At 35.4% G+C, this 57,671-nt stretch carries 23 protein-coding genes and 1 pseudogene (2 of these 24 running past the window's edge); 8 read left to right on the forward strand and 16 right to left on the reverse strand.

Annotated elements, in window-relative coordinates:
- The 5 genes and pseudogenes from EKQ63_RS29045 to EKQ63_RS29065 all read left to right on the forward strand — a co-directional run.
- Positions 1 to 19 (forward strand): annotated as a pseudogene (locus EKQ63_RS29045) (IS4 family transposase); its annotated part reaches 287 nt to the left of the window's first position; the annotation flags it as partial.
- 684 nt (positions 20 to 703) lie between these two features.
- Positions 704 to 1,957, forward strand: a complete 1,254-nt coding sequence (locus EKQ63_RS29050) for an MFS transporter (protein WP_087952630.1) — start codon at positions 704 to 706, stop codon at positions 1,955 to 1,957.
- A gap of 13 nt (positions 1,958 to 1,970) precedes the next feature.
- Complete coding sequence (locus tag EKQ63_RS29055) at positions 1,971 to 6,527, forward strand: non-ribosomal peptide synthetase (RefSeq protein ID WP_143881733.1); 4,557 nt, start codon at positions 1,971 to 1,973, stop codon at positions 6,525 to 6,527.
- A gap of 2 nt (positions 6,528 to 6,529) precedes the next feature.
- A complete protein-coding gene (locus EKQ63_RS29060) occupies positions 6,530 to 13,000 on the forward strand; it encodes a non-ribosomal peptide synthetase (RefSeq protein ID WP_143881734.1) in 6,471 nt (2,156 codons plus the stop codon).
- Entirely contained in the window at positions 12,997 to 27,879 is a 14,883-nt protein-coding gene (locus EKQ63_RS29065) for a non-ribosomal peptide synthetase (protein ID WP_143881735.1), read from the forward strand. Before EKQ63_RS29060 ends, EKQ63_RS29065 begins: the two co-directional genes overlap by 4 nt.
- A 285-nt stretch (positions 27,880 to 28,164) precedes the next feature.
- On the opposite strand, the gene EKQ63_RS29070 is transcribed toward EKQ63_RS29065, so the two are convergent.
- From EKQ63_RS29070 to EKQ63_RS29125, 12 genes are all read right to left on the reverse strand, one after another.
- Entirely contained in the window at positions 28,165 to 28,764 is a 600-nt protein-coding gene (locus EKQ63_RS29070) for a TasA family protein (RefSeq protein ID WP_088328126.1), read from the reverse strand.
- A gap of 258 nt (positions 28,765 to 29,022) precedes the next feature.
- Positions 29,023 to 33,264, reverse strand: a complete 4,242-nt coding sequence (locus tag EKQ63_RS29075; RefSeq protein ID WP_097851741.1) for a S8 family serine peptidase — start codon at positions 33,262 to 33,264, stop codon at positions 29,023 to 29,025.
- Positions 33,265 to 33,665: 401 nt separating this feature from the next.
- Positions 33,666 to 34,307 carry a response regulator gene (locus EKQ63_RS29080; protein WP_143881736.1) on the reverse strand — a complete coding sequence of 214 codons (642 nt, stop codon included), beginning with the start codon at positions 34,305 to 34,307 and terminating at the stop codon, positions 33,666 to 33,668.
- Between the two features lies 1 nt (position 34,308).
- Positions 34,309 to 36,141, reverse strand: coding sequence for a GAF domain-containing sensor histidine kinase (locus EKQ63_RS29085; RefSeq protein WP_041184609.1), 1,833 nt, complete (start codon positions 36,139 to 36,141; stop codon positions 34,309 to 34,311).
- 708 nt (positions 36,142 to 36,849) lie between these two features.
- Positions 36,850 to 38,676, reverse strand: a complete 1,827-nt coding sequence (asnB, locus tag EKQ63_RS29090) for an asparagine synthase (glutamine-hydrolyzing) (RefSeq protein WP_087996904.1) — start codon at positions 38,674 to 38,676, stop codon at positions 36,850 to 36,852.
- A 535-nt stretch (positions 38,677 to 39,211) separates the two neighbouring features.
- Positions 39,212 to 41,617 (reverse strand): PAS domain S-box protein, encoded by a 2,406-nt coding sequence (locus EKQ63_RS29095; RefSeq protein WP_087996874.1) that lies wholly within the window; start codon positions 41,615 to 41,617, stop codon positions 39,212 to 39,214.
- Between the two features lie 679 nt (positions 41,618 to 42,296).
- Complete coding sequence (gene hblA / locus EKQ63_RS29100; protein WP_087952661.1) at positions 42,297 to 43,697, reverse strand: hemolysin BL regulatory component HblB; 1,401 nt, start codon at positions 43,695 to 43,697, stop codon at positions 42,297 to 42,299.
- Between the two features lie 375 nt (positions 43,698 to 44,072).
- On the reverse strand, positions 44,073 to 45,200 hold the full coding sequence (hblB, locus tag EKQ63_RS29105; RefSeq protein ID WP_000591969.1) for a hemolysin BL binding component B: 1,128 nt from the start codon (positions 45,198 to 45,200) through the stop codon (positions 44,073 to 44,075).
- A 36-nt stretch (positions 45,201 to 45,236) separates the two neighbouring features.
- Positions 45,237 to 46,457 (reverse strand): hemolytic enterotoxin HBL lytic component L1, encoded by a 1,221-nt coding sequence (hblD, locus tag EKQ63_RS29110; protein ID WP_000714435.1) that lies wholly within the window; start codon positions 46,455 to 46,457, stop codon positions 45,237 to 45,239.
- Between the two features lie 61 nt (positions 46,458 to 46,518).
- Entirely contained in the window at positions 46,519 to 47,838 is a 1,320-nt protein-coding gene (gene hblC / locus EKQ63_RS29115) for a hemolytic enterotoxin HBL lytic component L2 (protein ID WP_000850152.1), read from the reverse strand.
- A 1,054-nt stretch (positions 47,839 to 48,892) separates the two neighbouring features.
- Positions 48,893 to 49,051, reverse strand: coding sequence for a Phr family secreted Rap phosphatase inhibitor (locus tag EKQ63_RS29120; RefSeq protein ID WP_000721405.1), 159 nt, complete (start codon positions 49,049 to 49,051; stop codon positions 48,893 to 48,895).
- Positions 49,051 to 50,151: a response regulator aspartate phosphatase gene (locus EKQ63_RS29125; RefSeq protein WP_000217985.1), complete on the reverse strand. Its 1,101-nt coding sequence runs from the start codon at positions 50,149 to 50,151 to the stop codon at positions 49,051 to 49,053. Before EKQ63_RS29125 ends, EKQ63_RS29120 begins: the two co-directional genes overlap by 1 nt.
- Before the next feature lie 546 nt (positions 50,152 to 50,697).
- On the opposite strand from EKQ63_RS29125, the gene EKQ63_RS29130 reads away from it, so the two are divergent.
- Complete coding sequence (locus tag EKQ63_RS29130) at positions 50,698 to 50,898, forward strand: helix-turn-helix transcriptional regulator (RefSeq protein ID WP_000903071.1); 201 nt, start codon at positions 50,698 to 50,700, stop codon at positions 50,896 to 50,898.
- Between the two features lie 5 nt (positions 50,899 to 50,903).
- Complete coding sequence (locus tag EKQ63_RS29135) at positions 50,904 to 51,197, forward strand: hypothetical protein (protein WP_000964481.1); 294 nt, start codon at positions 50,904 to 50,906, stop codon at positions 51,195 to 51,197.
- A 613-nt stretch (positions 51,198 to 51,810) separates the two neighbouring features.
- On the opposite strand, the gene EKQ63_RS29140 is transcribed toward EKQ63_RS29135, so the two are convergent.
- A complete protein-coding gene (locus EKQ63_RS29140; RefSeq protein ID WP_087952290.1) occupies positions 51,811 to 52,065 on the reverse strand; it encodes a SunI/YnzG family protein in 255 nt (84 codons plus the stop codon).
- 258 nt (positions 52,066 to 52,323) lie between these two features.
- On the opposite strand from EKQ63_RS29140, the gene EKQ63_RS29145 reads away from it, so the two are divergent.
- Complete coding sequence (locus EKQ63_RS29145) at positions 52,324 to 53,055, forward strand: M15 family metallopeptidase (protein WP_143881737.1); 732 nt, start codon at positions 52,324 to 52,326, stop codon at positions 53,053 to 53,055.
- 330 nt (positions 53,056 to 53,385) lie between these two features.
- Here EKQ63_RS29145 and EKQ63_RS29150 read toward each other — a convergent pair whose 3' ends face one another.
- The 3 genes from EKQ63_RS29150 to EKQ63_RS29160 form a co-directional block, all read right to left on the reverse strand.
- Positions 53,386 to 53,790, reverse strand: coding sequence for a DUF3221 domain-containing protein (locus tag EKQ63_RS29150; protein ID WP_000494392.1), 405 nt, complete (start codon positions 53,788 to 53,790; stop codon positions 53,386 to 53,388).
- Between the two features lie 580 nt (positions 53,791 to 54,370).
- Positions 54,371 to 55,762: an S-layer homology domain-containing protein gene (locus tag EKQ63_RS29155; protein WP_143881738.1), complete on the reverse strand. Its 1,392-nt coding sequence runs from the start codon at positions 55,760 to 55,762 to the stop codon at positions 54,371 to 54,373.
- Between the two features lie 383 nt (positions 55,763 to 56,145).
- A protein-coding gene (locus tag EKQ63_RS29160) for an FtsX-like permease family protein (RefSeq protein WP_143880675.1) crosses the window boundary here: on the reverse strand, positions 56,146 to 57,671 show its 3' portion. It continues 328 nt past the right edge of the window; the window shows 1,526 of its 1,854 coding nt (coding positions 329-1,854); the start codon falls outside the window, past its right edge; the stop codon is at positions 56,146 to 56,148.

Consider the following 57,671-nt stretch of genomic DNA (forward strand, 5'->3'; position numbering starts at 1 on the left):
TGATAATCAAGCGGCTTAATTCAAAAAATGAAACCCGTCAGGGTTTATTTCGTATGCAAATCTTTAAATTCCCTACATGTATCCTCTAGAAAAAAAGAAATAACCTCTACAATTTGAATAGAAAATATGTAGGATAGGGAAAGGTACATATACTTTAATGTATATGTACCTTTTTATTTAGTAGGATTTATAGTCTCTATTAACTATTATGTTAATAAAATTAAAAAGCTTAATTCTTAATATCCTTATGGTTAAAGCTATCTATAAAATGAAAATATAACTAAATAATAGTTTGTTATGATTTGTGGATTTTGTTTTTTATCCGAATTTTCTGATTCAAATATTTCAACTTTATGAATATAGTAGGTGAAATATTTGTGTGATAGTATTTGAGATAGAAAAAAGCCAACTTTAAAAAGGATGTGAATTGAATGTGCAAACGACTGTAAAGGATTATATTAAGGCAACGTTTAGCTGTTATTAGTGTGAGGAAAAGGTCTATTTTGTAACAGTTGATATAAAAATGAAGAAATAGGTGCGTTTAAATTTATCTGACTATTTTAAAAATACAAAACCTTGAGGTTAGTCTAGATTTTAACGAAGTTAAATTCTAGGTGAAATATTTATAATGATTAATTAAGTTTAATAAAGGGGTACCTTATACCAAAAGCGTTTATATTAGTAACTTAAGGAGCTTGCTTTTATGAAAACTACCAATTCAAAAGGCCTATTAGGAAATAGGGTTTATTTACAAGTTTTCTCTGCCTATTCATTGCTTATGCTTGGTGTTTTTATTGATATGTTAGCGATTATGACTATAGTTGGGTTTGAATGGGAAGTAGATCCTACTATGATTGGATTGATTCCTGTTGCATATGCACTTCCTGGAATTATTTTTGGCTCATGGGCAGGTGTTATTGCAGATCGTTTTAGAAAAATTCCAATTATGATGTTCTGTAATCTAATGGTTGGTCTAATAACAATTGCTCTTTTATTTGTACAAGATATCCACTGGCTCTTAGTGGCATTAATGATTCGTTCCATTTTTATTGTTTTCTATTATCCTGCACAGCAAACACTAACAAGACAGATTGTATCCCCGGACTTGCTTACTAAAGCAGTAAGTATCAACGGAATAGTAGAGCAGGGTACAAAGATAGTAGGCCCACTTATAGGGGGCATGTTGCTGAGCTGGTTTCAACCAGAGTTCTGCCTCATTATAAGAGCTATAAGTTGTTTATTAGCTACCTTAGTTCTGATACCCACAATAAAATTTAAAGAAACTATATCGAAAGAATTTGTTGAAAAGCAAAAACAAAGTACTTGGACCGCTTGGGTACAAGGGTGGGGTTATGTGTTATCTAATCGGATAATATTATCAACCATGATTTTCGTTACAATAGCCATGGCAGTATTACAATTAGTAGACTCACAATTCCCAACTTTATTTAAGAGCTTATTCCCACATGATAAAAGTAAAATGGGATATATCATTTCTATTATTGGTCTTGGCGGAATACTTGGTGCATTACTAACTCAGAAATTAAAACAATTTCAATATGGCTGGGTAGTATGTGGAGGTATGGTTTTAATGGGAATTGGTTTTGGGGGGATTGGTTTGATAACGCCCGGTACGGTCTTCGTTTTAGCCTATTTAATTAGTTTTATCGCTGGTATCGGAAGTGGGCTGATGCTTGTATCTAATCAAGTCATTTTACAAATAGAATCCGATCAAGATCAAGTAGGAAGAGTATTTGGTATACAAAGCAGTTTAACAAACGCAGTTCTAATTATTTCTCCTGCTATGAGTGGTCCATTAGTGCATTTGTTTGGAGTAACTCAACTCTATGTTTATGGAGGGATTGGGCTTGTTATTATTGGAGTAATTGGAGTTTCACTGCAGAAATATTTATGGGCTAAACATAAACACGAACCTATAAGAGCAAATAATTTTTGAAGGGAAGATTTTTATGACCAATGAGGAATGTTATCCATTAAGCCATCCGCAGCGAAGAATATGGTATACAGAAGTTGTTCATTCTGATAAAGGAATATGTAATTTAAGATTTTTATTTAAACTTCATCGAAAAATGAATTATTCAAAATTAAACCAAGTTGTGAATCGCGTTATCAGTGAAAATGAAGGTCTGTGCATTAGGTTAAAAGAAAATGGGCATCAGGAACCGAAACAATATTTTACTAAACATGAAGAACAAGAATTTGAGTTTTTTGATTTCAGTAATGTGGAGAATACAAATTTGCTTGAGGAATGGATTGAGCAGAAAACAAAAGAAACGTTTACATTATTTAATTCAAATTTATACTATTTCGCTTTAATAAAATTAAACGATAATGAATGTGCAGTCTTTGGAAATGTTCATCATATTATTATGGATGGTTTATCAATTCAAATATTTACTGAGCAGATTGCAAAATATTATTATGACATGCATAACGAGAATGAGGAAGGTGAAATTAAAAATTCATATGTTCAATTTCTGACCAATGAACAAACATATTTGAATAGTAGTCGCTTTCAAAAAGATCAAAAATTTTGGTTAGAGGAATTTAAAACACTGCCATCTGTGACTGGATTGAAGCCTTATAATACGTACCAAGTTAGTACCAAAGCATCACGTGAGACGTTTATATTAACGGAACATTTGAAGAGAAAGATAGAAAAATTTTCTGAATGTTACAAAATTAGTTTGTATACTCTTTTTGTTGCTGCTTTCTCGTTGTCCATGTATCGGTGGACCTCATCGCTTGATATTGGTTTAGGAATGGCTTACGGCAACCGTATGACTAAAATGGAACGAAAATTGATTGGAATGATGGTGAGTACAGTTCCTTTAAGAATGGATATTGATCCAGAAGAAGAAGTACTTTCATTTATTAGTAGGGTGTCCAGAAAACAAAGTAAATCATTGAGACACCAGAAATATCCGTTTGATTTGTTATTAAAGCAGATTAATAAAGAGAATAACAGCAATGTGAGACTTTTCGGAACTACGATTGATTATAGGGATCGTGATGAAAGTGGTGATTCACTATGGATCGCAAACCGTGAAGAGGTACAAGATCTTGCAGTGCATATTGAAAATCTAATTGATATAGACTCCTTACATGTACATATTGATTATCGTGAGGAGCTATTTTCTAAGGAAGAGATAAAACGCTTTTTTAACGTTATGTTAGCGATAATGGAAAACACTTTTGAAAACCCAAAGCAAAAGGTAGCTGAAATCGAAATTATTTCTGATGAAGATAAAAGAAAAAGTATAGTTGAGTTCAACAATCCTAAGCTGGATTTCCCACCTCGGGAAACTCTTCATGAATTGTTCGAACGACAAGCAATGATTTATCCACACGCTATTGCAGTTACGTATGAAAAAGAAAAAGTTACTTATAGGCAACTTAATGAACGTGCAAACCAGTTAGCTCATTATCTGCAGAAAAAGGGAGTAGGACCTGATACTTTAGTTGGACTGTGCGTTGAACGTTCCCTCGAGATGATTGTAGGTATTTTAGGAATTTTGAAGGCTGGTGGGGCTTATGTTCCACTTGATCCAACATATCCAGAGCAGCGACTTCAATATATTTTAGAAGATGCTAGCATTCAGTTATTCGTAACGCAAGAAAGTTTAAAAGAATTGAACTGGTTACCAGAAAATGTTGAGTCGATTTGCCTGGATCGTGATCAAGATGAGATTGGGAAAGAAAGTAAGACTTTGCCGGTTTCTAGTGTCGGTCCCCAAAATCTGGCATATGTGATCTATACTTCGGGATCAACGGGAAATCCAAAAGGCGTTATGATAGAGCATCACAATGTTATACGGTTATTTAAATCGACGGATTGTTGGTATCAGTTTAATGAAAAAGATACTTGGACGCTTTTTCATTCGTATGCATTTGATTTCTCAGTATGGGAAATTTGGGGAGCGTTATTATATGGTGGAAAATTAGTTGTTGTTCCGTACTGGATTAGTCGATCACCTAAGGATTTTTATCAATTATTGGTGGAGGAAGAAGTCACAGTTCTAAATCAGACACCTTCCGCATTCCGCCAATTAATACGAGTGTGTGAACAAGAAGATAAGAATAAAAATTTGCAGCTGCGTTACGTGATATTTGGCGGAGAAGCGTTAGAACCTATTGGCTTGTTACCGTGGTTTCAAAGGTATGGGGAGAAAAAACCACAGTTAATTAATATGTATGGAATTACAGAAACTACAGTTCATGTTACATATTATCCAATTACTCTAGATGATGTGCAGCATGCTTCAAGAAGTAATATTGGAAAGCGGATTCCCGATTTAGAAGTGTATATACTAGACGCTTATCAACAACCTGTTCCTATAGGTGTTGATGGTGAACTTTATATTGGTGGAGCAGGATTGGCACGTGGATATTTAAATAGACCTGAATTAACAGCAGAGCGTTTTATATCTCATCCATTTAGTAGTAATCCAAAAGCAAGATTATACCGGACAGGAGACTTAGCTAGGTATTTGCCAGATGGGAATCTAGATTATCGCGGAAGAATTGATCATCAGGTTAAAATACGTGGTTTCAGAATTGAGATTGGGGAAATTGAGTCTACTTTAAATACATATGCATCTGTAACAGAGGCAGTTGTAATTGTAAGAGAAGATCAGCCGGGCGATAAAAGATTAGTAGCATATGTTGTAGGAGATGGAAATGTAGATGCGTGGAGAGAGTATCTTAAAGCGAAACTACCAAGTTATATGGTTCCTTCGGGATTTGTGGCGATGGAAGCTATTCCACTTACAGCTAACGGTAAAGTTGATCGAGAGGCCTTACCTATGCCAGAGGAAAAGCAGGTTAATAGTGAATGTGTTGGCCCTCGGAATAGTAACGAACAGATACTGACTACCATTTGGAAGCGAGTATTAGGTGTTAAAAAGGTGGGAATCTATGATAATTTCTTTGAAATTGGTGGCGACTCGATTCTCAGTATTCAAATCATATCTCAAGCAAGTCAAGTGGGGTTAAAACTTACTCCAAAGCAAATGTTTGAATGCCCAACTATCGCTGAGCTGGCACAAGTGGCTATAGAAACGCAGGGAGTACAAGCGGAGCAGGGAATTGTGATAGGTGATGTGCCTCTTACTCCAATTCAGTGCTGGTTCTTCGAGCAAGAACAACCACATACAGAGCATTGGAATCAATCAATGCTTTTAAGAGTAAAAGAAAGATTGGATGTGAAGTTACTAGAGGGAGCAATATTAAATTTAATCAAACATCATGATGCTTTACGTTTTCGGTACGAGCAGTTACCAAACGGAACATGGAGGCAGAGAAATGAAGGGACTGATGAGCTGTCAGTACTCCATGTTGTAAAACGGAACAAAGTTAATGAAAAAGAGTGGAATAAAATAATACAAGAAGAGATGAACATTAATCAAGCTAGTTTCAATTTAGTTACTGGTCCGTTAATGAGAGTAGTGTACTTTGAAGATAACTTGACTGGAAATGATCGAATATTCTGGGTGATTCATCATTTAGTAGTAGATGGAGTGTCATGGAGGATTCTATTGGAAGATTTACAGGTGGTATATAATCAGATGAAACAAGGTCAAGAAGTTCGCTTACCTGCGAAAAGTACCTCTTTTAAAGAATGGTCTGAACGACTTCAGACATACAGTGATTCGGGTATTTCAAAAGAAGTACTGGATTATTGGAATGAACAAGTAGAAAAAGAAATAATGACAATTCCAATGGACTATCCAATACAAGAAACAACAGAAGAATCGATTGATCAAGTGACGAGGACTTTAGGGGTAGAAGAAACACAAGCATTGTTACACGAAGTTCCAGTCACTCATAAGACAAGGATTAATGAGGTACTATTGGCGGCATTAGGACAAGCTATCGTCGATTGTACAAATCAGCAAACGGTTTCTATTCATCTAGAAGGACACGGGAGAGAAGAGATGATAGAAGGTATTGATTTATCACGGACAGTGGGCTGGTTCACGAGTATTTATCCTGTTCATCTAAATTTTCAAGGAACTAAAACACCAATTGAAGGCTTAAAGGCTGTCAAAGAACAATTGCGTCGAATTCCGAATCAAGGAGTAGACTATGGTATTTTACGTTACTTGAATAAAGAAATACTACCGTTTCATCAGCAAAAGCCTCCAATAAGCTTTAACTATTTGGGTCAATTTGATCAGGTGTTTTCAAAGGAATCTTTGTTTATGCAAGAGGCAGGGTTTACATTTTTAGATCATGCTCCAGATTCCAAGCCATCTCATCTAATTGATGTTATCGGAATGGTGAAAGATGAAAAGTTACATTTTATTTGGATGTATAGTAGAGAACAGTTTTCTAAATTAAAAATTCAAGTAATAGCAGATGGTATGTTGAGACATCTTTGCCAACTTATAAATAAACCAACAACAGAGTCTGCTTTTACGGTATCAGATTTTGCTGATGCAGAGGATCTTACGGATGAAAGCTTAAGCAAAGTATTACTTAAATTAACAAAGAAGAGGGTGTAAAAATGGGAGACGTTATTGATATATATGGTTTATCACCTTTGCAAAAAGGAATACTGTTTCATACTTTATACGATCAAGATGATGAACATTCTTTTTCCTATATTGTACAAGTAGGTTTCTTGCTCGGGGGGCAATTGGATGTTGCTACTTTTGAAAAAGCTTGGGAATATGTTATTCAACGACATGAGGTTCTGCGCTCAGTATTTGTTTGGGAGGAAGTAGAAAAACCTCTACAAGCAGTTTACGAACGTCTTCCTTTTACTATTCATCAAGAGGATTGGAGTACCTATTCGCATGAGGAGAAGGAGAAGAAATTACAACAGTTTTTGACTGCAGATCGTAGGAAAGGATTTTTATTGGATGAAGCACCATTGATGAGAGTCACTGCGATTAAAGAAGCAAAAGAGGAAACGAGAATTATCTGGACACATCATCATATTTTGCTAGATGGATGGAGTGTGTCATTGGTCTTTAGTGAAGTGATGGAAGTTTATCTCAAGATGATAAAGGGAGAATTGTTGAATCTTCCTAAATCGCTTCCTTATAAAAAATATATTCAATGGATAAATAAACAAGATCAAAGTCAAGCAGAGGAATTTTGGAAAGAAGAATTAAAAGGGTTCTATGCACCTACTCCATTAGCAATGGAAAGAAAGGATCAAGGACAAGAGAAGGGTTATGGGGAGTTTGCTTATCAAGTATCTGAGGAACTTACTGAGAATTTACAAGAGTGGGTACGAAATAGTCGATTAACGTTGAATACGTTAGTACAAGGTGCATGGGCTTATTTGATGAGTAGGTATAGCGGTGACAGTGACGTCGTATTTGGCGTAACTAGCGCTGGACGTCCTACTGATTTAATGGGTGCAGAGAATATGGTGGGGCTATTTATTAACACATTACCTACCAGAATTCGATTAACGGATAATACATCAGTAGTAGATTGGCTTCGTAAAATACAAATGAAAGAAATGGAACGAAGACAGTATGAGTATAATTCGTTGATAGATATTCAAGGCTGGAGTGAGGTTCCGCGAAATAGCTCCTTATTTCATACCTTGTATGTGTTTGAAAATTATCCAATTCAAGGTGAGAGAAATGATGATTTAAGATTACTAGATGTTAAAAGCACAGAACAAACAAATTATCCTTTAACACTCATTGTAATGCCCGGTAAGAAAATTACTTTAAAGTTGATGTATGATCGAAGCTATTTTAATGAAGAAACAATAAATCGGATTCAGAATCACTTATTGCAAATATTAATTCAGATGACGAAAAGCCTAGATTCAAAACTATTTGAAATTACTCATTTAACAGAAGAAGAACAAATACAGTTACTAGAGGAATGGAATCATACTCAAGTTAATTATTCGGCTGAAGGCATGATTCATACGATGTTTGAGGAGCAAGTTAAAAAAACACCGGAAGCAATCGCGGCTAGTTACGAAAATGAACAAATTACCTATAAAGAGTTGGAGAAGCGTGCAAATCAGCTAGCTCATTATTTACAAAAGCATGGTGTAGGCCCAGAGTCTCTAGTTGGTGTATATATGGAACGTTCATTACAAATGATGGTAGCGTTATTAGGTATTCTAAAATCAGGAGCAGCGTATGTTCCACTTGACCCTACTTATCCAGATAATCGGCTTCGATATATATTAGAGGATGCTGGAATCGAAGTACTAGTGACGGAAGAGAATTCTAAAAACTTGTTTTTATCTGAAAATATCGAGACGATTTGTATGAATAAAGATTACACTGCAATTGAAAAAGAAGAATCAACCCCATGTATAAGTGGTGTCACAGGAGAAAATTTAGCGTATGTTATGTATACTTCAGGATCTACAGGGAATCCAAAGGGAGTAATGATTGAGCATCATTCAGTAATTAATTATCTAGAATGGATGCAACATAAATATCCGCTTTCTGAAAAGGATGTGGTCTTGCAGAAAACGCCATTCTCATTTGATGTCTCTGTTTGGGAATTGTTTTGGGGCATTCACGTTGGTGCAAGTGTATCTTTCCTACCTCCAGGTGGAGAAAAAGATCCTTCTATTATAGCTGAAGTGATTAAACAACATCAGGTTACTATAGTTCAATTTGTACCTTCGATGTTATCTGTTTTCTTAGATCACTTCAATCATATTGAATTGAACATGAATTGTTCGTCCGTACGCCATGTATTTTCTGGTGGAGAAGAACTAAGTTCAGGGTTAGTTAGACGATTTCAACAGAAATGGAATTATAGTGGACAAGTGAAATTAACCAACTTTTATGGACCAACTGAAGCCACTATTTATGTGAATGCATTTGATATTCAGCCTAATCAAGAATTTGTTTCTATTGGGCAGCCAATACAGAACACGCAATTATATGTATTAGACCAACATCAACGCTTGCAATCAATAGGAACTGAGGGTGAGTTATATATTGGTGGTGCTGGTTTAGCGCGTGGATACTTAAATCGTCAGAATCTTACTGCTGAAAAATTCATTTCGCACCCATTTCGATTGGGGGAACGACTATATCGAACAGGAGATTCAGTAAGATATCTAACTGATGGAAATATAGAATTTATAGGTAGAATGGATCATCAAGTCAAAATGCGTGGTTTTAGGATTGAATTAGGAGAAATTGAAGCAACTTTAGAAAAATGTTCGTTTATTAAAGAGGCTGTCGTATTAGTTAGAGAAGATCGTCCAGGTGATCAACGATTGGTTGCATATGTAATAAGCGATGGAAATACCCAAGAGTGGAGAGAGTACTTACAAAACCAATTACCGAATCATATGATTCCAGCGCACTTTATAGAGTTAGAACACTTCCCGCTTACTCCGAATGGGAAAATTGACCGAAAGGCCTTGCCAGCACCTGATGAGCAAGCTATTGAAGATTTAAATGTGCTACCTCGGACGCCATCGGAAGAGCTTATTGCCTCGGTTTGGAGTCAAGTGTTAGGAACAAAAAATATTGGCATTCAGGATTCCTTCTTTGAACGTGGTGGGCACTCACTACTTGCTACTCAAATCGTCTCTCGATTGCAAGAACTGTTCCAAATTAAAATTCCATTACGTGAACTTTTCAAGCACGATACAGTGGAAGCATTGGCGAAACGAGTGGATCAGTTACGAAAAGCAGATAAAAAAAGAGAGGTTGCTCCCCTTGTACCTATGAAACGAGAAGAAGTTATCCCACTTTCCTATGCGCAGAAACGTCTATGGTTTATTGATCAATTAATGCCAAATAGTGCTATGTACAATATCCATGCAGCGTGTCGCTTAACAGGTGAATGGTCAATTGAAGCATTGGAGGTCGGATGGAATCAATTGTTGGAGCGTCATGAATCATTAAGGATGACAATTCTAGAACAAGAGGGTGAACCTTTTCAACAAGTTCAATCTCATGTATTCAGACATATTCCTCAAATGAATCTAACAGATCTCTCTTTGGAAGATAGGGAAAGAGAAATGAAACGGATCATTCAAAACGAAGCTGAGGAACCATTTCATTTTGGACAAGGTCCTCTGATTCGAACACGAATATTGAAAGTGGACAGGGAAGAATGGGTTCTCATTTGTACGATGCATCATATTATTTCAGATGGATGGTCAATGGGGATCTTACTTGAAGAATGGATGGCTTTTTATGAAGGAGCATTAAGCGGCAAACCGGCGGAATTGAAGGAGTTATCTATCCAATATGCAGATTTTGTCATGTGGCAAAAGGAATGGCAAAAAGAAGAGAATTTGAATCAGCACCTTCAATATTGGAAGGAAGAATTATCTGGGGAACTACCGGTTTTACAATTACCGATGGATCGTCCTCGACCTGCAGTTCAAACCCATCGTGGTGCAAGTCAGTCCTTAATAGTGGCGAATTCCCTACAGGAAAAGCTCAAAGATTTAAGTCTGCAAGAAGGATGCACTTTATTTATGACATTGATGGCAGCGTATCAAAGCTTCCTTTCTCGTTATACAGGACAGGACGACATTATAGTTGGAAGCCCGATCGCTAATCGAAATGTGAAAGAGATTGAGGGATTAATAGGATTCTTTGCAAACACGTTGGTTTATCGAGCTGATTTCAGTGAAAATCCGACGTTCCAAGAACTTTTGTCGCAGGTAAGAAAAAAAGCGCTAAAAGCATACGAGTATCAGGACATCCCATTTGAGAAAGTGGTAGAATCCGTAAAACCTGAACGGAGTACAAGTCATTCACCAATATTCCAAACTATGTTTACTTTACAGAATACGAAACAAGAGTTTCTTCAGTTATCTGGACGACAAATGGAAATCATGGAAAGCCATGCTTCTGTTGCCAAATTTGATTTGAGTTTATTTGCTTCTGAGACGGAAGAAGGATTATCACTAACCTTTGAATACAATACTGATTTGTTTGATGATACAACCATTGAACGTATGGCAAGTCATTTTAAACATTGGTTAAATCAAATTGTCTCTCATCCAAAATGTGTACTATCAGAACTGAATATGTTATCGAAAGTAGAATATAAGCAACTACTAGAGGAATGGAATAAATCGGGTGTTATAGATATGGAAGAAAGTACGATTCATACAATGTTTGAAGAACAAGTAGAAAAAACACCAGAAGCAATTGCAGTAGTGTGCGAAGATGAAGAACTAACATATCGAGAGTTGGACGAACGCTCGAATCAGTTGGCACATTATTTACAAAAAAGTGGTGTAACATGCGAATCATTGGTTGGGATTTGCGTTACACGTTCATCCGAGATGATTGTTGGTCTCTTAGGAATTATGAAGGCGGGAGGAGCATATGTCCCAATTGATCCAGCGTATCCGGAAAGTCGACTGCAGTACATTTTAGAAGATGCTCAAATAAAGGTACTGGTGACACAGGAAAAGATACAACAAAAAATGGTTATACCTAAATTCGTTGACGTGATTTGTATGGATTGTAATCGTGCAGAAATAGAACAAGAAGTTACTACGGTATGTATGAGTGAAGTGACGGGCGATAACTTAGCCTATATTATCTATACTTCAGGTTCCACTGGAAATCCAAAGGGAGTAATGATTGAGCACAGGAATACAGTAACAATGATTCATTGGGCGCATCACACGTATTCCCGAAAGGAATTAGCGGGAGTGTTAGCTTCAACTTCGCTATCTTTTGATTTATCCGTTTTTGAAGTATTTGTTCCCTTAACGATGGGTGGTAAGGTGATTGTCACTGAAAATGCTCTACATCTAGAGAAGTTGTCTACCAAAGGTGTAACTTTGGTTAATACTGTGCCATCGGTAGCGAAGGAACTGGTTCGAGCAAAAACAATCCCTTCTTCGGTAAAGGTGATGAACTTGGCTGGAGAACCATTGCCATATTCGCTTGTTCAAGATTTATACGAGAGAAGTACGATCGAAAAGGTGTACAACCTATATGGACCGTCCGAAGATACTACGTATTCCACGTATATGGAATTAGAAAAGGGTGACATGCATAGGGTACCACCAATTGGTAAACCAATATTCAATACAGAAGTATATGTACTGAGTGCCGAACAAAAAATGGTTCCAATTGGTGTAGTTGGTGAGCTATACATTGGTGGATCAGGGTTAGCGCGTGGATATTTAAATCGCCCTGACTTAACGCAAGATCGTTTTATACCGCATCCGTTTAAAGAAGGAGAGCGAGTATACCGGACTGGAGATCTAGTAAGGTATTTACCAGATGGAAATTTGGAGTATGTTGGACGAATCGATCATCAAGTGAAAATTCGTGGGTTCCGGATTGAACTAGGAGAAATTGAAGCGACATTACAAAGGCATACACTAGTTAACGAAGTTATTGTGATGGTGCGGGAAGATTATCCTGGCAATCCACGTTTGATTGCCTATGTTGTAGGAGATGGAGATGCTCAAAAGTGGCGTGATTATCTCAAGGATCAACTACCAAATTATATGATTCCAGCCTATTTTGTTGGATTAAATGCATTTCCACTCACTCCTAATGGGAAAATTGATAGGAAGGCCTTACCAGTACCAGAGAGACAGGAGATAGCAAGTGGTTATATTGCTCCTCGTACGTCTACGGAAAAAACAATCGTTTCAATATGGCATGAAGTTTTAGATATGGAAAACATCGGAATTCAAGATTCGTTTTTTGAAATTGGTGGCCATTCACTACTCGCTACGCAAGCTGTTTCCAATCTTAAAGAGGCTTTTGGAATCGAGATACCATTGCATGATTTATTTATGTTTCATACGGTGCAGCAATTGGCAGAACAGATTGATCAATTGCTCTATAACAAAAATCGAGAAATGCAGAATGATAGTAAGGAGAATGTAAGTCTTCAAGACTATATTCAAAAAGAAGCAGAAGTCAGTAATGATGAAGAATTAATAGAACTGCTTAAGCAATTAGAAGAGCTATCAGAGGAAGAAGCACAAGGGATATTCGAGAGTAATTTGATTCAGGAAGGGGTAAAAAAATGAAAAGTGATTTACTTGCAAAGCTGAGTTCACTTTCTCCTGAGAAGAGAGCATGGCTTCAGAAGCAAATGCAAAAAAAGGAGAATAAAGAAGCACTCCCGTTGTCTTATGCACAAAAACGTTTGTGGTTTATGGACAGATTTAACCCAAACAGTTCTTTATATAATATTCCAACAGTATGGCATCTAAAAGGAAATTGGATACCTGAATCATTAGAGAAGGGATTCAATCGACTCATTGAACGTCATGAATCATTACGAACGGTTTTTAAAGAAATAGGAGAACAGCCTGTGCAGCAAATTGTCGAATTCCTTCCTAGAGCATTACCTGTAAGGGATTACTCTCAACTTTCTCTAGAAGTAAAAGAAAAAGAGGTAGATAGTTTAATTGCGAGAGAAGCGCAAGAACCATTTGATTTAATGAATGGTCCTTTAATTCGTAATCAACTTGTTCAATTAGAGAAGGATGAATGGTTATTACTGTGTACGATGCATCATATTATTTCTGATGCTTGGTCCATTGGTATATTCATGAATGAATTACTTGCTTTCTATGAAGAAGAAACGGGCGGAAATCCTGCTAAATTAAGTTCATTATCCATTCAATATGCAGACTTTACGAAGTGGCAAAAGGAGTGGTTGCAAGGTGATGTGCTAAATCGTCAGCTTACGTATTGGCAGGAAGAATTGTCTGGTGAGCTTCCTATCTTACAACTGCCAGTGGATCGACCTCGACCGGTTAAGCAGACTTACCCTGGGGCTGCGCATCATGTAATTTTGCCTTATAAATTGCTCAGTCAATTGAAGGATATAAGTCGACAAGAAGGATCTACTTTATTTATGACTTTAATGGCCGCATACCAGAGCTTTCTTGCTCGTTATACAGGACAAACAGATATTCTAGTTGGTAGTCCGATTGCAAATCGGAACCATAAGGGAGTAGAAGGATTAATTGGTTTCTTTGTTAATACGTTGGTTTATCGATCAGATTTGAGTGGCACCCCTACTTTTCGGGAGATTTTGAACCAAACAAAGAAAAAGGCGTTAAAAGCTTACGAATATCAAGATATACCATTTGAAAAAGTGGTAGAAGCTGTGCAACCTGAACGAAGTATGAGTCATTCCCCTATATTTCAGACCATGTTTACGCTACAGAATATAAAACAAGAACGACTAGATTTGCCTGATAGAAGTATTGAAATGGTAGAAAGTAATATGTCTATTGCTAAATTTGATTTGAGCTTAACTGCCTATGAAGTGGAAGAAGGTCTATTTGTCTCATTTGAATACAACACGGATTTATTTGATAGTAGTACCATTGCACGTATGGCAGGACATTTTGAGAACTGGCTAAATGAAATCACGCATCAACCAGATGAATCATATACAAAGCTGTCAATGTTATCGGATACTGAGCGAAAACAACTCCTAGAAGAATGGAATGATACGGACGTAGTTTATGGTCATGATTGTATGATTCATGAGCTATTTGAGCAGCAAGTTGCACGGACACCTGATGCAGTGGCGGTAGTTTATGAGGGTGGAAAGCTAACGTATCAAGAACTTAATGAAAAATCGAATCAATTGGCACATTTTCTACAAAAACGAGGTATCGGACCTGAATCATTGGTCGGTATATGTATTGAACGTTCTCCTGATATGATTATCGGTCTCTTTGGGATTTTGAAGGCAGGTGGGGCTTATGTCCCACTGGACCCAAGTTATCCCGAAAACCGCCTAAGATATATTTTGGAGAATTCACAAATTCAAGTGCTGTTAACAAAAGAAACACTACAGGACTGGTTACCTAAAGATATTCAAGCTATTTGTTTAGACCGGGATCAAGTGATGATTTCTAAAGAGAGTAATTTAGCTCCGGTAAGTGGAGTAACAGCAAATAACTTAGCCTATATTATATACACTTCGGGTTCGACGGGAAATCCAAAGGGGGTAATGATTGAACATCATTCCGTTATCAATCGTCTACAGTGGATGCAGAAAAAATATCCATTGTCCGAGGAGGATACAATCCTACAAAAGACACCGTTTTCGTTCGATGTTTCTGTCTGGGAATTATTTTGGTGGTCATTTGTAGGAGCACGTGTTTGTTTACTTCCACCAGGAGGAGAGAAAGATCCTGCGGTGATTGAGGAGTATATTGAACGATACCGTGTATCCACCATGCACTTTGTTCCGTCGATGTTATCTACTTTCTTAGATTATATGGAACTATATAATTCGAAAAGGGATGTCTCGTCTTTAATTCAAGTTTTTACTAGTGGAGAAGCGTTAAACACTGAGCAGGTTCGCCGGTTTAAGGGGATCTTTTACAATGCTCAGCAAACAAAGTTAATTAACTTGTATGGTCCTACTGAAGCGACTGTGGATGTGACTTATTATGATTGTGATTTAGAAAAAGAAGCAATGCTTATTCCGATTGGTCGTCCGATTGATAATACAGAGTTGTATGTGTTAGATCAATATCAACAAGTGGTCCCGATTGGTGTGGCAGGGGAACTTTACCTTGGAGGAGTAGGGTTGGCACGTGGCTACTTCAATCGACCAGATTTAACTACTGAACGTTTTATTCCGCATCCCTTTAAGGACGGGGAACGATTATATCGAACGGGTGACTTGGTGAGATATATGAATGATCGTAACTTAGAATATATTGGAAGAATAGATAACCAAGTTAAAATTAGAGGATTCCGAATTGAATTGGGAGAAATTGAAGCAGCTTTACATGATCACTCATCTGTAAAAGAGGCAGTCGTGTTGGTGAAGGAAGATCGACCAGGAGATAAGCAGTTAATAGCTTATGTAGTGGGTGAAGGGGATACTGGGGAGTGGCGTGAATATCTCAAGAAGCAACTGCCACATTATATGGTGCCGGCATACTTTTTCAAAATTGAAGGTATGCCACTCACTCCAAATGGTAAGGTGAATCGGAAAGCCTTACTGGAATTAGAAGAACAGTTCATAAGTGAAGATATTACTTCATCACGAACACCAGTGGAGGAGCTTATCGTTTCCGTTTGGAGCCAAGTGTTAGGAATAAAAAATATTAGTGTTCAGGATTCCTTTTTTGAAATCGGTGGTCATTCACTACTAGCTACTCAAGTAGTGTCACGTTTACAGGGGATTTTTCAAATCGAATTACCAGTACGTGAACTATTTGAATATACAACGGTGGAGTCACTAGCAAAGCGATTAGATCAGTTACGTAAAGGAGATAAAAAACGAGAGATTCCGCCTCTAATACCAATGAAACGAGGAGAAGCTATTCCACTATCTTATGCCCAACAACGCTTATGGTTTATTGATCAATTTACACCTAATAGTGCCCTTTACAATATGCCAATGGTATGCCGCCTTACAGGGCATTGGCTACTTGAGGCACTGGAAACGGGATGGAATCAACTAATAGAACGTCATGAATCACTGCGGACGGTCTTTCACGAAGTGAACGGTCAACCCGTACAGCAAATTGAACCGTATGCTTTTCAATCAATTCCGAAAACCGATTTAACTATGCTTTCTCCAGAAGACCGAGAAGAAGAAGTTAAACGTTTGATTCAACAAGAAACAGAAGTGCCATTTGATTTAACAGAGGGTCCATTAATCAAGGCAAGTATTTTGCACGTGGGAGAGGGAGAATGGATACTCCTTTGTACTCTACATCATATCATTTCAGATGGATGGTCAATGGGAATCCTACTTGAAGAATGGATGGCATTTTATGAGAAAGCAACGGATGGAAAGGTAGAGGAACTTGAACCATTGCCGGTTCAATATGCCGACTTTGCTCAGTGGCAAAAAGGATGGCTAAAGGAGGAGGTGCTCGATCAACAACTCCAATATTGGAGGGAAGAATTGTCTGGGGAGCTTCCTGTACTCCAACTTCCTATGGACCGCCCGCGTCCCGCGATGCAAACTCATCACGGGTCGATATACACTCTGGTTCTGCCAAGCACGCTACATGATAAATTGAATGAACTTAGTCGAAAAGAAGGGGCTACACTCTTCATGACGCTTTTAGCTGCATATCAAAGTTTTCTATCTCGTTATACGGGACAAGAAGATATCCTGGTCGGAAGCCCAATTGCGAATCGGAATTATAGAGAAATTGAAGGACTAATTGGTTTTTTCGTTAACACGCTGGTTTATCGAGCTAATTTGAGTGGTAGACCGACATTTCAAGATGTACTATATCAGGTTCGTCAAAAGGCATTGAAGGCGTATGAATATCAAGATATTCCATTTGAAAAAATTGTAGAAGTTGTGCAACCGGAGCGAAGTACAAGTCATTCGCCAATCTTCCAGACTATGTTCATTTTGCAAAATATGAAACAAGAGTTTCCGATGTTATCTAGTAGAAGTATTGAAATGATAGAAAGCCATAGTCCAATTGCAAAGTTTGATTTAAGTGTAATGGCAGCTGAGACGGAAGAGGGATTACTTTTTACTTTTGAGTACAATAAGGATTTATTCAATGCTACTACTATTGAACGGATGGCAGGACACTTTGAGAAATGGCTACATGAAGTTTCTCATCGTCCACAAAATCCGTTGCATGACCTGAGTATGCTATCAGAACCCGAGCGTACTTTGTTATTAGAAACATGGAATGACACTGTAATGGAAATGTCTCATCAGGGTCTTGTTTGCGACAGATTTGAGGAGCAAGTAGTAAGGCGTCCGGATGCGATTGCGGTAGTTGATCAAACAAAACAGTGGACTTATGGTGAACTGGATACACAAGCAAATCAGTTGGCAAATGTTTTACAGCGAAAGGGAGTAGCCCCAGAGTCAGTGGTAGGAGTGTATCTTCCTAGGTCAGCTGAGCTGATGGCAAGTTTACTAGGCATTTTAAAAGCTGGTGGAGCTTATGTCGTTTTAGATCCGTTGTATCCAAAATCAAGGTTAGAATACATGATTGAAGATGCAGGAATTCAATTTGTAGTGACGGCGGAAGGACAAGAAGGACATTTCGCACACGTCGAAATGGTGAGGTTAGAAGAATTAACGGTGGAAAGTGTAATCGCACCTACACGTCAAATAAATCCAGAGAACTTAGCCTATATTGTCTATACCTCTGGTTCTACAGGAAAACCGAAGGGTGTCATGGTTGAATATCGCTCATTAATGAATATGGTTTCTTGGCATCAGGAAGTTTATCATATTTCAGCAGAGGATCGTGCGACTCAGATTGCAGGGGTTGCTTTTGATTCGGCTGTCCAGGAGATTTGGCCGTATCTAACTGCTGGCGCAGCACTCTACTTGTCAACAGAGGAACTGAGAATTAATCCAGAAGCGCTAAGGGACTGGCTCATTGATTCACAAATAACAGTTAGTTTTGCACCTACGCCTATTTTGGAAAGACTCTTGAAATTATCTTGGCCAGATAAAACGGATCTTCGTTTTATCATTACTGGTGGGGATCAATTAACGCAGTATCCATCTAACGATATTCCTTTTGCGGTAATTAATCAGTATGGTCCATCGGAAAATACCGTTGTTACCACAGATTGTTACGTACCTGTAGGAGTGACAACAGGTACGCCATCGATTGGTCGACCGATTGCGAATACAGAAGTTTATGTGTTGGATTCTCATCTTCAGCTAGTACCAATTGGTGTAATTGGAGATCTCTATATTGGAGGGAAGAGCCTTGCACGTGGATATGCTAATCGTCCGGATCTTACAAAGGAAAAATTTATCCCACATCCTTTCAAGTCAGGAGAACGTCTCTATTATACAGGAGACAAAGCAAGTTATCTTTCTGATGGTAATCTCCAGTTCCATGGACGTATAGATGACCAAGTGAAAATTCGTGGTTTCCGGATTGAATTGGGAGAAATAGAAGCTGTTTTGCAGGCACATTCTTCTGTGAAAGAAGCAGTTGTATTGGTACAAGAGGATAATCAAGGTGACAAGAGATTAGTAGCTTATGTAGTTGGTGAAGGAAGTGTACATGAATGGCGAGAACATCTACAAACACATTTACCAAATTACATGGTTCCAACAAACTTTATTGAGATGGAAGTTTTACCACTTACACCGAATGGAAAACTTGATTTGAAGGCATTGCCTATACTTAGTGAACAATCCGCCGAAAATACTGTATACCCACGAACTCCGCTGGAAGAACTTATCGCTTCAGTGTGGAGTCAAGTGTTAGGAATAAAAGAAATTGGTGTTCAGGATTCTTTCTTTGAGCTTGGTGGTCACTCTCTACTTGCTACACAAGTGGTCTCACGTTTACAGGAAGTCTTTCAAATCAAATTGCCAGTACGTGAACTGTTCGAATATTCAACGGTCGAGGCATTATCGAAACGAATAGATCAGTTACGTAAGGGGAGCGAAAAACGAGAAATTCCACCATTGGTGCCGATGGAACGCGGAAATAATATTCCACTATCTTATGCCCAACAGCGCTTATGGTTTATTGATCAATTTGCACCTAATAGTGCACTTTATAATATGCCAATGGCATGCCGCCTTACAGGGAATTGGTTACCTGAGGGATTGGAGTTGGGATGGAATCAGTTGATAGAGCGTCATGAATCTTTACGGACTGTATTTTATGAAGAGGATGGCCATCCTATGCAGCAGATTCAACCGTACGTTTTCCGTCCGCTTCTCCAAATGGACTTAACTAAGCTTTCATTAGAGGAGCGAGAAAGAAAGTTGGAGCAATGGATTCAAACTGAAGTCGAATCTCCATTTGATTTAGAACAGGGGCCATTGTTCCGTGGGAAACTCATAAGAATTTCAGAAGAAGAATGGGTTCTTCTGTGTAATATGCATCATATTATCTCAGATGGATGGTCGATGGAAATCTTGCTTCAAGAATGGATGGCATTTTATGAGAATGCGATTGGTGAAAAACAAGCAGAGCTGGAATCACTACCAGTTCAATATGCCGATTTTGCTCAGTGGCAAAGAGAATGGTTGAAAGATGAAGTACTATATCAACAACTTGCGTATTGGAAGGAAGAATTATCCGGTGAGTTACCAGTCTTAATGTTGCCAATGGATCGTCCGCGTCCGCCAGTGCAAACCCACCATGGATTAACTCATAATGTTTTGTTATCGCGCTCATTACTGGATAAATTAAACGAACTAAGTCGTCAAGAAGGAGCCACACTTTTCATGACCTTATTGGCATCGTATCAAAGTTTCCTTGCTCGTTATACGGGGCAAACAGATATTATTGTTGGCAGCCCAATTGCAAATCGAAACTATCGAGAAATTGAAGGACTGATTGGTTTCTTTGTCAATACATTGGTTTATCGAGCTGATTTAAGTAATGCACCGGCATTTCAAGAGTTGTTGTCTCAAGTGCGGATAAAAGCATTGAAGGCGTATGAGTATCAAGATGTTCCGTTTGAGAAAATTGTAGAGGTTATCCAGCCTGAACGAAATACAAGCCATTCTCCGATTTTCCAAACCATGTTTACTTTGCAAAATACGGGACAGAAGCTACCAGAACTACATGGAAGAAATATAGAAGTAATGGAAAGTAATGCTCCTATCGCTAAGTTTGATTTAAGTTTAACTGCTGCAGAAGTGGAAGAGGGTTTATTACTTACCTTTGTTTATAGAACTGATTTATTTGACAGCTTAACTATTGAATCCATGGCTGAACATTTTGGGAACTGGTTGAATGTAATCGTGGAGAATCCTGATAAATCATTAGCTAAGTTGCCTATATTGTCAGGATTACAACAAAAACAGTTGGAGGAGTGGAATAATGATGCTGTAGCATATCCACAGGAAAGTACGATTCATCAGCTGTTTGAAGAGCAAGTAAATCGTACACCTGATGCGGTAGCGGTGGTAGATGAAAAACAGCAGTTAACGTATCGAGAGCTGAATGAAAAAGCTAATCAATTGGCCCACTATCTTCAGCAATGCGGAATTGGGAATGAATCATTGGTTGGACTTTGCTTTGAGCGTTCAGTTGAGATGATTGTTAGTATTATGGGGATTTGGAAGGCTGGAGCAGCCTATGTTCCATTAGACCCATCATATCCAGAAAGTCGTCTACGATATATTTTGGAGGACACTGGAATTCAAGTATTAGTTACGAACGAGTCATTGGAAGACTGGATACCTAAAGAAATCAAGATAGTTTGTCTAGATAGGGATCAAGCAATGATTTCAAAAGAAAGCATTCTTTCACCAAAATGTGAAGTAACAGGAGAAAACTTAGCATATGTTATCTATACTTCAGGATCAACGGGGAATCCAAAGGGTGTCTTGATACAGCATCATTCTGTACTAAACTTGTCGCATGGTTTACAAAAAGAGGTTTTCGAACATGAGATACCATCTAACATGCATGTCGGTTTAAATGCGTCAATTGCCTTTGATGCATCTATCCAGCAATTACAAATGCTGCTTTATGGTTCAAGTTTGTATATTATTCCGAATGAAGTACGAAGTGATCCGGAGCAGTTTGTAGCTTATATTAGGGAGAACAAGTTAGAAATCTTTGATATAACACCTTCATTGCTTCAATTACTTATAGATGTCGGATTGTTAGAAACGTGCGATAGCGTTCATGTTCCAAGTAAGGTACTGGTTGGTGGTGAAGCGATTATGCCGTCATTATGGGAACTGCTAGTAGAGACTGATAAAATACAGTTTTATAATGTATATGGTCCTACAGAATGTACGGTTGATGCAACATGCTATCATATCAAAAAAGATAGTAAGAGAGTAACAATTGGGCGTCCATTGCCTAACGTCCAAACTTATGTATTAGATAGAAATAGGTTGCCAGTTCCAGTTGGTGTGATGGGTGAACTTTATATCGGAGGAGCGGGTCTAGCGAGGGGATACTTAAATCGTCCAGAGTTAACATCCGAACGATTTATTTCTCATCCATTCAAAGAAGGCGAGAGATTATATAGAACAGGCGATCTCGTGAGATATCTTTCTGATGGTAATATAGAATATTTAGGAAGAATGGATAATCAAGTGAAGATTAGAGGATTTCGAATCGAACTTGGGGAGATTGAGTCGGCTTTACAGGAGTATGACTTGATAAAAGAGGCAGTTGTAATAGTTAGGGAAAATCAGTCGGGAGATAAGAGGTTAGTAGCTTATATAGTGGGCGAAGGCAGTTTAGAAGAATGGCGTGAGTATCTTAAAATAAAACTGCCAATCCATATGATACCTTCCTACTTTGTCGAAATGAAAGAATTACCGTTAACCATAAATGGAAAGGTTGATCGGAAATCATTGCCTATACCAGATTATCAAGGAACACAAGAAGGCTACGTAGCCCCAAGAAATGAACGTGAACACAAGCTTTCTATCATTTGGGAACGTGTGCTGGGTTCAAAACGTATTGGTATTTATGATAACTTTTTTGAAATTGGTGGAGATTCAATTCTTAGCATTCAGATTGTCTCTCGTGCGAAGCAAGCTGGTTTACAGTTGACACCAAAACAACTATTTGAACACCAAACGATTGCTGAGTTGGCGCAAGTAGTCAAAGAAGAACAAGGTGTACAAGCTGAACAAGGAATTATAATTGGAGAGACGATACTTACACCTATTCAGCAAAGGTTTTTTGCACAAAATCATCCTAACCCACATCATTGGAATCAATCCATGTTCTTTAGAACGAAAGAAAAATTGGACATAGGATCACTAGAAAAGGCAGCGCGTAACCTTCTACTTCATCATGATGCCCTGCGTTTAAGATATGAACGTTTACCTAATGGGGCTTGGAAACAGTGGAATGAAGGAATTGAAGAACAATTGATGCTGACTGTCATTTCATTAGACGAAGTGCTGGAAGCGGATTGGCATGAAGTTATTCAAAAAGAGATTAATATTGCACAAGAAGGTTTAAATTTACATGAAGGTCCGTTAATGAGAATGGTGTATTTTGATGAAGGTGAGAAGACTGGCCGATTATTTTGGACAATTCATCACTTAGCCGTGGATGGTGTTTCTTGGCGAATTTTATTAGAAGATTTGCAAACAGCATATACGCAAGCAGTCCAAGGGCAAAAATTTCAATTACCTATGAAGAGTACATCTTTTAAAGAATGGTCGGAGAAATTACAACATTACGCTGAAACTGGAATATCAAAAGAAGTGCTACATTACTGGGAGCAGCAGGCTGAACAAGACGTGGTTATACTGCCAGTAGATGGTACTATAAGTAATCCAGTAAGCAGAGTAACTGAGGAAATTACTGTGGTGTTAAATGAGAATGAGACCCGTATGTTATTGCAAGAGACTTTAAGCACTCACCGTGTCCAAATCAATGAAGTATTATTAGCAGCATTGGTACAAGCTACAGCAGCATGTACGGGGCAGCCGATATTAAGCGTAGATTTAGAGGGACATGGTCGAGAAGAGATTATTGAAGATGTTGATTTATCGAGAACCGTGGGATGGTTTACAAGTATTTACCCAGTGCATTTAAATATTACTAGTGCTAATACGCCAATTGCAGCATTAAAAGCAGTTAAAGAACAAGTTCGCAAAATTCCTAATAAGGGTGTTGATTATGGGGTGTTGCGTTACATGAACGCAACAATGTGTGAGCAATTGAGCTCTCAACATACACCGTCTATTAGTTTTAACTATCTTGGACAATTTGATCAAATGTTTTCTAGCGATGCAATGTTTATGCCGGAGAATGAATTTAAGCGTTTAGATCATGCTGCCGGTTCCAAGCGATCGCATGTAATTGATGTAATTGGGGTTGTAACGAATGGAAAACTTCAGTTCACTTGGGTATACAATGTTGAACAATTCGCCAAATCAACGATTCAAAGTATTGCACAGAATATGCTATATCAACTGAGCAGATTGATTCAACCTTCAGATGGAGAATCTGCGCTGACCATTTCGGATTTTGCAATGGCTAATCTTAACCAAGTAGGTTTGACAAATGTACTAAACAAAATGAATCGTGGAAAGAACAATCAGATTACTGATTTATATCCACTATCACCTTTGCAAGAAGGTATGATTTTCCACACATTGCATGACCAAGGGAATGAACATGTTGCACCGTATATAGTGCAATTAAGTTTTATGATTAAAGGGAAAATGGATATTCCTACTTTTGAGCAGGCGTGGAAATCTGTAATTCAGCGGCATGAAATTTTTCGTACAGCATTTGTTTGGGACGAAATTGAAGAACCATTACAAGTGGTGTATGAAAATATCCCATTTAAAGTGAACAAAGAAGACTGGCGTACAATGACAACTAAAGACATAGAGGAAAAAAGAAAAGTCTTTTTGGCATTAGATCGAAAGCAAGCCTTCCAATTTGATGAAGCGCCATTAATGCGGGTAACGGTCATTCAAGAAGGTGAGGAAGAATATCGGATTGTTTGGACACAACACCATATTTTACTAGATGGATGGAGTTTACCATTGGTCTTTAATGAATTACTTACAGTCTATCAGAAGAGAATGAATGAAGAAGCTGTAAAGTTACCTAAACCCTCACCATATAAGAAATATATCCAATGGCTCAGAGAACAAGATAAGGAGCAGGCGGAAAAATTCTGGAGAGAAAAGCTTAAAGGTTTTACTGCACCAACTTTGCTGGGCTTAGAAAGTAAAGAGGAAGAAAAAGGTTATACAGAAAAGGTTACCTATTTATCAAAAGAGCAGACTCAAGCGTTACAAGGATGGGCGAAACGAAATAAACTTACTTTGAGTACAGTAATTCAAGGTGCATGGGCATATCTCATGAGCCGATATAGTGGAGAAAATGACATTGTCTTTGGTGTAACAAGCTCAGGACGTCCTACGGAGATTATTGATGTTGAAAACATCGTAGGTCCTTTCATTACAACGTCACCGACGCGAATTCAATTGATGGATGATATAAAAGTAATAGATTGGTTGCAGAAGATACAAGAGGAAGAGATAGAAAGAAGACAATATGAGTATGCTTCTTTGACAGAGATTCAGGGGTGGAGTGAGGTTCCTAGAGGTACACCGCTGTTCAATTGTTTATATGTGTTTGAAAATTATCCAGTGAAAGAAGAATCTTCAGGAAATTTGGAAATTGGTGAATTGAAAGGGGTAGAACAAACCCACTACCCATTAGGATTGGCTGTAGTTCCAGGAATCCAGTTATCGTTAAAGTTAATGTATGACCGTAGTAAGTTTAATAGAGTAACCATTGAACGAATGCTGGGTCATTTACACAAAGTGTTAATGCAAATGCTCAAAAACATTGATCAAAATCTATCGGAACTAGTATATATTACGGAGGCTGAACAAAGAAGGATATTGGAAGAATGGAATAATAATGCTTTATCCTATCCACGTGAGAATGTAATTCATCAACTATTCGAAGAGCAAGTAAATCGTACACCTGACGCAGTGGCAGTGGTAGATGATAAACAGCAACTAACGTATCGAGAGCTGAATGAAAGAGCTAATCAATTAGCCCATCATTTACAGAAATGTGGAATTGGGACAGAGTCATTAGTTGGCCTCTGCTTTGATCGATCAGTTGAGATGATTGTTGGTCTCATGGGAATTTGGAAGGCTGGAGCAGCCTATGTTCCATTGGATCCATCGAATCCGGAAAGCCGCCTGCAATATATTTTACAAGACACGGGAATTAAAGTGTTAGTTACAAATGAGGTATTACTAGGATGGATACCTAAAGACATCAAGACAGTTTGCCTAGATAGGGACCAAGCGATGCTTTCTCAAGAAAGCAAATTTTCACCAATATGTGAGGTGACAGGGGAAAACTTAGCGTATGTTATCTATACTTCTGGTTCGACAGGGAATCCAAAGGGGGCTTTAGTACAGCACCATTCTGTAATAAACCTATCCTATGGTTTACAAAAAGAAGTGTTCTCACATGAGATACCTAGTAATATGCGCGTCGGTTTGAATGCGTCAATTGCCTTTGATGTATCTATTCAGCAATTACAAATGTTGCTTTATGGTTCAAGTTTATATATTATCCCAAGTGAAGTTCGCACTAATCCGGAACAATTTGTGTCCTATATTAGGGAGAATAAATTGGAAATGTTTGATATGACACCTTCATTACTTCAATTACTTATAGATGGAGGATTGCTAGAAATAAGTGCTGATGTTCATGTACCAAGTAAGATATTAGTCGGTGGTGAAGCAATCATGCCGTCATTATGGGAACAGCTAGTAGAGACCGAAAAAATTGATTTTTATAACGTATACGGTCCTACAGAATGTACGGTTGATGCAACGTGTTATCATATTCAAACAGATAGTAAGAGAGTTACGATTGGACGTCCGTTGCCGAACGTTCAAACTTATGTATTGGATAAAAATTTGCTACCTGTTCCAGTTGGTGTAACAGGTGAGCTATATATCGGTGGTGCAGGTATAGCGAGAGGATACTTGAATCGTCCAGAATTAACAGCAGAGCGATTTATCCGTCATCCATTTAATGAAGAAGAGCGTTTATATCGTACGGGAGATTTGGTTCGTTATTTACCTGATGGTAATTTAGATTACTTGAGAAGAATTGATAATCAAGTGAAAATTAGGGGCTTTCGTATTGAACTTGAAGAGATTGAAGCGAGTATAGAGAGGCATCCATTGGTAAAAGAAGCAGTAGTTTTGGTAACAGAGGATAAATTAGGAGAGAAGAGATTGGTTGCTTATGTAGTTGGAGATGGTAGTATGCATGAGTGGCGTGAGTATCTCAAGACACAAGTACCAAATTATATGGTTCCCGCACACTTTATTAAGGTAGACGAGATTCCTCTTACAATGAATGGAAAAATTGATCGAAAGGCATTGAACAATTTAACTATTCATAGAGAAAATAACTTCTCTACACCAATCATTCCAAGGGATGAAATTGAATATCAGTTGATTAAAATCTGGCAGGATGTGTTACAGATAGAAGATGTCTATGTAAATGATGATTTCTTTAATAGAGGAGGACACTCTCTCCTTGTAATTAAATTAGTTTCAAAAATTAGGGAGAAGTTTGGAAAAGAGATTAAGGTGTCAACATTGATGAAGAATCCAACATTGGAAGGAATCGCATGCCTTATTCGTGATAAGCATGATATGACGAAATCAGTAGCAGCGCTAGTTCCACTACAAGAATCAGAAAAAAGCCCTTTCTTCTGTGTTCATCCGTTTATGGGGAATGTATTTTGTTACATTCAACTAGCAAGATTACTTAAGAACCATTGTTCATTTTATGGTTTACAGAATCCTCTTATAGAAAAGGGAGATATTAATGAATTGACCTTGCCGGAACTAACTCAACTTTACATTGAAGAAATCAAACGTGTTCAGCCAGAAGGCCCATATCGTCTTGGAGGATGGTCTTTAGGCGGTGCAATTGCTTATGAAATCGCAACGGTGCTAAAGAATCAAGGTGAGGAAGTTGAGCTGTTGATATTAATGGATACTAAAGTACCTTCAGAGCAGGACTATAAAACAACGGAGGAAATGCTCTCATATATATATGAGCATTTCATTCCTAGAGATTTTACTGAGCAGGGGGAAGGTCTCTTCCATGAACAAGATATGCTTGTAGAGCAATTAATTATAGAGGGAGTACTCCCGCCAGATGCAGATCTTATGAATTTGAAGCAAGTTATCAATGCTCATAGGAAATGCCTGAACTTAATGGCAGAGTATGATTTAATACCATACTCTGGAGAAGTTCTCTACTTTAGTGCTGAGGAAGGAAAAGAGTTGTTTACAGATTGGGGACCTTTATTAAAAGGAAGAGTAAATATGTATTCAGTCCCTGGATCACATGAAGAAATAGTGGATTCACCTGCAGTTGAAAAAATAGCTATGTATCTACTAAATGAATTTGAAGGAATAAAAGAAAAATCCATTTTATTAACGGAAAAGTAGAGAGTATAAAAGATGCAACGCAATGAACGAAAAGGGGAGACCAATACCTGCATATCAAGTGTAGGGAATAATGAATATATTAAGAGCATTGCTTTTTAAGGGGATAATGTAAAAAGTAATTGGTAGAGACATAGAAATCGTATTATAAAAGCGAAATCGTCATCAGTTTTCTAATCTATATATTTATGAGGAGCTTTACCATTCACGATAAACTCTTCAATTTTAGTACCGTTCTTTTAATCGAATACTATACGTCTTAAACATACAGTATACAAATCATTACACTTACTTTTCTTCACCGCTTGCTTGCATGGAATTAAACGTCCAATTTAATTTCAATGCATCTCCTTGAAATACATTTTGGTCTTCACCACTATCTACAAATGTGAACATTACATAAAAGGTATCATCATCACCAGGAGCAAGTCCATTTCCTTCTCGATCTACAATACCTTTCTTTACAAGGTCAGGAATACTTCCATTTTCCGTAGCTACCTTTAATTCAGATAATGTAGTAGACCAAATTGGAACCTCATTTTTATCCAAATTCCACAAGAAGTCCACACGGATATGATCACCAAAATCAACATTTCCATTATCCCCCTTCGCATCGATTACACTGTAATCTGTCAGGAGTTTCACATCTCCTATTGCTAAGGTTCCTTTGTTAACTAATTGAAAACCACGCTCCATTTCATCACCCGGTTTCAGATTGTCGACATTGATAACCACTTCAGGATTTACACTCAAATCTAAAGTACCCGCTGCAAACGTGTTTTGTGATACTTCCTTATCACTAAAATACGCATATGTTCCCCCACCAATTAAAGATAAGCCCAGCGCTGCAGTTATAACACCCATACCAAGTTTTTTCTTCATGCTCATTTCACAAGTCCCCCTATTTTTAAAGTTCAAACTACAATCCTTATTTCCATCCCACAAACAATAATCATTAAGCAACTACCTTGTTCCATAACGAAAGTAAATACTCTTTAAACTAGTTACTTCACGTACCCCAACGACTATTACTTTTAAAATAACCGGTAATGTTACCGTATTTCATTACCGGTTATTTGTTAGCCAATCTCATTTCATTTACTATTCATTGTCTGATTGCATTATTTACTCTAAAAGTTTGTCCACTTATTTTTTTGGTTCTAAGCCAATAGAACGTAAGATTTTATCTAATGTCACTGGCCCTACATTTTCTTTCGGTTTCTGATTTTCTTTAGCATCTGGACCCTTTTTCAAGAAGTTTTTCTCGATAAAACGAATATCTGTTTCATCTACAACACCATCTTGATTTATATCTCCATCTTTTACAGATACTGTTCCTTTTCCATACGATAAAGCTGCTATTCTAGCATCTTGAATATCAACCATTTTATCGCCATTTACATCACCTGCAGGGTTATCATCTATGTCAGCTCTAAAGTTTTGTCCTACTAATTCTCCATCCTGCATTTTCCCTATTTTTGTTGTTAATTTACTATTTAAATGACCTGGCATTTCTACGAAAATATCATATTCTTTATCGCTTACTGGAACACTATGAATCTCAAAATGCCCGTTATCATCAATCGTTCCTGTATATTTCTTTCCATCCTTGCCGACTGCGTACACTTTTGCTCCTAGTTTTGTATAGTCTTTCTTACCTAAATAGCCCTCTTCATTCAAGAAAGCTTCCGGACCAATATATCCTGTAACCGTTGAATGTTTCGAAACAATCGCAAAAGATTTATCTTTAAACACAGGAATCTCATTGCTTTCTGTTGCACCAACTTTTGTATAAGAGAACTTATCTACTCCAAATGCAGTTAAATCATTAAAGTATTCATCACTCGTCATCTCGAATGTAACATCTAAAAATGGTGTATCTCCATCTAATCCTTTAAATTCTTTTCCTTCCAATGACGCGCCAACTTTTACCTTGTTTTCCCAAGCTCCTTCTTCACTTACCTTCGGATCTTCTAATTTAAGGTTCAGTCCATGTTGTTTTACATATTCCGTAAGTGCTGGATTTGGTTTCACATCTGTAAATTTAAAGAGCTGCTTGTAATAAGGAATTTCAAATGTACCTGACATAAGCTGTTTTACATTATTGAGATTCAAAGTTAACGTAATTTTTTCACCTAATTTTATTTTATCTTTGTCATAACTTGGAACAGCGTATTCTGTCCCTTCTTTTACAAAGACATAATCTTTATATCCAGTTGCCATATTCCCCGCAGTGGCAAGGTCATATCCAAATAATCTTAAATTTAACGGCTCATTTATTTCCTCTGGAAGTACTCCAAATTTAAAATCACCATTTGCTTGAATTGTATTCAACCAACCTGATGGGAAGGCTGAGTTTTGATAATATACAATTTGATTCGCTTTTTGATCATACTGCAAGCCTTTTGCTTTTAATGCATCTACTGTAGAATCATAAATATTACCATGCACCCATAATGCATGTTGGCCGTCTTCTTCTTTAAACATAGAATCATTTACTTCGTGTATACCAGGTTGTACATCCTTAAATTTCATTTCCGGTATAACATTATCAATGATAATGCTATCGCCTTTTGTATACGATTTTCCTTCCTTATCATATCCAACGAAGTTTAATTCGTAATCTCCATCAGGCAACATAACAGGTTTATCCCCAATTGGATGAGCTGGATCCCCTGTAAATGGAAGTACATACCCTCCCATACCAGAAAACATCATATATTCAACATTCGGTGTTAGACTACTTGCATCAAGTGTACCAACGACTCCTAATGCCTTCCCTGTCTTACGGTCCTTCACAACTGCATCAATAGTTTCAAGAGGACTATTTACTTTAAATGTCAAAGGCGAACTTGGTCTCTCCATAAATGGATGGAATTTCGATGCATCTGTTGCCATTGCATCTCTCAGTAAATCTACAGACGCAATCCCTTTTTCTGTGAATTTAACTGCAAATGGTACTTGATATACTTCTTTTTCATTGCTTTTATTTGAAATATGAATATATCCCTCATATCTACCAAATTCAGCGTTATCTGGAATGATAATTTCAGGGCTAATTTCTTCTGATGTACCAGGAGCTACTTTAATAGAATCTTTTACGTTTAGCTTCACACCATTCTTCGCTGCATCTTGCACACCTACACTTGTAGGTGAAAACTCCACTTCTAATTTAAACTCTTTCCCCTCTGTTTTACTGCTGTTCTTTATTAAGACTTTTCGACTATCTTTAATAGGTCCATTTTCGAGTTGGTTTTTATACCCAAATGCAATAGAACCTGTTTTTTCTTCAATTTCTACTTCTTCATCATCTACAACGTTGGATGTTTTATCGACAACCTCGATAGATGTATCCGCATGAACTGCACGATATGCATCAATTCGTCCTGAGCCCACTTCAAATACAGAACGCTCTTCTTTTAGGTCAACCGCGGTATTCATAAGTGCTTCTTTTACTTCAAATGGACTATAGTTTGGATGTTCTTGTAAAATGAGTGCTGCAACTCCTGCAGTATGAGGAGTTGCCATAGATGTACCTGACATACGTCCATACGCTACCGGATAATTTTCTCCATCCTTTGGATCATTAATATATTCAGGGACAGTTGAGAAAATAGACACACCTGGTGCTACAATATCTGGCTTAATATCATCTGTTTTAGTTGCAGGACCACGGGAGCTAAAATCAGCTAAGTGATCTCCCTCTGTTTTTATATTACTAAGTTCCCCAAACGCTAACGACACATCTCCTTGTACAGCTTTTGCTTGTAATTTCTCACCATCTACTTTTGTTAAGCGGAACGAAGGAATAGATGAAGTACTTTCCCCAAGATAACTTGTAATTTCCCCATCTACATTGTTATATACAATTACTGCCTTTGCACCTGCTTCCTTAGCATTTTTAATTTTTTCATCAAATGTAATCTCACCGCGTTGGATAAGAGCTAACTTCCCTTTCACATCTTTCCCTGTAAAATCACCTGATTTCCCAAGCCCTGTATATACAACCGATAAGGATTGTCCTTTCAAATCTTCAATCTTATCAGTAAAGCTTTTTCCAAGTAGCATCATCTTATCTACATGTACATCACCTGCATCGGCGGAAAACGTTGGGATATTCATTGCAGCGTCACTGGCTCCAACTGTAATTGGAAGTGCCGCTGCACTAGGTGATCCAATGGTACCTTCTCCCGGACCACTATTACCGGCTGCTACTACTGTAACAACACCAGCTAACATCGCATTGTTCACTGCGACAGAGGTAGGATATAACGGATCATTAATAGATGCTCCTAGTGATAAATTAATAACATCCATATCGTCTTTCACTGCTTTATCAATCGCAGCAAGAATACCGCTTGTTTGTCCACTTCCATATGGACCTAATACGCGATATGAATATAAATCTACATCTGGAGCAATGCCCTTCACTGCATAATCCACACTATTCTGTTTGTCTGCAGCAATTGTCCCAGCTACATGCGTACCATGGGATGTATAATATGCACTTCCCTCATAAATCTCAGGATATCCTCCAGAATTTTGCCAATCCTTATACGTTGTCTCCATTGGATCAGCATCATTATTAACAAAGTCCCATCCTTTTATTGAGTTCGGATCTATTTTACTCGGATCTTCACCTTGTTTTGCACGATACCCTTTATATGCATCTTTCAAATCCGGGTGGTTGTAATCAATTCCTGTGTCCAGTACACCTACCTTAATTCCTTTACCTGTTATTTTTTCATCATGCAGCTTGTCCACACCAATTTGCGGTACACTATCTGCCATTTTCGGTTCAACAGCAGTCTTAGCTGTGTCTTTCGGCAAATCAATTTTAACCTCATGATCTTCCCATACGCGCTTAACAATACCGGTACGAACTAAGTCTTCGATCATATTTGCTGGTAAAGAAATCGCTACACCATTAAAAGCATTTTTATATTCTCTTGTTATCTTTGCAGATTTTACAGTTGTCCCTTTCTCTTTATTCTTTTGAAGCTGTTCAAGCTCTGCTTTAAATCCTTTATGTGATGCTTCTACCTTTTGTTCCGCATTTGAAAGAGCTACCTTTTTCCCTTTAGCCGCTTGTTTTAGTACTTCAATTTTGCTAGGTGCTTGCTTAAATTCTATAATTACATTCACATTATCAGGACTTGCTGTATTGATACCTGGCGAAATAACAAAACCTGGTTTTGTATCTAACGTTTTTAAGGCATTACGTTGTTCCTTTGTAAGGCTTTTTAAGATAGCATTTGCATCATCAATTCCAGTTAAAGTAGATGTATTTACCTCTTCCGCTAATACGTTATATGGAATTCCTTGAGACAATAACATTCCAACTGTTAACGTTCCAATAAGAATCTTTCCAAATTTCCCTCGTTTCATATTGCATCTCCCCATTATACATATTATTTTTGAAACAAATTGATTCTTACATTCCTATTTAGCATTGGAAACTCTATTAATCTTAATCTTTTGTATCATGAAAGATTTCCAACACTACTACCATCCCCATACCTCATATAGCTAATCACTCACTTTACTCTTTCTATAAGAGCCCCTATCATTTATTCCCAACAAAAGATTTTCACAAAATGAATTATTAACAATATTAAAATGTAATTCCATTTTTATTATTTCACATTTTGATTATTCTGAAAATTAAACAAAAGGAGTATCTTTTCTGTAAGAATTCTATGCCTACATAGTACAAAAGAACTACCTTGTCCTTTATTCTTTGTGATACAGAATAAAACGACACGATAGTTCTTTGATAGATTTCTTATTTAATCTAGCGGAACCAATTGATTTCGTACTGCATAAATCACTGCTTGCGATCGACTTTTTACATTTAGTTTTTTAAAAATTTTATTGATGTGTATTTTAACTGTTTTATCACTAATATATAAAACTTCAGCAATTTCTTTATTACTAAGTCCTTTTACTAGTTCAAAGAGAATTTCCTTTTCACGTTCCGTCAGTTCATTTTCATTTGATTCTACTTTCATTTTTTGCTGATGATATGTAATTAATTTTTTAGTCATACGCGGATGAATAACTGAATCACCTCGGTATAACATTCGAATTGCTGCTATTACCTGCTCTGATGAGGAATCCTTCAATAAATAACCATCAGCACCGGCCTGAAGTGCATCCATTAAATACTCATCATGTTCATACATTGTAAACACAAGTACTCGGCAACTCGGATAATTTTTCTTCACTAACTCTGTAACTTCAATCCCATTTTTCCCTGGAAGATTAATATCCATCAAAATACAATCTGGTCGACATTTTTCTACTTTTCCCAATACTGCATCCCCAGAGCTAGCTTCTCCAACGACTTTCATATCAGATTCGTCCTCTAGTATGCTCCGAATTGCATCTCGTAAAAAAGCATGATCATCTACTACTAATATTTTAATCATTTTACGCACCCCTTGTTTGTGAATCTGGAATTAACAGTGTAATTTCTGTCCCTTTCCCTACAGAACTATCAATCTGTAAAGTAGCTCCTAATTGGTCAGCTTGTTCATTCATATGTAATATACCATAATGTGGCTCATTCTTTGTTTTAACCATAGACTCAAATAGTGAAAAGCCAACTCCATTATCCTTAACCCTTAAAAGCACGTGCTCACTTTGATAACTGAGTAAAACATCAGCCTTTTTTGCTTGTGCATGTTTTACAATGTTTTGCAAACTCTCTTGTAATGTATCAAATATAACTCTTTCTTTTGAAAAACTAAGCGCACGTGCATGACCTCTTTCATGATAGGTAATGTCTAGTTCATATTCTTGTTTTAAAGATTTTATTTTACTTGCTATTGCCTGCTTAAGACCTAATTGTTCTGTCGGATATGGTTTTAAAGCATAAATTGAATAGCGAACTTCTCCTAGGCTTCCTCTTAAATCTTTTATGCTTTTCTCTACTACTTGCTGCATATCTTTTGATTTATCACGGTATTTTTTCTGCGCGGATTCTAGTTGGAATATCACCCCGGCTAATGTTTGCGCAATACCATCGTGAATTTCACGGGCGATTCTATTTCTTTCTTCTAAGATCATTCTTTTTTCCTGTTCAGAAATCAATATCCTTGTTTTAACAACGTTAGCTAATTGGTTAGAAAATGTAGCTAACGACTGTACATCCTCCGGAAAGAAACCTGCATTTCTACTTTTCCCTGCAACAAACATTCCGACTAATTCATCATTTACTATAAGAGGAAAATATACAAGTGAGCGTATAACACTATCAAATATTTCATCTCCAGGAGCCGTACCAATTTTCCAATCATTCAATACAAGATTTTTAGAAAGTTCCTCAAACCCCCTTAACTTTTCTGAATCATCAGGTATATCAGCGCAGACCTTCCCATCTTTTAACAGAATATTCCAGTTCTCATCATCTTTTGTCCAAATTACATATGCTTGTATGCCAAAAAAACCTTTAAGTGCTTGTTTAATATGTTTCAAGTTTCCTCCGGTTAATCCTCGACTAATTTCGGTCGTAATAAGAAATAACTCATATAATCGTTCCTTCTCCATCCTTATCCGTACAGAAAAAGAACTAATAACAGAAGTTGCTACAAGTGGAAAAAAGAAAAACAGTACTGTAATCTCGTTTACCTCCACACTATATGTACTAATTAATACGTGCATCAGTGCCGAATAAGAGAAACCAAAAGTTTCGCAAAGAAATACCGTTACAGTTTTTTTATACCACTGATGGATTGAATATGGCTGCGGAAGGAGTATCATTAACAAATCGTAAAAACGATTGTTGAAAAAACAAAAAAACACGCAAAATAATAACAAAGATATTAAATTTTCATACAGAACTGATATATCTATCGTAGTAATGAATAAGGACATACATTTGTTTGAAAACCATTCGGCCAAAATCAAACTTAGTGCATGCTGAGTACTATTAAATAACATTCTTTGTATCGGTGAACGACGATGCAGGTGAATAATTAGCGTTACGAGTACAATAGCAATAATAGTTATATGGATTCCAAACTGCCAATTCATAGCGTAAATGATCGGAAAGGTAAGCGAACTAGTTCCTCTCCAAAATCTTACAGGAAAATACTCTGCGATCCCCATAAATAGTAACAACAATATGAGTATTGTTGGATGAGAAGGGATTTTAATTTCAAGTAAAGATATAGTTATAGTAACCAAACCAAGAAAAGAAATAAAATAAAGATAAGTACTAGCAATCTTTTCTCTCATAAAGATAGAATTTACATCTTTCAAAACAACCCCTTCTTTCTTTATAAAAACTTCATTTTCTCTATTATCCAACAAAAAACCGGCACTGGCAAAATGGAAGAACATCCACTAGCCAATCACCGGCTGTGTACTGCACCTAAAAAGGCAAGACACAATACTAGTATATATTAGTTTGTAAAGTTTACCCATTAGTCAAATGGTGTAATTGTACATACTTTTAGACTTAAGTCTACTAGTACAAAAGATGTATACGCAATTCAAATTTTGATTCACTAAAAGAATTCTAAGAAAAATAGGAAGGCAATCGTAAATACTTATCTATATTAATTTCATCTAAATCCTTAGGTTATGCAGGTGTCAAATACTCCCCATCTAATATTTGCAAATAACCCATGAGATAATCTCCTTATATAATAAATATGAAGTTTAACACTTTATATTTATTGAAGAAAAGACGATGCATACAGTAATCAAATCTAATTAACATATCATTTGATTATCGGTAGCGAGTTCAAATAGACTTCCTACTCTCAGAAAGGAACCACCAATTCATATTATTTCCTCTATTTCTATGTTTCTTATTTGATCCTAATTGACTAAATGATTAGGGTTATTGCAAATCAAAATAATAAAACCGCATCTCCAATTGTTAGATAACTATCTAATACATTGAAGGTGCGGTTCACTTAGGTCATTGATGTTTCAGCTATTCTCTTTATTTGAAAATTACATCTACCATACTAATTTAATATTATATTCCTGAAGCCAACCATTAACTTGAAGTAAATAATCTATTATACCTCGTGCATCATTACCTGAAATTACTTCGTCTTTTCCTTCTGCAATAGCACGGACTCTTTCTACATTAATTAATGGCAAAATAGGTGATTCAGGATCGTTCAACACATGTAACATCCTTTCACTAATACCTTGTAGATAAGAGGCATCCTTTGTGCTTGGATATGCACTTTTTTTGCGATAACGTACATCCTCTGGAAGTACATTTTCAAAAGCTCGACGTAAAATACCTTTTTCAATATTGTCTATACTTTTCATTTCGAATGGGACATTCCATAAGTATTCTACAAGCCGGTAATCGCAAAATGGAACTCGTACTTCAAAGCCATTCATCATACTTGTGCGATCTTTTCGTTCTAGCATAAATGGCAAGAAACGTGTAATAAACATGTAAGACATTTGACGTTGCTTCCTTTGCAGATCACTTTCACCTTCTAAAAAGGGAACCTCAGCAACCGCATCTTCAAATTTTTGTTTTTGGTATTTTTCAGGGCTAATCTTCGCTTTAAAATCCTCTGATAAAATTTCTGTACTATACCATAAATTAACACTCCAAGGGAATATCTCTGCATCTAAAAACTTTGCTTGATGGAACCATGGATATCCTGAGAATACTTCATCTGCAGATTCGCCTGAAAGTGCAACTGTTGCGTCTTTTTTCATTTCCTTAAATAGCAAATAAAGAGACGTTTCTAGTTCTCCAACCCCTGGTAGATCACGCGCTCGCATTGGAGTTAATAAATACTCTATTAAACTATCTGATCCTAACTCTATAGAGTGATGCTTTGTTCCTACATATTCAGCCACACGTTTCACCCAAGGTTCATCACGATCAAAACGAAGGAAGTCTTGCTCAAAGTCTTTTTCATCATTGATGAAATTCAGGGAATATGTATGAAGGCGTTCCCCTTTATTCCCAAATTCATTTCCTGCTAAACCTGTTAAACCACTGGAATCTAAACCTCCGGAAAGCATAGATACCACTGGTTTATCAGCAATTAACTGACGTTTAACCGTATCTTGTAAAATGGAGCGGATTGTCTCGACTGTTGTATCAATATCATCTACATGTTTTTTACTTTCAAGTTTCCAATACTGTGTCGTAGTCGAGCCATTAGAGGTAAACGTCATATAATGGCCAGCACGCACTTCATGTATATCCTTGAAAATAGCATGACCAGGAGTACGTGTTGGTCCAAGACAGAATATTTCAGAAAGTCCTTCTTTATCTACTTCTGCATCTACAAGCGGGTGCGAAAGTAAAACTTTTAACTCTGAACCAAAGAGAATTGCACTCCCTCTTTGAGCGAAGAATAAAGGCTTCACCCCTAGATGATCACGACCAAGTATCAATTTCCCAAATCTTTCATCCCAAATACCAAAAGCAAAAATCCCATTTAAGTGTTGAACACAATCTTCTTGCCATTCTAAATAAGCATGTAGTAATACCTCTGTATCAGACTGTGTCTGAAATTCATGACCTTTCTCCTCAAGTTCTTTACGTAATTCTTGATAGTTATAAATTTCTCCATTAAACGTAAGACCAATCGTATCATTTCCATCTTTATACAGCATAGGTTGAAGGCCACCTTCAGGATCAATGACGATGAGACGTCGATGACCTAATGCCGCTCGTTTTGAAAACCAATGCCCCTCTGCGTCAGGTCCTCGGTGAATGATAGCATCTGTCATTTTTTTTAACGTTTCTTGTTCATTAGACAAGTCTTTAGACCAGTCTATCCACCCTGCAATTCCACACATAGTGTCTACCTTCTCTCAAATAGTATAGAAATCGACTAAAATCAGATATCAGTCGGTTTTTCGTAAAAAAATCCGACTAAAAACATCTTTTAGTCATGTTTATATAATAAAATGAATCGAATGAAAAATCAAATAATTCAATCGATAAAGAAATCACTTTCCCATTTCGCTTGAGTTCTCATCGTCCGATATATAGTTTTCAGGAAATTGCTATTTTTAAAATTAGGGATGGTGATATATAAATATACTTATTGAATTAATAATAAAGCCTTTGAAAATAACTTAACCAAAATTAGTTAAAAAATGTATTACAAGTAAAAATTAGAAATGTTTTAAGTGGAATTACGATATTAAAAACAACCTTTCTTTTGGTATTGGTACTAAAGAAAGGTTGTTTTTATAACAGGATTTTTCAAGTGTCTATTCTATAGGGTACATTTTACCAGTGTTCTTCTCTTTATTATTTCATTAAGTGTCAATAACATTACATTACATTTTGTATGGTTTCTTAAAAAATTTCAGTAAAAAGAATATATTAATTTTGAAGTGTGCAAATAGGGAGAGTGACTTCAACTATAGTCCCCTTATTCACTTCACTCTCAATAAATACCTTTCCCTGATGTGTTTCAATGATTTTATAACAAATCATTAACCCTAAGCCAATCCCCTCTTCTTTAATACTATAAAAAGGTTCTCCGAGGTATGGTATACGTTCTTTTGGAATCCCACACCCTTGATCGATAAAACGAATGCTTAATTGATTATTATCAAGTATATTTAATTGAATCAGAATTTCCCCTCCCATCGGCATAGATTCAATTGCATTTTTTAATATATTAACAAATACTTGTTTTAATTGATTTCCTTCACATGAAATCAATGGAATACCAGGGTTAAGGTCGATTCTAATTTTTATATTATTCATCATTGCTTGAGGTTGTAGTAGCATTAAAACTTGATCCATTAGCACACTAATATCATTAGGTTGTATTTTTACCACCTGTGGTTTGGCTACCGCCATAAATTCAGTTGTAATGCTCTCTATACGCTCAATCTCTGATGATACTATATTAATATAACCCTGATTATTCTCATTTTCCGTTGATTTTAGTAATTGCATGAACCCTTTCATTGCAGTTAATGGATTATTAATCTCATGAGCCATTACAGTCGCTAATTGTCCTACAACAGCAAGTTTTTCAGATTTTCGTAATAATTCTTCTGTTTTTAGCCGTTCAGTGATATCACGAGAAATACTTAGGAAAACTTTTTTACCATTTAAGTTAAAAACACGAACACTAAACTCAGTTGTTATTATTTTTCCTGTTGGAAAAACATATTCATCTTGCAAAGTGAAGGAAGTTTGTCCTTTTTTAATTTTTTCTAATAACCTTACGATTATTTGAGAATCTTGTGGTACTATATTTGAAAATGATAATGAGAGCAACTCTTCTCTACTATACCCAAATCTTCTACACCCAACAGGGTTTACCTCAATAAATCGACTTGGAGCATTATCTTCATTCAGCTCTACTACATATACCGCATCAGTTGCTTGTTCGATTAGTGCACGGTACTTCATTTCACTATCTCTTAATTGCTGGTGTAATCGATGCCGCTCTCTTTCTGCTTGTTTTCTTTCAGAGATGTCTCTACAAATTGCTGATAAAGCTATCACATTCCCTCTTACATCTAGTATAGGAGAAACTGTCAGACTGACATCAAGAAGACCCCCATCGCTCCGTTGTCTAACAGTTTCTAATCTAGTAACCACAGATTCACCCGTTAGAATTTTCTGAATATTTTCAAGCGATTCTTCCATTAAAAAATCTGGTACACAAGGTAATCTCTTACCTATGATTTCTTGCGATGACCACCCAAATATCTTTTCATAAGCTTTATTGGCTTGTAAAATATGCCCTTCTCGATCAGAAATAGTAATAGCATCTAGATTGTGCTTTATAAATGATTCTAATAATTCTTTGGTAGCGCTTAATTCTGATTCTACCTTTTTCCTTTCGGTTATATCAACTGTAGAACCAACAACTTCAATAACTTGTCCATTTCGTTTAATCGGCCTAAGCGCAATAAGAATAATAGTTTTATCATTTGGCCAAGGTAATTCAAATATAATTTCTTTTCCTTCCCATGCCTTAAGATAGTACTTCATCAATTGTGGAACTAAATGTGGAGGAACAATAGAAGCATCAATAGTACGTAAGCTTTTTCCTACCACCTGTTCAGAATAAAATCCGTTTTGATAATAAAACTGTCCATCACATAAAGTGTGTATAAAGTGCTTACCCACTTTTTTAAATTTAAAAATTCCTCCTTGAAGCTCATGTACGGTATCTGTAAGTTCTTGCTTCGATTTTTTTAATTCTCGATTCATTTTAGATAAGTCCTGTGTTAAATAATACAATCTCTGGTAGGCTTCCATAAGAAATAGCCCAATTAAAAGCCCTAACGCTATATATAATAAGCCTCCTGTGTAAAGTAATGTAGTATTAAATAATACGCCAACTAACCACTTTATTCCAATAAAAACAGAAAAATAGAAAGATGCACTTTTAAAAGGATCTAGTTTTTTAAAATAAGTTTTAAAAGTAGAAAATAGAATTCCCATACATAAATAAGCAATCACAGGGGGTTCCCAATACCCTCCAATGTAAAAGATACGCATTACAATTATGCTAATTAACGTAATCCAACCAGCAATACGACCAAAGTAAATAAAAGATAGAATAAGAGGAACAACTCGAAGATCGTAGGAAAATCCCATGTATGGAAAAGAAAAGAACATTAACGTAACTGCAATAATCCCTCCATAGAGCTTTTCGAAATATCGACTAGAATTACTTGTAAACACTTGAATAAATATTGCTGCGCTAACTAATAAAGAAAAAATAGAAAGGTTGATGAAATAATCTTTAATAATCATGTAATGTCCCTCCTTGCATTAAGTGTATTCGACAAAAAAGCTAAAAATCCTACAAATTGTATAAACAGTTCAAATGCATAAATTTTAAACTAGGATAAAATCTAGAAAAGTAAATAAGGAGCACAGCAGATGAGATATTTTAATGAAAAATAGTTAAAAAAAGATAATAGTAACCGTTGACTACTATTATCTTTTTTCTTTAAGTTATCGTAATATGTCTGAAACTTTAAGGGACGTGGTATGTCATTTCATGGAATAATGATTATATGCTGAGTCATGAATATAGAAATTTCAGCAGTAATTTTTGAAAAATAACATAAAAAACAAAACTATCTATGAAAATGGAAAAAATCTATATGAATGTCAACTAATCTATGTACAAAAACGTTCACTTAATTTTGCATAAAATTACTCCCCTTAGAAAGCTAAGTAGTTCTTCAAGTTCGATAAGAACACCTGTAGATGCTTCAGGATAACTACATAATTGTATGAGTAATGTACTTGAAACCTTTCGGTAAAACCATACACATAATACAACTAACTCCTTGGGTTCAATATTTACTTTTTCGCTGAACAAATTCTTTTTCTTGAGCAAAATATTCTAGGATATAAGGAGATTTTTCAATTAACTTGGTGTCTAGTTTATTCTCCAGCTCCAATTACTTCGTTACTTTCAGATTCAGTTCATTATATTTTGTACTTTGTCTTTATACACAACATATTCTTTACCATCCACTACTGCTACTACCGCAAATTCATCATTTGGATTGAATGAAAGCCAATCAGCCCACATGCTAGTATTAGCCCCCCCACTCCACATATTATGAACAGTGTTTTTAGTTAAATTCATAACTTTATAAGACGCATTTGGCGCATTTGTTCCAGTCTTTATTTCAAAAGTGTATGCGTTATGAATTTTTTTATAAAAGTAGAAAATGTTTGATGGACGAAGCTGATTCAAAAAATCCTGTTCTTTTTTCTCTGCAATTTTTATCCCTTCTTGCAAAGTGACAACATCTGTTTTTAATGTTTTCCAACTGTTTTTCGCTGCATTCAAGCTAGGGGTTAAGAATTTATATTTATTTTGATCAACTTTTTGATCAGCTTTATCAATATGTCCCAGTACACCCGAATATTGAGAATCTAAATCCTCCCATTGCGTAGACATATAAGTAAGAGCAGTGATAGCACTATCAAGCATACTATGCATATCACTAATATTATGAAATGCAACTCCAACTACACGATTCAATGTTATTTTATAATCTACAGTCTGACGCAATTTTGCTAATTCAGGTTCTAGCCAACCTAACTTACCTCTTGCATCACCTATCATTATGCCACCAGCAATCAAGGTTGGAATAAAGGGGATTTTCACCATGTCTAACCCCTTAGATTCTATGTCTTTCTGATATTTTACTTGTCCTAAAAGGTCCTCTAGACGCTTTTGGTCAGCCTCCACATCAGCACCTTGGTTTTTTAAAATCGATTGCAATGTCTCTTTATGACTTCCAAATGTTCTAACATCTTCTCCAATAGCATTTTTTAATTGAATTAATTCTTCTATTAATGCTTTTGCAGACTTTTGATTTTGTTGAATTCCTCCCTGTAAATCTGTAATCCCCTTTTTTAAAGTATCTCCATTTCCAGTATTGATCGCCTCTACTAATGTTTCATAATAATTTTCAAATTTTGTATCGTATTCTATAATGCCTGTCAATGTATCAAAAAGCTGTTTTTTTACTTGTGTATTCCATGTAACAGCATGTGCTCTTGCATTCTTTTGATCTTGTACAATTTTACTAGGTAAATCTGCATTTCCATTAATAGTTATTCCTTCAAAACTCACATCTGGATTATTAATTAGCAAATAAGAATATTCATTCATAGCTTTTGCAAATAAACCAGCATCTTGCAAAGCTTTTTTCATCTGTTCTTCATTTGCTGAAAGAGACATATTTTCAGTGTTCGTTTGTTCAATTTCAATTGCAAAAGTTTCTAGTGGTATGACTGCATAAGTAGTTGTTATAGTTAAAAACGCTGATACAGCGAGTAGTTTATTAGGGATTTTTTTCATCATTTCGTATTCCTCCTATATAAGGTATGGTTTCAAGTTCTAATCTTATTAAAACGCGATGTCTTTCAAAATGAGTTCTACATCTTTTATCAGTATCGTTTAAACTTTCTTTAGCAGCCTTCAAATTATTAAGTAGTAAAGAAAATGTATATAATCTGCTTCAAATTAACCAATTCTGTTGCAAATTTTAAAAAAGCAATTAAACTACAAGGTTATTTTTTATTTGAATCATACTTATATATAATTGAAAGGCGAAGTCTTTAATGAGACTCCGCCTTTCTGTTATATAAGGATTTATTAATTATTACTTTTCTGTTTAACAGTGTAATCATAGACTTTCTATGTTTTAGTTCACTTTACAACAGAATTAATATTTCCCTATTTTTGTGGAGTAACAGTTTCCACTTTTAATTCCTTTATTCCTTCTTTTAATGTAACAGCATCTGTTCGTAATGTTTTCCAACTGTCTTTCGCTGCATTTAAATTAGGTTTTAAGAATTTAAATTTATTTTGATCGGCTTTTTGAGCTGCATTCTCAATATGCCCTAGAACGCCCGAATATTGAGAATCTAAATCATGCCACTGCGTGGACATATAAGTAAGAGCGTTAATAGCATCATCAAGCGCCTTGTGCATTTCATTAATATTACTGTAAGCAACTCCAACTACACGATTTAAGGTTACTTTATAATCAACGGTCTGACGTAATTCTGCTAATAAAGGCTCTAACTTACCTAAATTATCCCTTGCTACTCCCACTATAATACCGCCAATTATTGGTAGACCCAAAATAGCGCCCTTCATTACATTAAACCCATCAGATTCTAATTGTTTATAATAGTTTACTGATCCTAATACTTCTTCTAGACGCTTTTGATCGGCATCAACATCTGCACCTTGATTTTTTAAAATTGATTGCAAGAGCTCTTTATTACTTCCAAATGCTCTAACATCGTGTCCAATAGAGTCTCTTAATTTAGTTAATTCTTCTATTAGTTGTTGTGCATACTTTTGATTTTGTTGAATTTCACCTCGTAAATCTGTAATCCCTTCTTTTAAAGTTTCTCCATCCCCTGTATTAATCGCCTCTATCATTGTTTCATAATAATTATCAAATGTTGTATCGTATTCAACAATACCATTCAATGTATCTAAAAGCTGTTTTTTTACTTTCGTATCCCAAGTAACGGCATGTGCCCTTGCATTCTTTTGATCTTGTACGATTCTACCAGGTAAATCTACATATCCATTAATGGTAATTCCCTCAAAATTCACATCAGGATTCTTAATTAACATATAAGAATAGGCATTCATAGATTTTGCAAATAATCCAGCCTTTTGCAAGGTCTCTTTCATTCTCGCTTCATTTGCAGAAAGAGCCGTATCTCCATTGTTCGTTTGTTCAATTTCACTTGCAAAAGTTGTTACTGGTGAAACTACATTAGCAGTTGTAATAGTTAATAGCGTCGATACAGCGAGTAATTTGTAAGGGATTTTTTTTATCATTTCATTTTCCTCCAATTTAGGTTTTAAATTTCAGTTCTACTCCTGTTTAAAAGCAATATCTTTTGAAATGAATTCTGCATCTTTATGAATATCATTCCAACTTTCTTTAGCGGCTTTTAAATCATCTGGTATTAAAGAGAATTTGTGGTCTTGCATAGAATCGATATTATCCAATAAATCTGTATAATTTGCGCCCATTGTATTCCATTGCTTTTGAATATTTGTTAGAGACAATATCGCTTGATCTACAGTCTGGTATAAATATGCCAATGTTTCTTTCGCGTTAGTAAGCGAAAGAACTGCTTGATTAGCACGATCTGCCTTCATACTTAATTCTCCGATTTTGTTAGAAATTTCATTATAGGAGTCCATATGCTTAGATGCTGTGACACCAGCCGCAGTTCCTAGACCGATACCAGCTGCGCCAAGAGCCGAGAGTCCACCAACAACAGCCGGTGTTGCTGTACCGCCAGTTACAACAATAACTACCGCTCCTCCAATAGCTGCAATAACTAAGATAGCTGCTCCCAATCCACCACCAATTGACCATGCTAATACATCATCAAAATGTTTTTTCTGAGTGGAACGAAGTTGCTCAATTTCAGCTTGAAGTTGTGGAATGGTTGCCTGTTGACCTGCTAATATTGCAGTTAATCCACCTTTCCCATCCGGACCACCAACATTATTTTTAAAATCTGTAGAATTTTGATATAGTTTCCCTTTGAAGTCTTGTAGCATCTTAATCACATCTGTAACTTCTTTTGAATTTGTATTGATTGTAGTAATTAAATCATTTATACCCTCTTTTAGACCTGCCTTATCTTTCTTTTGTACAGTTTCTACTAATGTGTCGTAATAATTTTGAAATTGTTCATCGTAATTTACAATATTACGAGCAGTTTTTTGAATCTGTGGCTTCGCTGTATCTAACCAGTAATTCGCATTGATTCGTGACAGCTCTTGATTAAGGTGAATATTTTTGAGCAACTCTCCGCCCTCTGACCCTAAATCGATATTAGATAAATTTACATTTGGTTGCTTAATCATTGTTTTTGCGTATAAATCCATTACTAGAATATGAGACCCTGTTTCAGCCAATGCTTTCTTCAGTCCTTCGGGGCCTAATGCATAATTGCCTACTTTTTGTTCTTGAGCGGTCGTTTCTTGTGCAAATGCATGAATAGTGTTACCGGTAGTAGCAGTTATAACAGTTGCTAATGTAGCTAAAGTTAGTACTTTGAATGGAAATTTTTTCATGACTATTCTCCTTCTTTCGCTAAATGCTTATAATCTTTTTGAATTCTGAAAAAACGCAATATCAAAATTTATATACTTGTTCTTCAAGGTAACTTATTACATTTTTTAATTGTCTTAATGTATCTTTTTGAGACTGCTCGTTAGTTGTATCAACATTAGTAGATAATTTTGTAATGCTATTTTTTATTAGATTTAAATCTTCTTTATAGCGCTTTAGTAGATCAAGTTCTACATCTACTTGATTTGCAAACGTATGCAAATCATTTTGTGTAAGAAGAAGCATTGATTTTTGTAAATCAGCTATTGATAATTTCGTTGTTAAATCATATATTTTTTGATTTTGTTTCTCTAAATCATCTAAATATGCTCGCTGTTCTGCTGTTAATTTATTTACTTCAGCAAAAACGCCAAATGTTTTCTTAATCTTTTCGGTATCAATGACCTTCATCAGGTCATACTCTTGTGTTTTTGCTGCGGCTGCGGCTGCTATTTCACCTTGTTTGCTTTTCTCAATTGCTTCACGAGCTGCTTTTTTTGCTGATTCAATCTCTAGAGCAGTTTTACCTTGCTCTGTTGCTTCTTGCACTGCTTTTTTCTCAGCTTCTAGAATAGAGTTGTTAATTTCTTTTCCTTTGTTATACGCTGCCACCCCTGCTTGAGCAGCTGGTTCAATAATTTCTTTTGAAAGACTATAAACTTCTTTGAATATAGCAAATCCCTGTTCATTTAAAGCCCCTGGTATTAATGCAATTTGCTGTAAATCATTTTGAATTGCTTTTTTGGTATTTAATATTTCATTTTTTAACTGATCTATTTTTCCTGTTCCATCTGTACTTAGTATGCCTTGAGCAGTTGCCACATTGGTATCAAAATCTTTTAATTTTTTATCAAGTTGTAATTTAAGATCTGTTAATTCATTGATTTGCCGTTGCGTATTTTCTTGATTCGTCATAGCCATTTCTTGAAGTACTTCAAGTCTATCCGAAAACCCTTCTCTATCTTCTTTATTGTCTACAAACGATTTTAATGTCGGGTAATAGCTATTAAATTTTGTTACAAATCCTTTACTTTTTGAATTTAATAGAATTAACTGTGGATAGAGTTCCGATGACCATTCCTTCATATCTTGTTTGATTAGGAATTGATTTGTATTTAAAGCTGTGACTTCCTCTAACTGTACATTAGGACTCATTAAAGATTGATCAATATACGTTTGGATTAATTTAGATTGCGCACCTAATTTTCGTAATGAAGAGGAAATATCCATGCCTTCCTGTTGAGTTTCCGCTTGAACGATTGGTGTTGCGAGAGTATTGATAGGAATATTTCCTCCAGTTACAATGGATGTGACTAATAATCCTGTAATTATTTTAGTTTTCATTCCGTACACTCCTTTACCATTGTTTTTATAACTTAATTCATATAACTTGTACGACCTCTCTCTTTGTAAACTGGCTCGGAAGGAGAAATCTTTCAGATAGGGTAATATCGTTATTTTTTACTTCTAATAGGATGTAAGGATTTTACTTATCTCTCATTTCGATACTCTATTTTTTCAAACATAAAAAATTTGTTAACTATATTTGAATCAAGCACCCTATGAATAGTAAATTATTAATTCTTCCCTAGAATTGCGTTTTAACTTACGGAACCGCGAGAATCAATATACCACTACTTACAGTTAATCTTGTCATAACATTGTTTAATTAAAATTCCCTAATATAACTCTCAGTTTTGTCAGCAAACTCCTTACTAGACAACAAAAGGTGAAATTATACTGTACATCGCTTATACTTTTATTGCGGAATAACTTCACTTTTGTTATGCAGAAACTTAGAACACGTTTATTACAAATTTGATTCTTAACCTCTTGTAAATAAATTTACTATTCGGAAAATTATTTTCGACATAATGTTACTTACAACTTCACTATAATTCCTATTAGCGTAACCTTCTCCTTTCTGTCTGGTCATACCAGTTATGTTGTTCATTAAAACATTAAATTTTTAATGCGTAAATAGAAAAATTTTGTCGATTAAGCTCGATAATTTACTGTTAAATAAAAATATGTCCCGAAAAAAATTATATAAATATAGTTATTCGTAAATTTCATTTCTGTAATTGTAATGATTACAAATTAATGTGTATACGGTTAAAAATAACTATTTTCGCTCAACCAAGAAATTTTATTTTAGAAAAAATACTTATAGAATAATATATCCCCATACATGGCGATAGGGTGCTCGTTTTCTATTTATGTATAGAAAAACTTGTCTACTTTTAGACTGTCATCCTACACACAATTATAGTAACGTGAATAGTCCGAAACAAATCTGTTTCGGACTGAGGGTTCAATATTTTATCCACTTTATTCAACGTTTTTATATTTATAGTTAGAATTTTCTGTTTTTTCTAGGTAAAAAAACTGGATTACTTTATTTAATAGATACTCCACCAGAGACACTCAGTTTTGTTGGTGCTGGCGTATCTCCACCATTAAATGAAGATTGTTGTGATACATTTAAACTAATCATACTACAAGCTAATGTACTTACTATTATCGTACTGAATAACACTTTTTTTATTTTTTTCATTACTTTAACGCTCCTTTTCTTAAATGTTTCTTATCAGCATGATTGCTAATATAGAAATACTTGCTCGCTTTAACATGATTATTTGCCTCGTAAAATTGTAGTGCTAAAATCTCTGCATATTCTTTTACACAATCCCACATTTCCTCTTTTTCAAAATAAGAAATGGCATCAGTAACTACTTTTTCTAGTTTAATTCTAGGCAGTTCTGTGATTAGTTCATTTAAAACTGCGAAACGGTGTTTATATTCTTCATTTCCTGACTCATTTGAATATTTCATTCCTTGCTCGATATATGCTCTTGCTGTTTCAACGCCTTCTAACTTATAATATGCTCTTGCTAAGACAAATAATGCTTTAAAATGGTTCGGTATGGTATTTATAATTTCAGAACTCTGTCTAATCGCTAATGGATATAAATCTTGAATATTATATAACCAGCCTAAATTGGATCGTACTCGTAATAATAATTGTTCTTCATCATACTTCTTAAAAACATCAATGACCATATTGAGACATTCTTCCGCTCTTTCAAATTCTCTTAGATCTATACAAGCCAGTCCATATACATTGTCGCACAAAGCGATATTAATTTTATAGCCTACATGATTTAAATATATTTCTTTGGCTTTTACTGCATGTTGAATCGCTTCAAATGGTTGATAAGATTGATAACAGTATGTTGAAAATCTATACTCAAACTCAGCTTTTTCTATTTCGTCAGGTATATCTTTTAAAAGTCCTTCCGCCTTTTCATAGTGTGCTTTTGCCTCAGTATAATTTGCTATAATCGTAGAGTGGATTGCCTTAAAGAAATAATAATAGTAAGCTAAAAATGAAAATTCCTCTTTAATATGAGGTAGTTTTTCTATTTGATTAAAAGAATCTTTTGTAATACTCATTCCATCTACCAAAACTTTATATCTAAAATTCAGTAGGGAATAATAGAATAATACATATTGGTCTGTTTCTATTCCTTTTAAACTTTCTTTTACTTTTAGATATGTTTGTTTTGCTTCTACTACATGATATAAACGAATTTCTTCATACCATTCATGTAATAATTCCATCAATTGTTTATTACTTTTTTCTTGAACAGTCATAATATCCCCCATTTCTCTGTAAAGGCTTATTCTGATAATAACAGGAATTCGATAAATTAAATTTAATCACGATTTTTTTCATAAATATACAGAATATTCTGAATTTATAAGTTGTCCATACTTTTAAATTTGAAAAGTATAGGTAAGGTAGTACAAGTTTCGTTAATGTATTTTTTGATTTTTTTACAGTTTTCTATTAAATACTTCTTATGAGAGGGAGCGTAGGTTTTTGATAAGTATCATAGGAAGCGTAACTTTTCATAAAATGTAGGTTTATAATTCCGCTAAGTAATTATCATAATGAGAGTATACAGATGTATCAAACGAAACTTTTACTTAATCAAATATGATTTTATACTTTCTTAGTTTTGGTTAGGGAAATTTATATACTTTAAAGTAAAGAGCTTTATTTTATAAAGGGGGGAATTTTTGGGGTTATAACTCATGATCTTTTGATCTAAATTTATTTTAAGTGTTGAAAGGTTTGTAAAAAATACTTTACGAATTGTAAAAAATAAATTACAATTTTTCTGAGAGGTGTTCCTATTGTTACATAATAGAATTGTAGTTTGTCGAGCAGAAAAAGGTTGGACTCAAGAAGAATTGGCAAAAAGGGTTGGTGTTAGTCGACAAACTATCGCTACTCTTGAAAAGAATAAATATAATCCTTCTCTAATTCTTGCCTTTAAAATCGCAAATGTATTTGAAAAGCCGATAACTGACGTGTTTGATTATCAGGAGGAGTGAGTCATATGTTGTGGTTAAAAATTTTATTTTTAGTTGTAATATTCATTAGTCAGATGTACGTAATACAATTTCAGTCCAGTGATGAAGCAAAAGACGAAAGAGGGAGAGAAATTCAATATAAAACAAATAATGTGTTGTACAATATCTTATCTGTAGGTATCATTGCCATTTTTATTTTTCAATCAGTAGAAATAATTTCTTTAGAATTTCTACCTGATTTATTATTATATTTTGTGCTTTCATTAAGTGTACTTGGCAGTCTTATTATATTTATCAATAGACACAGCAAAAATTACTAATATAGTGTATTTGATTATGATGAAGGTAGAATGATAACGATGTACAAACTGTATTAGAATGGAGATTTATATGGCAGAGGTAGAATAAGGGGACTTTCAGAATTGAAAAGTATGAATGTTGCGTAAAAGGAATGTAAATTTTTGGGAGTATAAAAATGTATAGTAAATTGAGGGTGTATGCTAGATTATAATGAACAAGAAGTCGGGTGGTTCTGATTCTTGGTGATTGATAGGTCGTAAGGTCATAAAAAGTCTTGTTTTGGTCGCTAAGGCTTTTTTTATGCTGTATTCAGGCATAAAAACCTTGTATATCTCGAATAATTTGCCAAGCTGCAGTACGGGCTTTGTTTTTTCAATTGTAAAAAACATATTTGACTTACATGGCGCGAAGTATGGTGTAACTAATACCGAGAATGGGGTAGCGTTCTACTTTGCTTAGAGAAATGGGATATAGAGTAGTGAAGTGTGATAGAAGTGATAAAGATCTTACTGAAGTGTTAAAGGGGATTTACATTCATTTAGAGTATTTAAAAAAGGTGTAAAGTCAAATTCTATGGATTCGCACCTTTTTATTTAACTTGGACTTTGTTTAAGCCCGTTAATATGTTCATTTTTAAGCGTTTATTGCATTTAAAATTGAAACTTTATTTGTTGTAAATAATACATAATTTTGTTTTACCGTTTTGATTACAATACGATCCGTTGTTCCATATGCAGTGCCAATACGGATTGCACTAGTATCTTCAATACCCGCATAGGTAGCATCTTCAGTAACCTCAATTACATCACGTAATGGAATCGTAATCTTCGCCAATTGCCATGAAATTATTAACTCTTCTTTTGTTTTTTTTACATCAATACCTAGCATTATACCAAGACCTTTCTATAATAGAATGCTACACTTCTAATCTTATTATACAAATTTTTAGATTAAATTTCCATATGTAGGAATAGAATTGGTTTCTACGTGTTAGTATCTTTAGTGTGTCAAACGAATAGGAGGATATACTGTCTTTCTGTTAAGAAATATGTTAAGAACAAAAGTTCACTTCAAATTAATATGAATTTGATATGGTTGTAGTATTATGAACGAGAAACATTAAGAGTGGCAGGAAGGAAATGAATAATGAGAATTAAATTAGTAGGGATTTTTACTTGTATGATTGTGATACTTGGTATCTTTATCGTTTATACCAATCAATCTATTGGTAAAGAACAAAAAACAACAAACTATGAAACCCATGAAAACTCCATAAATAAAGAGAAAAAAGGTACTTCAAATAACATAGCGAGTTCTTTTGCTAGTGTACAAGCTGTAGTTAATAAAGAATCTGGATTGCCTGAAGACTATAAACCGGAAGATTTAGTTGTACCAAATGTACCATTCTCATTCAGTGGAACGCTAGAAAAGAGTTACCTTCGTAAAGAGGCAGCAGAAGCACTAGAAAGGTTATTTGATTTAGCAAGGAAAGAAGGAATCCAGTTGAATGCTGTTTCAGGGTTTCGCTCCTATGATTATCAAAAAAAACTGTATGCAAACAACGTGAAAAGAAAAGGACAAGAGCATACAGATCGCTTCTCGGCAAAGCCTGGACATAGTGAACATCAAACAGGATTAACGATGGATGTTTCTTCTAAAAGTGCAAATAATGAGCTAGAGCTAGTCTTTGCGAATACGAAAGAAGGAAAATGGCTGAAAGAAAATGCGCATCGTGCAGGATTTATCATTCGTTACCCAAAAGGTAAAGAGAGTATTACTGGATACGCTTATGAACCGTGGCATATTCGCTATGTAGGAGATATTGCTGAAATTATATATAAGGAAAAATTGACTTTAGAAGAATATATGAATCTGTGAAAATAGAATTGAAGAATTAAATTGGTTTGCGATAGCAGTAAGGTTGTAAAAGATAGGGTTATGAAATAAGGTATTTCTTAATGCTCTTAAAGGGTATATCATGGGATTGTAAACGATACTACTATTTTAGAGATGAAAGATGGCGAGTAATATCTTTACAGTAATGTGAGATGTAGGATCTTGCGTCAGTTGCAGAATGATAGGTATTAGGTTAATATATGATGGAATCAGAGAGCAACGTAACAGAATATAAATATTACGTATTAGGTTTTTTACTAAATAATAGGGCATCATTTTAATTAGAATGATGCCCTGTTATTTTTGCATAATCTATTGAATTACTTTTTCAATTTTAGGCATTACAGCAATTGGTGGTAAAGATTTGGTCCATGCAGCAGCATAAACATTTAACTGTTCACCTATAGTGTAATTTTCACCATCTGAAATAGGAACCCTTAAAATCTTATTTTGATTTACTAACTCCCACCAATCACTTTGGTAAGCGAGAGCTTCATCTTTTGTAGATGTAGAAGCAACCACTAAATAATTGTTTTCTACTGAAATGACATATCCGGTAAAAGGATCTTGTTCTTGTTTATGAATAGAATAAATAGGTGCAGTGCTTACAGACGCCTTATTAGAATCTGCAAATGCCGGTGTTAATCCGAAAGTAAATCCACATCCTAATGTTAAAGCTGTTACGGTTGTTACTAATTTTTGTTTTTTTGTAAACATAATATATATCCCCCTTATATTTTATCCTACACTAGCCATTTTCAAGTTCTATGCATATAAAGCCTTTTAATATTAAGATATTTAACCGATCTGTCACAAATATTCCATAAATGTTAAATATATCTATTGATGGAAGTGAATTTGTGTTATAATTCACTAGGTGAAATATTATTATTACATTCATCCCCTGATGAATGTATACCCTTCCTTAATTGTAAATATGTTTGATTTTATTGGTGAAGAGGGAGGAAATCCCTCTTCTTTTTTGTTCCGTCTAAAGTTCGAAGGTGCCTTGAGCAATAAAATTTGATTTTTTTAAAACAGATGAATTACACGCGTTCACTTTATTTAGAAGTGAGAGTGGGGTAGTTAAAAGAAAGAAGGGGAAATTAAGCTCTGTCTATTGATAAAAATTTATAGAAATAAAACTAGGATGTTACTATTGGACAGGGAGTAAATCACGATTAATATACTAGGTATTACGAGTACGATAGAAAATATATAACTTCATAAAAAGAACTCCTATGTTACTTAGGAGTTCTTTTCGGATGAAGTTAACAAATTTATAGAATGTTGAACATTAGTTTGTTTTTTCAACAATAGGAGAAATAGCCTTCGCAGGAACACCAGCAAGTAAAATAGGGCTAAACTCAAAAGATGCAGCATAAACGTTCACCGTATCACCGATTATAATATCTTGTAATACTTCGGTTGAAGTTTCAACTTCATAAGTTATGTTGTTACTTGAAACTAAGATTGAATTATCAGATTTCCCTGTAACATTTCCTTTGATTTTTTTGTATTGATTCTCTAAAATATTTTGTTCATTTCCTTTTTGAATAATCGCGTTTCTTGCATCGAAAGGTAAGTCCATTAGAAGAATAGGGGCCATTTCAAATGCTTGAGCATAAACATTTACTGTATCGCCTATCTGAATGTTTGGTAATACTTTTGGATTAACATGGGCAAGAATGGTTTGATTTTCACTTGAAATTTCTAAGCTATCTTCGGATTTTTTTGTCACTGTACCAGAACGTTTTTTTAGTTGTGCTAAGAGTTTTTGTTCTTTATCTTTACTCATTACATGGTTTTCTTGTTGTTTGTTAGATTCTTCGTTTATTTTAGAAATAGAACTTACATCAGTGTAAAATACAGTTTGTCCATAGATTTTTTGATGTTTCCATTGATCTTTGTTAGCAACTTTAACTTTGTCTCCGTTTTTAAAATTAGAGTTACTACCATTCGGGAAGTCTATAGTAACTTCTTGATTATTTCCATTAGCATTTTTATATGCAACAGTCACATAATAAGAATCTGCATCATTTATTACACCAACTACAGCATTTTCTTCTTTCTTTGTTTGGTGGTCGATTTGATCAGACTTTGCAATAAATTGTGCAGCCTCTGCACGGGTAATTGGTCTATTAGGGGACCAGTTTTCTCCATCTTCAGTGCCCTTAGAAATTTCTGTTTGTATTAAAATATTGGCATATCTTTCTCCCCAATGCCCTTTTAAATCCTCAAATGTAGTTACACTATTTTTAGTAACTTTACTTTCTAATTTATAAGCATTTGCCACCATTGAAGCCATGGATGCACGATTAATCAAACCTGTTGGAAGGAAGTTACCATTTCCATCTCCTTTAATAACACCTGCTTTTTCAACAGCTGCAATGTAAGGTGCTGCCCAATGGTTTTGAGCATCTCGGAAAGATGGTTTAGCATTCTTATTAATTTCTAATCCAAGCATTATAGCCATTATTTTGGCAGCTGAACCGCGGTCAATTGTTTCAGCAGGAGCAAAAGTACCATCGGGTTTTCCGTGTAATGCGCCTTTTTCAACTAGGTAATTTACAGAAGGGCTTGCCCAATTTGGGACATCTGGAAATTTATGAGTATTTGCAAATGCACTAGATGAGTAGGATAGTAGACTTCCAGCAAGAATTCCTGTAGCAATTAATTTGTATTTCAAAATGTAACACTCCTAAAAATTATTACAGCTTGGTAAATCTATCATTTATAGTTAAACTCATAAGTAATATGACCTAGTTTAATAGATTGGGTTGATATTATCACTATATTACGGATAAATAATATATTGTTGATTAAAACTATTATTTCGAAAAGAATTCACAGACATACACTTGTAGTAAGGGAATATTTAATATATTTACCAAGCTTATGTAACCAGTATAGTTACTTATATATACGAGTGTCAATTAAAAAAGAATTACATTTTTGTAAGATAACCATGTTAATAATATAGTAAGTAATTATTATATAAGGTGAATAATTACTCATTATAATAACTATAAGGAAGTAATTACTTATTCATAGCTAGACATTCTATTTGTATTACCTTTCTTTCGGTAATACAATTCCTTTATATAATTGAACTGTTACGAAATAGTAAATTGAATAAATAACCACAAAAATTAGAATTGGTAACCAAATACGGAAGTATGGATCGATTAATATAAATCCAAATATATTCATACCTAGTAGAACATGTACAATTCCTACTATAGCTGGGAATAAGAATACAAAGAATAGCTCTTTATAGATAGACTTTGTTAATAATTCATGACGGACACCAATTTTACGTAGCATTTCATAGCGTACAATGTCTTTTGAAGCACCGGAAAGGATCTTAAACATTAAACAACTTGCCATCATCGCAAGGAAAGCAATACCTAAGAAGAATCCCATAAATACTGTTCCACTCGCACTAGCAAATAGCCCATTATATATTTGATATTTACTGAAAATGTCCTCAGCTGTAACATTTTTATATTTAATTAACTGTAATTCATCAATTTTTTTCCACTTGTCTAAATATGATACAAAATCATCCGTTTTCCCAATTAACGCTACATTCTCTTTTGCTTGTATTTGATCGTACGTTTTTTGATCTACTATTTTATCTATTTTGTCATTATTACCTAAATAACCTGGATGAATGCGATTTAAGGCTTGATTCCACTCATCTGGAATGACACTTATATTCTCCTTATTTTCTATACCGTAAACTGAAATTGCTCCTACAGGAAGATTCTCAGAAACACGTTTTTCTTTATATTTACCCTTTTTTTCTGTTTCAACTTGAACAAGTGGACGGTTTTTCTCTAAATCTTCTTTTAGATTATATATATATTTCTCATCTACTTTATAACGATATTCATTCTTTTCTTTAAATGTAATACCATCTAAAATGTTCTTTTCTTCTGCTGTTGGATTATGAATGACTACATCATATATCTCAAGGTTATCAGTAGATTTCATTACGTCATTTTTGAAAGCCATCCCCCCTGAAATTGCTCCGGCACCAAGTGCTACCAACATTGCTACTGTAGCAAGTACCCTTGTTAAACTATTAATACGGAAGTTTAATTGGGCAAATGTAAAAGCATTAAGGCCTTTTTCACTATAATTTTTATTGCTTTTCAACTTCTTAATAATAATCGGAAGAACAGAAGCAAATAACATATATGTTCCTGCTGTAGTTGTTAACATTGCAATGAAAGGACCCTGCTCTTTTAATTTATTCATATTCATCATGGAAGCATAGCCAATTGCTAATAAAAGAATAGCTAAGAATGAAATTACCCAAGTCCGCTTTCCATTGCTTATTGTGCGTTCTGCTGAAGCGTCTGCATGTACAAGTTGCAGAACAGAAATTCGTGATAATTTCACACTATTCATAATGGCAGATAGTATAAATATCACCAAGAAAAACATACAAGTAACTAACATCGATGGTATATAAAACGATTGATAACCATCTGCGGTGAAGTCCAATTGCTTCATAAGGAGTTTACCTACTCCTTGAGATAATCCTACCCCTACTGTAAGTCCAATTACTAAGGACACTGCTCCAATCA

This window comes from Bacillus sp. BD59S, from assembly GCF_007363175.1.
In the GTDB taxonomy this organism is placed as follows: Bacteria; Bacillota; Bacilli; order Bacillales; family Bacillaceae_G; genus Bacillus_A; species Bacillus_A pacificus.

Coding starts and splice junctions, on each gene's coding strand:
- EKQ63_RS29075 (WP_097851741.1), bottom strand. CDS start 33,264: ATGAAACGAGGGAAATTTGGAAAGATTCTTATTGGAACGTTAACAGTT.
- EKQ63_RS29150 (WP_000494392.1), bottom strand. CDS start 53,790: ATGTTTACAAAAAAACAAAAATTAGTAACAACCGTAACAGCTTTAACA.
- EKQ63_RS29125 (WP_000217985.1), bottom strand. CDS start 50,151: ATGACTGTTCAAGAAAAAAGTAATAAACAATTGATGGAATTATTACAT.
- EKQ63_RS29055 (WP_143881733.1), top strand. CDS start 1,971: ATGACCAATGAGGAATGTTATCCATTAAGCCATCCGCAGCGAAGAATA.
- hblA (WP_087952661.1), bottom strand. CDS start 43,697: ATGATGAAAAAAATCCCTAATAAACTACTCGCTGTATCAGCGTTTTTA.
- EKQ63_RS29080 (WP_143881736.1), bottom strand. CDS start 34,307: ATGATTAAAATATTAGTAGTAGATGATCATGCTTTTTTACGAGATGCA.
- EKQ63_RS29050 (WP_087952630.1), top strand. CDS start 704: ATGAAAACTACCAATTCAAAAGGCCTATTAGGAAATAGGGTTTATTTA.
- EKQ63_RS29120 (WP_000721405.1), bottom strand. CDS start 49,051: ATGAAAAAAATAAAAAAAGTGTTATTCAGTACGATAATAGTAAGTACA.
- EKQ63_RS29060 (WP_143881734.1), top strand. CDS start 6,530: ATGGGAGACGTTATTGATATATATGGTTTATCACCTTTGCAAAAAGGA.
- EKQ63_RS29095 (WP_087996874.1), bottom strand. CDS start 41,617: ATGATTATTAAAGATTATTTCATCAACCTTTCTATTTTTTCTTTATTA.
- EKQ63_RS29145 (WP_143881737.1), top strand. CDS start 52,324: ATGAGAATTAAATTAGTAGGGATTTTTACTTGTATGATTGTGATACTT.
- asnB (WP_087996904.1), bottom strand. CDS start 38,676: ATGTGTGGAATTGCAGGGTGGATAGACTGGTCTAAAGACTTGTCTAAT.
- hblB (WP_000591969.1), bottom strand. CDS start 45,200: ATGATAAAAAAAATCCCTTACAAATTACTCGCTGTATCGACGCTATTA.
- hblC (WP_000850152.1), bottom strand. CDS start 47,838: ATGAAAACTAAAATAATTACAGGATTATTAGTCACATCCATTGTAACT.
- EKQ63_RS29065 (WP_143881735.1), top strand. CDS start 12,997: ATGAAAAGTGATTTACTTGCAAAGCTGAGTTCACTTTCTCCTGAGAAG.
- EKQ63_RS29135 (WP_000964481.1), top strand. CDS start 50,904: ATGTTGTGGTTAAAAATTTTATTTTTAGTTGTAATATTCATTAGTCAG.
- EKQ63_RS29140 (WP_087952290.1), bottom strand. CDS start 52,065: ATGCTAGGTATTGATGTAAAAAAAACAAAAGAAGAGTTAATAATTTCA.
- hblD (WP_000714435.1), bottom strand. CDS start 46,457: ATGAAAAAATTTCCATTCAAAGTACTAACTTTAGCTACATTAGCAACT.
- EKQ63_RS29070 (WP_088328126.1), bottom strand. CDS start 28,764: ATGAGCATGAAGAAAAAACTTGGTATGGGTGTTATAACTGCAGCGCTG.